58 protein-coding genes and 2 pseudogenes (2 of these 60 cut by a window edge) are annotated in these 56,408 nt (G+C 47.0%); 27 read left to right on the top strand and 33 right to left on the bottom strand.

The features are described 5' to 3' along the window. Positions 1-175, top strand: partial view of a heme o synthase gene (gene cyoE / locus ACN0S4_RS07395; protein WP_417657460.1) — the 3' end only. It extends 755 nt beyond the left edge of the window; only the last 175 of its 930 coding nucleotides appear in the window; its start codon lies off the left edge, out of view; its stop codon occupies positions 173-175. A 12-nt stretch (positions 176-187) separates the two neighbouring features. Then, positions 188-811: an SCO family protein gene (locus ACN0S4_RS07400; RefSeq protein WP_417657052.1), complete on the top strand. Its 624-nt coding sequence runs from the start codon at positions 188-190 to the stop codon at positions 809-811. 6 nt (positions 812-817) lie between these two features. Here the strand turns inward: ACN0S4_RS07400 and ACN0S4_RS07405 are convergent, their stop codons facing one another. Next, a complete protein-coding gene (locus ACN0S4_RS07405) occupies positions 818-1,897 on the bottom strand; it encodes a polysaccharide deacetylase family protein (protein ID WP_417657053.1) in 1,080 nt (359 codons plus the stop codon). On the opposite strand from ACN0S4_RS07405, the gene ACN0S4_RS07410 reads away from it, so the two are divergent. Next, positions 1,869-3,248, top strand: coding sequence for an MATE family efflux transporter (locus ACN0S4_RS07410; RefSeq protein ID WP_417657054.1), 1,380 nt, complete (start codon positions 1,869-1,871; stop codon positions 3,246-3,248). The genes ACN0S4_RS07405 and ACN0S4_RS07410 overlap by 29 nt on opposite strands. A 4-nt stretch (positions 3,249-3,252) precedes the next feature. Here the strand turns inward: ACN0S4_RS07410 and ACN0S4_RS07415 are convergent, their stop codons facing one another. Beyond that, on the bottom strand, positions 3,253-4,644 hold the full coding sequence (locus ACN0S4_RS07415) for a DUF4397 domain-containing protein (RefSeq protein ID WP_417657055.1): 1,392 nt from the start codon (positions 4,642-4,644) through the stop codon (positions 3,253-3,255). A gap of 100 nt (positions 4,645-4,744) precedes the next feature. Further along, positions 4,745-5,323: a Fe-S biogenesis protein NfuA gene (gene nfuA / locus ACN0S4_RS07420; protein WP_169930643.1), complete on the bottom strand. Its 579-nt coding sequence runs from the start codon at positions 5,321-5,323 to the stop codon at positions 4,745-4,747. A 147-nt stretch (positions 5,324-5,470) separates the two neighbouring features. On the opposite strand from nfuA, the gene ACN0S4_RS07425 reads away from it, so the two are divergent. After that, complete coding sequence (locus tag ACN0S4_RS07425) at positions 5,471-8,098, top strand: M14 family zinc carboxypeptidase (RefSeq protein ID WP_417657056.1); 2,628 nt, start codon at positions 5,471-5,473, stop codon at positions 8,096-8,098. Here the strand turns inward: ACN0S4_RS07425 and ACN0S4_RS07430 are convergent. Further along, entirely contained in the window at positions 8,095-8,835 is a 741-nt protein-coding gene (locus ACN0S4_RS07430; RefSeq protein ID WP_417657057.1) for a ComF family protein, read from the bottom strand. The genes ACN0S4_RS07425 and ACN0S4_RS07430 overlap by 4 nt on opposite strands. A gap of 32 nt (positions 8,836-8,867) precedes the next feature. Between ACN0S4_RS07430 and bioH the strand changes: the two genes are divergently transcribed. After that, positions 8,868-9,647, top strand: a complete 780-nt coding sequence (bioH, locus tag ACN0S4_RS07435; protein ID WP_417657058.1) for a pimeloyl-ACP methyl ester esterase BioH — start codon at positions 8,868-8,870, stop codon at positions 9,645-9,647. A 38-nt stretch (positions 9,648-9,685) separates the two neighbouring features. After that, positions 9,686-10,306, top strand: coding sequence for a hypothetical protein (locus tag ACN0S4_RS07440; protein WP_417657059.1), 621 nt, complete (start codon positions 9,686-9,688; stop codon positions 10,304-10,306). A 3-nt stretch (positions 10,307-10,309) separates the two neighbouring features. On the opposite strand, the gene mutM is transcribed toward ACN0S4_RS07440, so the two are convergent. After that, positions 10,310-11,125, bottom strand: a complete 816-nt coding sequence (gene mutM / locus ACN0S4_RS07445; RefSeq protein ID WP_417657060.1) for a bifunctional DNA-formamidopyrimidine glycosylase/DNA-(apurinic or apyrimidinic site) lyase — start codon at positions 11,123-11,125, stop codon at positions 10,310-10,312. Positions 11,126-11,160: 35 nt separating this feature from the next. Here mutM and ACN0S4_RS07450 point away from each other — a divergent pair, with 35 nt between their 5' ends. Next, complete coding sequence (locus tag ACN0S4_RS07450; protein ID WP_417657061.1) at positions 11,161-11,892, top strand: 2OG-Fe(II) oxygenase; 732 nt, start codon at positions 11,161-11,163, stop codon at positions 11,890-11,892. Positions 11,893-11,973: 81 nt separating this feature from the next. Here the strand turns inward: ACN0S4_RS07450 and rpmG are convergent, their stop codons facing one another. From rpmG to ACN0S4_RS07470, 4 genes are all read right to left on the bottom strand, one after another. Beyond that, positions 11,974-12,129, bottom strand: a complete 156-nt coding sequence (rpmG, locus tag ACN0S4_RS07455; protein WP_086433484.1) for a 50S ribosomal protein L33 — start codon at positions 12,127-12,129, stop codon at positions 11,974-11,976. Positions 12,130-12,140: 11 nt separating this feature from the next. Beyond that, entirely contained in the window at positions 12,141-12,377 is a 237-nt protein-coding gene (gene rpmB, locus ACN0S4_RS07460; RefSeq protein ID WP_169930650.1) for a 50S ribosomal protein L28, read from the bottom strand. A gap of 206 nt (positions 12,378-12,583) precedes the next feature. Next, positions 12,584-13,261 carry a RadC family protein gene (gene radC / locus ACN0S4_RS07465; protein WP_417657461.1) on the bottom strand — a complete coding sequence of 226 codons (678 nt, stop codon included), beginning with the start codon at positions 13,259-13,261 and terminating at the stop codon, positions 12,584-12,586. Positions 13,262-13,355: 94 nt separating this feature from the next. Then, the gene (locus tag ACN0S4_RS07470; protein ID WP_169930651.1) at positions 13,356-13,625 is read right to left on the bottom strand and encodes a hypothetical protein; all 270 of its coding nucleotides are present in this window, start codon (positions 13,623-13,625) and stop codon (positions 13,356-13,358) included. Positions 13,626-13,804: 179 nt separating this feature from the next. On the opposite strand from ACN0S4_RS07470, the gene coaBC reads away from it, so the two are divergent. Together coaBC and slmA are read left to right on the top strand one after the other, a co-directional pair. Continuing rightward, on the top strand, positions 13,805-15,022 hold the full coding sequence (gene coaBC / locus ACN0S4_RS07475; RefSeq protein ID WP_417657462.1) for a bifunctional phosphopantothenoylcysteine decarboxylase/phosphopantothenate--cysteine ligase CoaBC: 1,218 nt from the start codon (positions 13,805-13,807) through the stop codon (positions 15,020-15,022). Between the two features lie 233 nt (positions 15,023-15,255). Then, positions 15,256-15,837 (top strand): nucleoid occlusion factor SlmA, encoded by a 582-nt coding sequence (gene slmA / locus ACN0S4_RS07480; RefSeq protein ID WP_417657062.1) that lies wholly within the window; start codon positions 15,256-15,258, stop codon positions 15,835-15,837. A 27-nt stretch (positions 15,838-15,864) separates the two neighbouring features. Here the strand turns inward: slmA and gpsA are convergent, their stop codons facing one another. The 3 genes from gpsA to ACN0S4_RS07495 are packed head-to-tail and all read right to left on the bottom strand — an operon-like array spanning position 15,865 to position 17,865. Then, positions 15,865-16,884, bottom strand: a complete 1,020-nt coding sequence (gene gpsA, locus ACN0S4_RS07485; protein ID WP_417657063.1) for an NAD(P)H-dependent glycerol-3-phosphate dehydrogenase — start codon at positions 16,882-16,884, stop codon at positions 15,865-15,867. A gap of 29 nt (positions 16,885-16,913) precedes the next feature. Beyond that, on the bottom strand, positions 16,914-17,411 hold the full coding sequence (secB, locus tag ACN0S4_RS07490) for a protein-export chaperone SecB (protein ID WP_169930655.1): 498 nt from the start codon (positions 17,409-17,411) through the stop codon (positions 16,914-16,916). A gap of 25 nt (positions 17,412-17,436) precedes the next feature. Next, the gene (locus tag ACN0S4_RS07495; protein ID WP_417657064.1) at positions 17,437-17,865 is read right to left on the bottom strand and encodes a rhodanese-like domain-containing protein; all 429 of its coding nucleotides are present in this window, start codon (positions 17,863-17,865) and stop codon (positions 17,437-17,439) included. Between the two features lie 178 nt (positions 17,866-18,043). On the opposite strand from ACN0S4_RS07495, the gene gpmI reads away from it, so the two are divergent. The 3 genes from gpmI to ACN0S4_RS07510 are packed head-to-tail and all read left to right on the top strand — an operon-like array spanning position 18,044 to position 21,443. Next, positions 18,044-19,579 carry a 2,3-bisphosphoglycerate-independent phosphoglycerate mutase gene (gene gpmI, locus ACN0S4_RS07500; RefSeq protein ID WP_417657065.1) on the top strand — a complete coding sequence of 512 codons (1,536 nt, stop codon included), beginning with the start codon at positions 18,044-18,046 and terminating at the stop codon, positions 19,577-19,579. Next, positions 19,579-20,727 (top strand): murein hydrolase activator EnvC family protein, encoded by a 1,149-nt coding sequence (locus ACN0S4_RS07505; protein WP_417657066.1) that lies wholly within the window; start codon positions 19,579-19,581, stop codon positions 20,725-20,727. Before gpmI ends, ACN0S4_RS07505 begins: the two co-directional genes overlap by 1 nt. Further along, positions 20,727-21,443 (top strand): divergent polysaccharide deacetylase family protein, encoded by a 717-nt coding sequence (locus ACN0S4_RS07510; protein ID WP_417657067.1) that lies wholly within the window; start codon positions 20,727-20,729, stop codon positions 21,441-21,443. The genes ACN0S4_RS07505 and ACN0S4_RS07510 overlap by 1 nt, the downstream gene beginning before the upstream one ends. Positions 21,444-21,504: 61 nt before the next feature. Here the strand turns inward: ACN0S4_RS07510 and rpoH are convergent, their stop codons facing one another. The 4 genes from rpoH to ftsY all read right to left on the bottom strand — a co-directional run bounded on the left by rpoH (position 21,505) and on the right by ftsY (position 25,347). Continuing rightward, positions 21,505-22,368 (bottom strand): RNA polymerase sigma factor RpoH, encoded by an 864-nt coding sequence (gene rpoH, locus ACN0S4_RS07515; RefSeq protein WP_417657068.1) that lies wholly within the window; start codon positions 22,366-22,368, stop codon positions 21,505-21,507. Positions 22,369-22,534: 166 nt separating this feature from the next. Next, positions 22,535-23,515 carry a permease-like cell division protein FtsX gene (ftsX, locus tag ACN0S4_RS07520; protein ID WP_417657069.1) on the bottom strand — a complete coding sequence of 327 codons (981 nt, stop codon included), beginning with the start codon at positions 23,513-23,515 and terminating at the stop codon, positions 22,535-22,537. A 3-nt stretch (positions 23,516-23,518) separates the two neighbouring features. Next, complete coding sequence (gene ftsE / locus ACN0S4_RS07525) at positions 23,519-24,190, bottom strand: cell division ATP-binding protein FtsE (protein ID WP_417657070.1); 672 nt, start codon at positions 24,188-24,190, stop codon at positions 23,519-23,521. Beyond that, positions 24,190-25,347 carry a signal recognition particle-docking protein FtsY gene (gene ftsY / locus ACN0S4_RS07530; protein ID WP_417657071.1) on the bottom strand — a complete coding sequence of 386 codons (1,158 nt, stop codon included), beginning with the start codon at positions 25,345-25,347 and terminating at the stop codon, positions 24,190-24,192. The genes ftsE and ftsY overlap by 1 nt, the downstream gene beginning before the upstream one ends. Before the next feature lie 95 nt (positions 25,348-25,442). Here ftsY and rsmD point away from each other — a divergent pair, with 95 nt between their 5' ends. Beyond that, on the top strand, positions 25,443-26,048 hold the full coding sequence (rsmD, locus tag ACN0S4_RS07535; RefSeq protein WP_417657072.1) for a 16S rRNA (guanine(966)-N(2))-methyltransferase RsmD: 606 nt from the start codon (positions 25,443-25,445) through the stop codon (positions 26,046-26,048). After that, positions 26,045-26,338 (top strand): DUF1145 domain-containing protein, encoded by a 294-nt coding sequence (locus tag ACN0S4_RS07540; RefSeq protein WP_417657073.1) that lies wholly within the window; start codon positions 26,045-26,047, stop codon positions 26,336-26,338. The genes rsmD and ACN0S4_RS07540 overlap by 4 nt, the downstream gene beginning before the upstream one ends. Here the strand turns inward: ACN0S4_RS07540 and ACN0S4_RS07545 are convergent. Then, positions 26,328-26,963, bottom strand: a complete 636-nt coding sequence (locus ACN0S4_RS07545; protein WP_417657074.1) for a YjaG family protein — start codon at positions 26,961-26,963, stop codon at positions 26,328-26,330. The two genes, ACN0S4_RS07540 and ACN0S4_RS07545, sit on opposite strands and share 11 nt — an antisense overlap. A gap of 49 nt (positions 26,964-27,012) precedes the next feature. Between ACN0S4_RS07545 and ACN0S4_RS07550 the strand changes: the two genes are divergently transcribed. Continuing rightward, the gene (locus tag ACN0S4_RS07550; protein WP_417657075.1) at positions 27,013-27,945 is read left to right on the top strand and encodes a pyridoxal-phosphate dependent enzyme; all 933 of its coding nucleotides are present in this window, start codon (positions 27,013-27,015) and stop codon (positions 27,943-27,945) included. Here the strand turns inward: ACN0S4_RS07550 and ACN0S4_RS07555 are convergent. From ACN0S4_RS07555 to ACN0S4_RS07570, 4 genes are all read right to left on the bottom strand, one after another. Further along, entirely contained in the window at positions 27,942-28,367 is a 426-nt protein-coding gene (locus ACN0S4_RS07555; protein WP_417657076.1) for a VOC family protein, read from the bottom strand. The two genes, ACN0S4_RS07550 and ACN0S4_RS07555, sit on opposite strands and share 4 nt — an antisense overlap. A 24-nt stretch (positions 28,368-28,391) precedes the next feature. Next, positions 28,392-28,601, bottom strand: coding sequence for a hypothetical protein (locus ACN0S4_RS07560; RefSeq protein ID WP_417657077.1), 210 nt, complete (start codon positions 28,599-28,601; stop codon positions 28,392-28,394). A 126-nt stretch (positions 28,602-28,727) separates the two neighbouring features. Further along, positions 28,728-29,894, bottom strand: a complete 1,167-nt coding sequence (locus ACN0S4_RS07565) for a cystathionine gamma-synthase (protein WP_417657078.1) — start codon at positions 29,892-29,894, stop codon at positions 28,728-28,730. A gap of 2 nt (positions 29,895-29,896) precedes the next feature. Then, complete coding sequence (locus tag ACN0S4_RS07570; RefSeq protein ID WP_417657079.1) at positions 29,897-30,868, bottom strand: PLP-dependent cysteine synthase family protein; 972 nt, start codon at positions 30,866-30,868, stop codon at positions 29,897-29,899. A 152-nt stretch (positions 30,869-31,020) separates the two neighbouring features. On the opposite strand from ACN0S4_RS07570, the gene ACN0S4_RS07575 reads away from it, so the two are divergent. After that, the gene (locus ACN0S4_RS07575) at positions 31,021-31,611 is read left to right on the top strand and encodes a hypothetical protein (protein ID WP_417657080.1); all 591 of its coding nucleotides are present in this window, start codon (positions 31,021-31,023) and stop codon (positions 31,609-31,611) included. After that, positions 31,604-32,626 (top strand): low-specificity L-threonine aldolase, encoded by a 1,023-nt coding sequence (ltaE, locus tag ACN0S4_RS07580; RefSeq protein WP_417657081.1) that lies wholly within the window; start codon positions 31,604-31,606, stop codon positions 32,624-32,626. The genes ACN0S4_RS07575 and ltaE overlap by 8 nt, the downstream gene beginning before the upstream one ends. Here the strand turns inward: ltaE and ACN0S4_RS07585 are convergent. The 4 genes and pseudogenes from ACN0S4_RS07585 to ACN0S4_RS07600 form a co-directional block, all read right to left on the bottom strand. Then, positions 32,623-33,000 (bottom strand): hypothetical protein, encoded by a 378-nt coding sequence (locus ACN0S4_RS07585; protein WP_417657463.1) that lies wholly within the window; start codon positions 32,998-33,000, stop codon positions 32,623-32,625. The two genes, ltaE and ACN0S4_RS07585, sit on opposite strands and share 4 nt — an antisense overlap. Continuing rightward, positions 32,977-33,291, bottom strand: a pseudogene (locus tag ACN0S4_RS07590) (ATP-binding protein); the annotation flags it as partial. The gene ACN0S4_RS07585 and the pseudogene ACN0S4_RS07590, both read right to left, overlap by 24 nt. 552 nt (positions 33,292-33,843) lie before the next feature. Then, positions 33,844-34,266, bottom strand: a complete 423-nt coding sequence (locus ACN0S4_RS07595; protein ID WP_417657082.1) for a hypothetical protein — start codon at positions 34,264-34,266, stop codon at positions 33,844-33,846. A gap of 87 nt (positions 34,267-34,353) precedes the next feature. Beyond that, positions 34,354-35,127 (bottom strand): hypothetical protein, encoded by a 774-nt coding sequence (locus tag ACN0S4_RS07600; protein ID WP_417657083.1) that lies wholly within the window; start codon positions 35,125-35,127, stop codon positions 34,354-34,356. Positions 35,128-35,406: 279 nt separating this feature from the next. On the opposite strand from ACN0S4_RS07600, the gene ACN0S4_RS07605 reads away from it, so the two are divergent. From ACN0S4_RS07605 to ACN0S4_RS07635, 7 genes and pseudogenes are all read left to right on the top strand, one after another. Further along, on the top strand, positions 35,407-35,952 hold the full coding sequence (locus ACN0S4_RS07605; protein WP_417657084.1) for a Tn7 transposase TnsA N-terminal domain-containing protein: 546 nt from the start codon (positions 35,407-35,409) through the stop codon (positions 35,950-35,952). After that, on the top strand, positions 35,945-37,879 hold the full coding sequence (locus tag ACN0S4_RS07610) for a Mu transposase C-terminal domain-containing protein (protein ID WP_417657085.1): 1,935 nt from the start codon (positions 35,945-35,947) through the stop codon (positions 37,877-37,879). The genes ACN0S4_RS07605 and ACN0S4_RS07610 overlap by 8 nt, the downstream gene beginning before the upstream one ends. Positions 37,880-37,885: 6 nt before the next feature. Next, the gene (locus ACN0S4_RS07615; RefSeq protein WP_417657086.1) at positions 37,886-38,776 is read left to right on the top strand and encodes a TniB family NTP-binding protein; all 891 of its coding nucleotides are present in this window, start codon (positions 37,886-37,888) and stop codon (positions 38,774-38,776) included. After that, a pseudogene (locus ACN0S4_RS07620) lies at positions 38,734-39,204 on the top strand (TniQ family protein); the annotation flags it as partial. The gene ACN0S4_RS07615 and the pseudogene ACN0S4_RS07620, both read left to right, overlap by 43 nt. Before the next feature lie 147 nt (positions 39,205-39,351). Then, a complete protein-coding gene (locus ACN0S4_RS07625; protein WP_417657468.1) occupies positions 39,352-39,837 on the top strand; it encodes a hypothetical protein in 486 nt (161 codons plus the stop codon). A gap of 150 nt (positions 39,838-39,987) precedes the next feature. Beyond that, positions 39,988-40,158 (top strand): hypothetical protein, encoded by a 171-nt coding sequence (locus ACN0S4_RS07630; protein ID WP_417657087.1) that lies wholly within the window; start codon positions 39,988-39,990, stop codon positions 40,156-40,158. A gap of 353 nt (positions 40,159-40,511) precedes the next feature. Continuing rightward, complete coding sequence (locus ACN0S4_RS07635) at positions 40,512-41,213, top strand: hypothetical protein (protein ID WP_417657088.1); 702 nt, start codon at positions 40,512-40,514, stop codon at positions 41,211-41,213. 26 nt (positions 41,214-41,239) lie between these two features. On the opposite strand, the gene ACN0S4_RS07640 is transcribed toward ACN0S4_RS07635, so the two are convergent. From ACN0S4_RS07640 to ACN0S4_RS07655, 4 genes are all read right to left on the bottom strand, one after another. Beyond that, positions 41,240-42,979, bottom strand: coding sequence for a hypothetical protein (locus ACN0S4_RS07640; protein ID WP_417657089.1), 1,740 nt, complete (start codon positions 42,977-42,979; stop codon positions 41,240-41,242). 164 nt (positions 42,980-43,143) lie between these two features. Further along, positions 43,144-43,473, bottom strand: a complete 330-nt coding sequence (locus ACN0S4_RS07645) for a YegP family protein (RefSeq protein ID WP_417657090.1) — start codon at positions 43,471-43,473, stop codon at positions 43,144-43,146. A gap of 1 nt (position 43,474) precedes the next feature. Continuing rightward, positions 43,475-43,645 (bottom strand): hypothetical protein, encoded by a 171-nt coding sequence (locus ACN0S4_RS07650; RefSeq protein WP_417657091.1) that lies wholly within the window; start codon positions 43,643-43,645, stop codon positions 43,475-43,477. An 801-nt stretch (positions 43,646-44,446) separates the two neighbouring features. After that, positions 44,447-45,358, bottom strand: coding sequence for a DNA-methyltransferase (locus tag ACN0S4_RS07655; RefSeq protein WP_417657092.1), 912 nt, complete (start codon positions 45,356-45,358; stop codon positions 44,447-44,449). Between the two features lie 79 nt (positions 45,359-45,437). Between ACN0S4_RS07655 and ACN0S4_RS07660 the strand changes: the two genes are divergently transcribed. From ACN0S4_RS07660 to ACN0S4_RS07670, 3 genes are read left to right on the top strand one after another with little or no spacing between them, the layout of a single operon-like run. Continuing rightward, positions 45,438-49,676, top strand: coding sequence for a DEAD/DEAH box helicase (locus ACN0S4_RS07660; RefSeq protein ID WP_417657093.1), 4,239 nt, complete (start codon positions 45,438-45,440; stop codon positions 49,674-49,676). A gap of 7 nt (positions 49,677-49,683) precedes the next feature. Then, positions 49,684-51,195, top strand: coding sequence for a dGTPase (dgt, locus tag ACN0S4_RS07665; protein WP_417657094.1), 1,512 nt, complete (start codon positions 49,684-49,686; stop codon positions 51,193-51,195). Next, on the top strand, positions 51,185-51,808 hold the full coding sequence (locus ACN0S4_RS07670) for a hypothetical protein (protein ID WP_417657095.1): 624 nt from the start codon (positions 51,185-51,187) through the stop codon (positions 51,806-51,808). The genes dgt and ACN0S4_RS07670 overlap by 11 nt, the downstream gene beginning before the upstream one ends. 598 nt (positions 51,809-52,406) lie before the next feature. On the opposite strand, the gene ACN0S4_RS07675 is transcribed toward ACN0S4_RS07670, so the two are convergent. The 4 genes from ACN0S4_RS07675 to ACN0S4_RS07690 form a co-directional block, all read right to left on the bottom strand. Beyond that, a complete protein-coding gene (locus ACN0S4_RS07675) occupies positions 52,407-52,814 on the bottom strand; it encodes a hypothetical protein (RefSeq protein WP_417657096.1) in 408 nt (135 codons plus the stop codon). 664 nt (positions 52,815-53,478) lie between these two features. After that, on the bottom strand, positions 53,479-53,979 hold the full coding sequence (locus tag ACN0S4_RS07680; RefSeq protein WP_417657097.1) for a GNAT family N-acetyltransferase: 501 nt from the start codon (positions 53,977-53,979) through the stop codon (positions 53,479-53,481). Between the two features lie 206 nt (positions 53,980-54,185). Next, positions 54,186-54,542 (bottom strand): hypothetical protein, encoded by a 357-nt coding sequence (locus ACN0S4_RS07685; protein WP_417657098.1) that lies wholly within the window; start codon positions 54,540-54,542, stop codon positions 54,186-54,188. Between the two features lie 1,190 nt (positions 54,543-55,732). After that, positions 55,733-56,408, bottom strand: partial view of a WYL domain-containing protein gene (locus tag ACN0S4_RS07690; RefSeq protein WP_417657099.1) — the 3' portion only. 23 nt of this gene lie beyond the right edge of the window; 676 of the gene's 699 nt are visible here — the last part of the coding sequence; its start codon lies beyond the right edge, outside the window; its stop codon occupies positions 55,733-55,735.

A 56,408-nucleotide genomic window follows, 5' to 3' on the forward strand; every position in this document is an offset into this window, starting at 1 on the left:
AAGTATTCTGAGTATCTGGTTCCTAGGCTACGCATGGAAGCTGAAGTTTTCGCCGGGGAAACTCACCGCCTATAACATGTTCAAATTCTCGATTTGGCAATTGATGGTGCTGTTTGTGCTGTTCCTGATCGATCATTACGTTGGTCCAGAACCGGTTCTGGCAGCAATGCTGTAAAGGGGCATTTTCATGCAAAAGTTATTACTCTCCATTGTTGCTCTGGTTGCCCTAGTCGCTGGTATAGCCATATATAACTGGCTCCCGCAGGAGCAACCGCAAGCACTGGTCTATGAACCAGCACGCGCCATAGCGCCATTTACACTCGATGGCAGCGATGGCGGATTGGCTGATAACTCCAATTTAGAAGGCCAATGGACACTGTTGTTCACGGGGTATACCTTCTGCCCAGATATCTGCCCAACAACCATGGCAGACTTACGCAAGATCTTACCTGAACTGCAAGAGCACAGCGTTGTTCCGGTAAAAGTGTGGATGATTTCAGTTGACCCGCAACGCGATGATGTCGACAGAATACAAAAATATACGAGCTTTTTCGGTGAGAATTTCTATGGTGTGCGAGCTGAACACCAACGCCTTTACCCATTCGTCAATGGCTTAGGATTGATGTACAGCATCCCCGATGAGGGTGAACAGGACTATCTGGTCAACCACAGTGCCGCAATAATACTGGTTAATCCTGCTGGAAATCTGCAGGCCATTTTCAAAGCTGAGCACGTTATCGGTGAAATTCCGACAGTGAGTATGGAACAGCTCGCGCAAGATTTTGAAATCATCGCGCGACGCTATCACTAATTCATTTTAGTCTGGCCAACGACCATTCTCATCCGGTCGCACGAATGGATGGGAGTACCAATAAAAACGACCGTTCTGTTTAGCGGATGGTACTGTACAGTTCAGTCGTGACCGTCCTATGGTTAAGTCGCTCGGCAATTCGATAGTCGCTCGGCTTAAACCATCCCCAACCTCAGACCATTGCGGTTGAATCACCGCACTGCCATAAAAACAATTCATCTGACTGAGTCGATATTGCTCACTTTCTTGTACGGTAAGCTCGACTGTTGGTCTTACCTCAGACCCAGATTGAATCATCGATTCCGGCTTCGCCTGCACAACGGGTAGTGGCAAACTCAACAGCTTAGTTTTTAGCGTCTCTAAATTGGCATATTGTGCTGATGCCGGAAATCTCGGAATTGCGCCGGCTGGCGAGTACTCACCCCAAGGTCCAGAATGTTGTGCAAACGCCAAAAAACCTTCCTCGACCAGCATTCCTGCAAGCTGTGGATTGTACTCGCCGTAAGGATACGCAAATAGTTTTGGCTGCTCACCGAGCCGTTGTTCAATTTCCTCTTGCGCAGCGAGAATTTCGTTGCGTTGCCGCTTTAACCATTCTGCTTCAGATTCACTCTCAAGACGCCAGGTCATGTGGCTATGAGATTGTGAGTGATTCGCTATGGTCGCACCATACTCTTGAAGTGATTCCAGCTGGTCCCACGTCATATACAGACGCGGAGTCTCTGCCATCAACTTTGGATTCACGAAAATAGTAAAGGGGTAGTTATACTTCTTAAAGAGCTCGAGGCCTTCGCTGTAAACATTGCGCCAGCCATCATCGATGGTTATGGCTGCGGCGCGCTCAGGCAGAGTCCCTGCTTCGATGCGCTCGGCGGCTTCAGTTAGCGATAATACCGTGAAGTTGTTGTCGGCTAGAAACTCAAAATGCGCTTCGAGTTCTTCGACTGTTACCGAAGTAACCCGCGGTGTATCATCGCCAATATGGTGATACTGTAAAATAGCAACGCCCGTGGCAGCGGTCGACTTCGCTAGTACTACAAAAGGAACGCTAACCAGCATGGCTAGCCACAAACCAACAACTCGCATCGACACTCACTCCTCTTCTCAGCAATGGCTCGGCTGGGGCTCACGTGGCGATCATCGACGAATTTTTGCCATTGCGTTACCGATGATCATCTCCAACATCGCCGCACCTTTATTAGGTCTCGTTGACACTGCCATCATAGGGCATCTGCCCGAGTCGATCTACCTAAGCGCAGTGGCATTAGGCGCTATGGTTGTTAGCTTTGTATTCCTCCTCGCCATTTTCTTGCGGATGACGACGACAGCTGAAGCCGCACAAGCATTCGGCGCTGACGACCAACCCGCAACGGAACGCACTTTAGTGCACGCCTTATGGCTGGCGTGGGGTCTTGGTGTATTGTTGATTGTCGGAGGTCCCGGGATTATTGCCGGAGCTTGGTGGATTATTCAGCCCTCGGAAGAACTCCGTCTATTGGCATCAGAATACATCTCTATTCGCCTCTGGGCGGCACCCGCGGCTCTAACGAATTTAGTAGTGTTAGGCGTTCTCCTCGGGCGCCAACAAAGCAAACGCGCCATGGTTCTTGTCATTTTTACCAACGCTGTGAATGTTGTCGGTGATGTCATTTTGATCATCGGCCTCGGTATGACAGTGGCCGGCGCCGCTTGGGCGTCAGTGATTGCGGAAGTTGCCACAGCATTGCTTGGAGTAGCCATGCTAAAACCTCTGCTACCTACCATTGGACCACTTTGGCGAGTACAACGCGATCATCTACGTCGCTTCGCTAGTATGAATCGAGACGTGTTCATTCGTTCCTTACTGCTACAGCTGTGTATGGCAGTCATGACTGGCTATGCCGCACGTTTCGGTGCAGTTGTGGTTGCTGCTAACGCGGTTTTGATGCAGTTTCTACTGCTGATTTCGCTGGGTTTAGATGGCATTGCCTATGCTGTTGAAGCACTCGTTGGAGCCGCTCGAGGACGCAAGAACAGCGGCGAAATTCGCTTTTGGATGCGGCTAACGCTGGTTTGGTCGTGTATTTTTGCATGCCTGTATAGCCTGACATTCTGGTTGGCAGGGAACTGGATTATTCAAACCCTGACGGATTTGCCAGATGTCATTGCCGTGGCGAATCGTTATCTGATCTGGCTCTGGATTCTCCCGCTGCTGGGACACTGGAGCTATTATTTCGACGGTGTTTATATTGGCCTAGGCCTAACCCAAGCGATGCGTGACACGATGGCTATTAGCGCATTGCTGGTATTCGTTCCAGTGTGGCTCGGTGGCCAAGCGCTTCTCGAAAACAATAACGCCAACCATGGTTTGTGGTTGGCGTTATCGTTATTTCTACTTGCCCGCGGCGTCAGTCAATATTGGATGTTGACGCGACGCTACGCGGTTTTGCTCAAATAATGAATTACTGAGCAAGGTCATCCAACAAGATCAGACCTGGAGGTAAACCGCCACCTGCAGAATCAACCGCTACTGCAGTGTAGATACCGCCACCTTCAAGAGTTAACGGAATCGGACCAATGGCTGCAGTTTGCGTACCTGCTGCGGTTACCGTGACGACATAGTCACCTGGCAGCAACGATACATAACCGGTAGACACTAAGGCAGCTGAATCAAATGGCACGTCCGCAAATGCTGGGGCTGCACCACTAATGTCGTCAGTTGCAGTAACATAGATATCAACGTTACCAGCACTTGGTGAAGCGTGTACGAGTTGTACTTGTGCTTCAGTCGCTACGCGACGTTGTGCGTCACCCACAACTGCTAAGGTCAATGAACCGTCGCCCAATGCACCTACTGCGTACACTGATAACGCGTCACCTGTGGCTAGGCTTAAAGGTGCGTCATCAATCACTACAGGTGTACCGCCCGCGGCAGCTACATCAATAAGGTAATCGGCTGCTGGCAAGTTGATAAAGTCAGTGCCTGAACCGAACGCTAGACCGGCAATGGCTGGGCTCGCAGCGTTATTTACGGTTACGTCAACTGGTGGAGCATCCGCGCTTGCGTGTACCACACGAATATCAGCACCTGCATTTACGTCAGGTAACAACATTGAACCTTCACCATCAGCAATCTGCAGCATCACTGGCGATGCGCCCGTTGCTGTATTGTTGACTGCTGCTACTACAAGGTCAGCGCCATCTGGCAATTCAATCGCGCCACTGTCATACGCAACGGCAGCTGGGTCACCGGCTACGGTAATGCGTACTTGGTATTCACCGGCTGGCACATCGAGCTGGCCAGTAAAATCACCAAACTGCAACGTTGCAGCTGGGGCTTCAGCAGCTAAATCAGCATCTGGAGCTGTTAGGAAGATATCGACGGTTGGTGCAGCTGGCGATGCATGAACAACCTGCAAGCGCGCATTACCCGCGTCGATGTCGCTATCCATGTTAGCGAAGATCAAAGGCTCAATAGTGCCGTCAGCTGCGCTACCGATTGCGAAGATTTCATAACGCGTATTTTGTGAGAAAGTTGCATCAGCTGGCCCAATGACCGTCGCGACAGAACCATCTGGTAAAATACCGTCAACTTGCAAGCTGTAATCACCAGCATCGACAGAAAGAACACCTGAAGACGCACCAAAAGGCACAGCTTCAAGCACAGCATTACCGTTCGCTAAGACATTAACATCTGGCGCATCAGCAACGCTGTGGTGTACTCTTAATGAGGTCGTTGGTGTTGGTTGCGGCGGGACGGCGACATCTTCGTCATCGTTGGTGCTACTGCTCCCACACGCGGCTAAGACAAAAGCTGCTGTTGCAGCAAGACTCAGTTTTGTGATCCCATTCATGATTTATTCCTCGTTTGTTATTGGCAAATAACGTTACGAAAGGATTATCTGAATGGGATCACTCTCTTTACATTAGCTTAATATTTAGACAGGTTGAGCGTTAGTAGTATGAGTGCTCGCCACGTTCGTGTTCAGTGACATCACGGACGCCGTTGAGTTCATTGGGGAAGCGCTGCAAAAGCTCTTTCTCAATGCCTTCTTTCAAAGTCACATCAACCATTGAACAACCATTACAACCTCCACCAAATTGCAATACTGCAATGCCGTCTGGCGTGATCTGTTGTACTGATACTTTGCCGCCATGGTTGGCGAGTTGTGGATTGATCTCTGCTTGAATCATGTATTCAACACGTTCAATCAATGGTGCATCGTCTGACACTTTCCGTGCTTTCGCATTAGGTGCTTTTAAGGTCAGTTGTGAACCTAAGTCTTGCACCTCAAAATCAATCACCGCGTCGGCCAAAAATGGCGCGCTGGTTGAATCGACAACGGCATCGAAACCGCTGAATGGTAATACTTCGTCATCCGCTTCAACAGAATCTGGCGGACAATAAGATACCCCACACTCAGCAGATGCTGTGCCAGGGTTCACGACAAACACACGAATATTGGTGTTATCCGGCTGCTCGGCTAGAAGCTTGCGGAAATGCTCTTGTGCGCTCTCGGTTATCCGAATCATATACTCACCACCTAACTGCTATACTTGAGTAATTTAGTAGGGTATATCTTATCGCAAATTTCCTACATTGCATAGTAACGCTAGTGTCGCAGCCCGCATTTATTTGCTAGGGTGAGCCTTAATTTTGGGCTCAATGTAGGATCTGCTATGCATAAGTTATTGTCCTCGCTTGCAACTCTCGCTGCCATCATACTGATGACAACAAGTGCACACGCCAAAACTTTGGCTGACTATTTACCTGATGATGTCACCTATGACCCATCAGTCCCGAAGCCAGCTGATGTACTGGGCTATGAAGTGGGTGAATGGCATGTTCGCCATGATCAACTGGTACGGTATATGGAAGTGTTGGCTGAACACTCCGACCGTTTCCAGATTGAATATACCGGACGTACCCATGAGCAACGTCCGTTATTGTTGCTGACGGTTACTGCACCCGAAAATTTTGCGAATCTAGATGAGTTGCGCGAGCAGCACACCGCACTAGCCGACCCACAGCGTAAGGGCGATCCTGAAACCGCTCCACTCGTGCTTTATATGGGGTACAGCATTCATGGTGACGAGCCTAGCGGCAGTAATTCTTCGCTGTTATATGCATACTACTTAGCGGCTGCTCAAGGCGAGAAAATTGAACAGCTTCTCAAAGACACCATCATTCTGTTAGACCCGAGCTTGAATCCGGATGGCCTTGCACGCTTTGCACAATGGGCTAACCAACATAAGAGCCAAAACTTGGTCGCGGATCCGCAGCATCGTGAACATGTGCAAGGTACACCGCGTGGTCGTGTAAACCATTACTGGTTTGACTTGAACCGTGACTGGTTGTTACTGCAACATCCAGAATCACGTGCGCGCATTGCCAACTTCCAAAAGTGGCGGCCAAATGTGTTAACTGATTTTCATGAGATGGGCACCAACAGCACTTTCTTCTTCCAGCCAGGCATTCCGACACGCCGGAACCCGAACACGCCAGAAGAGAACGTCGAGTTAACTGCTAAGCTCGCTGAATACCACGCAGCCAAACTCGATGAAGATGGTCGCTTGTACTTTACTGAAGAAGCTTTCGATGACTTTTATGTCGGCAAAGGCTCAACTTATCCTGACGTACAAGGCGCTATCGGTATCTTATTTGAGCAGGCTTCGAGCCGCGGTCATGCGCAAGACTCGATCAATGGTTTAGTCGAATTCCCATTCACGATTCAAAACCAATTTGATACGTCGTTGACTACGATGTTCGGTGCACATGAGAACAAACAACTGTTCTTAGATTATCAGCAACGCTTCTTTGATGCGGCATACTCAGCTGCTAAAAAGGCTGATTTTAGCGGTTACGTGGTGGGTGATAACTCAGACCCAGCGCGCCTCCATGAGATGCTGAATATCTTGCATCAACACGGTATTCGAGCTTACGCACTCGAGCGTGACATCGAAGTTGGTGGCACCAACTATGCAGCTGGAAGCAGCTACTACGTGCCACTGGAGCAGGAGCAATACACGCTGATCCGTGCCATTTTCACTACGGATAAGTCGTTCCGAGACAACACCTTTTATGATGTGTCGGGATGGACTTTGCCGATGGCGTTCAACGTTCCGTTCAATACTTTCAAAGGACGTCGCATCAATACATCGGACACAGCCTGGACTCCAGCTACGGAGTCGACCTCTCCCGAACTGCCAGCGGACGCCTATGCCTATGCGTTTGAGTGGCATAACTACTTCAGCCCACGCGCATTGCAAAACTTGCTGGAAGCAGACATCCATGTACGCCAAGCAGACAAGAGCTTCAGTGCACTGACTACCACTGGCGAAGTAGCATTTGACCCAGGTACAGTGGTCGTAACTCGCGCCTACCAATCGAAACCTTGGGCGGAAGTTCAAGCACAATTGGGAACCATTGCTGCTGCCAATAACCTCGAAGTCAGTGCTATTACCTCTGGGTTAACACCTAAAGGTATTGATATCGGTAGTGGTAACATGCGCCCAGTTGAGAAAGTCAGCGTCATGATGTTGGTCGGCAACGGCGCCAACATGTATGAGGGTGGTGAAGCTTGGTACTACTTAGATCGCCATGTGGATGTGCCGGTCTCGATGATTGATACCGATCGTTTTGGTCGTATCGACTTATCTCGCTACACCCATATTGTGATGGTCGATGGCAGCTACTACAACCTCGATAAAGGTGATGCTGACCGGTTACGTCGCTGGGTGCGTAACGGTGGTGTCGTGATTGGCCAACAAGGTGGTTCACGTTGGTTAGCTGAGAACGATGTTCTAGCTGCCAAGTTCATTGAGGATGAAGTCTTCGAAGAGAAATTTGATACCACCAATCTCCGCTACGATGACATGGATAGCTTCTATGGTAAGCGGCGCGTGGCTGGTGCGATATTTGGTGTCGAGTTGGATACATCGCATCCACTTAGCTTCGGTTTCCCGCGTACACAACTGCCCGTCTTCAAGGACAGTTTGAATGCTATGGAAACACCCGAGCAGCCATTCTTAAGCGTAGCGAAGTACTTAGCAGAGCCACTGTTAAGTGGTTATGCCGCAAAAGAAAATCGCGAAGTGCTAGCCGGTAAAACGGCAGTATTAGCGCACCGCTTAGGCCGAGGCCGGGTGGTTGCCTTCAGTGATGACGTCAACTTCCGTGCCTTCTTCTACGGTTCAGCAAAACTGTTGAGTAACGCTATTTACTTAGCGCCAGCCATTCGCCCTTCAGCGAATCCTAGTGAAGATGCTGCGGCAGCTGCTGAGGCTGCAGCAGAGGCGGCTCACTAGTCGGTTTTGATAAGCGGGGGTGCATGGGGTTCGGTGTAAGCCAATGTCCATGCATCTACCGCTACCGCACCGCGTCGTTGCAGCGCCAAAGCAGCAGCTGATACCGAAGCCCCCGTTGTTAATACATCATCTACCACCGCGACCGTCAGTCCTTTGACTGATCGCGTGCAATGCATACTATGACTCATATTTTGCCAACGCTCTGCCGCATTCGAGCGATGCTGCGGTGATTCCTGCTGTAGTCGTCGTAACGTTCCGTATCCCACTGGAATAGACAAGAGTTCCCCTAACTGCCCTGCCAACAATCCCGCTTGGTTGTACCCGCGTTCGCACCAGCGTCGTTTGCTCATCGGCATTGGCACAATCAAGTCAGGCCAACGCACCGGTTGACTGGTTTCACGCAGAACAAAACGTTGGTAGCAGGTATGGAGCTGCGCCCCTAGCAGCGGCGCTAAAACTCGCGCCAAGTCAGGCATTTGCTTGAACTTGAAATATTGAATGAGCTTTTGCACCTCCGGTTGCCATCTTAGTGCCGCAAACCAAAATCTTCCGGCGGCTAGATCTTGCCGTTGACAGCGCCAGCGTTGGCAACGCGGCGGTAACCGCGGCAGATCGGCAAAACACACCGAGCAAAAGCTCTTTTCACCGACTTCTAGCGGCTCTTCACACAGCCAACAACACGCCAAACCGGGCGTTAAATCAATCCACTTGGCAAGCTGCCGAGCTATCGCTACCATAACCACTTCCTTGTCTGTATAGAGGTGTATTCATGGTAGCTGCGGTGTGGTCAAAGGTCAGTGGGCAAGGGTCGGATATTGTCGTACTCCATGGTTGGGGTTTGAACGCGAATATCTGGACGCCTGTTGCCAAGCCCTTGTCTGAGCTGGGGCGTCTCCATCAAATCGATCTACCTGGCTACGGCGAATCGGCATGGCCTGAAGCACTCCCCATTACATTCAGTAACCTCGTTGAACTGACCTTGGCGGCACTCCCGGAACGCTGTCACTTAGTTGGCTGGTCACTGGGTGGGTTAGTTGCCACCCAAATTGCGCTTCAAGCACCCGAGCGTGTGCAAAGTTTAACGACTGTCGCCAGCTCACCTTATTTCCCAGCAGCAGATAGCTGGCCTGGCATTGAGCCTCATATCTTGAATAATTTTGCACGCCTGTTGAGTAAAGACTTCCGGAAAACTGTGGAGCGCTTTCTGGCACTGCAATCGATGGGTAGTCCACATGCGAAAGCGGATGTGCGGCAAGTGAAAGCTTGGCTCTTTGAAAAACCTATGGCATCGGTAGAAGTGCTCGATGCGGGGCTGGATATGTTGGCATCCGTTGATCTTCGTGACCAATTAAAGCACATCGACTTACCGTTCTTCCGCCTCTACGGTCGTCTCGATGCGCTAGTGCCTGCAAGTGTCGCAGATCAGGTTCAAGCTCTGGCGCCCGCGAGCTCGCAGTTTGTCTCGCCGCGCTGCAGTCATGCGCCGTTTATTAGCGACCCAACCACATTTGTTCAACAATTAAGTGCATTCATTTCCAACAACTCGTAGACTGAAGCTAGGTTTCACTGAACTGGATGCGAACGGACATGCACAAGTTATTTCACGTTTTTTATATCGTCATCATTCTTGCCTTACTTTGGTTTGGTAACTTTTCATCAAATGAGCCTTCAGCCATTGAGCAAGCGGCACAATCGTTTGAGCAAGGTTTTGCCGAAGGCTTTGCGTCTGCTAAAAATGCAGCAATTGCAGACAGCGAAGATGAAGTAGTTCAAATGACTGAAGACCTCACGCGTGCCAATTCGGATGCAAGCGCTGTGAGCGAAGAGGAAGTGGCTGTGCCGGCAATTCAAGAAGAACCTGACCTAGACAGTATCGCGGCGCAATTACAGGAATTTACCACCTACCCTGATCGCATGCTGCAAGAGTCGGTGGACCCAGACTGGGCTTATTTAGTGGAGTCTGATGTGGAGCGACTGTTTGAGATCAAAGACGAACTCGGCGACTTACTGCTGCAGTCAGTAACCTGTCGCACATCCATTTGCGAACTCAAAGTGAGTAATCAATCCGGAATGAGGATTGAAGATTTGATCCGCGTGCAACAAACCCTATCCAAGCAGCCTTGGTACGATGAGAACTACACCTCACAATTCAATATCAAAAATGAGGATGACCACCACAGTGTATTTATCGTAAGACCCACACCTTAACGGCTAGCGCTGACAGCTTGGGCAGTAAACCGTGCTGCGCTGCCCCAAGCGAATTTCTTTCAGCCGTCCCGAGCACTGCATACAGAGTTTACCGCCGCGACCATAAACCATCAGTTCTTGTTTGAAATAACCAGGCTGCCCATCTGCTTGGGTGAAATCTTGCAACGTGGTGCCGCCTTGTTCAATGGCGCGCGCTAGGGTTTGTTTAATAATAGGCACTAACTTCGCGTAACGGGCTTTGCTAATGCGTCCAGCGGCTCGCTTAGGATTAATTCCTGCCTTAAACAACGACTCATTCGCATAAATATTCCCCACGCCCACCACAACGTGATTGTCCATGATGAAGGTTTTGACGGATTGCGAACGCCCGCGTGAGGCGTTAAACAAATAGTCCAAATGGAAGTCATCGGTCAGTGGCTCAGGCCCTAGCTCTCGCAGCAGTGGATGATCAAGAGATGGATGTTCTTCACTAAATAACCAACAACCAAAACGACGTGGGTCATTGAATCGCAAGGACCACCCGCTGCCGAGTTCTAAATCCACATGGTCATGCTTAACCACAATGGTATCGGTCGGAATCACGCGAACCTTGCCCGACATGCCGAGGTGCACAATGGCATAGCCTTGCGTGGTATGGATAATCAAATACTTGGCGCGCCGCTCCACCTGAGTAATGGTTGCACCTGTGAGTTGTTGCAGTGTCTCAGGAACTGGCCAGCGCAGTCGTGCATCACGCACAATCACTTGCTTGATCACTTGGCTTTCAAGATGCGGTGCAATACCACGTCGGCTTACTTCAACTTCAGGTAACTCAGGCATTCGTTATCTCTTCGGTTCATTCGGTGGTGAGGCGCTTGCGTAAACTGCGAATCTGCCCTATATTCGCGCAACTTTCATTCATTCAACTGTATCTCTTCAAGCCCATGACAACAGCTGATTTCGAGCAAATTATCGAACTGGATGCGTTTAACACGCAGGCGATCGATTGCGAGCAATTGGCGAATCATGGCTATGTGATTGTACCGAACTTTTTGGCCACCGAACATTGCCAAGCGTTGTTTGACCACGCTGTGGCACTCGACCCCAACGCATGGCAGCAAGCGGGCATTGGACGTGCCGATCAGTACACCACCAATACGGCTGTTCGCCAAGATAAGATCCGCTGGTTGCAGCGTGACTATAAACCCGAAGCAAGCTATCTAGCATTCATGGATGCGCTCCGATTACAGATCAATCGCGAGTTGTTTATGGGCTTGTTTGACTATGAGTGTCACCTCGCGCATTACCCACCGGGTGCCTTTTACCGAAAACATCTCGATGCCTTTAAGGGTCGCAGCAATCGTATCTTGACCAGCGTGTTTTACTTGAACCCAGAGTGGCACCCCAATGACGGCGGTGAACTGGTGATGTATGACGCCAACGGTGACGTATTAGAAATGGTTTTGCCTGAAGCTGGCAAACTGGTGCTCTTTCTCAGCGATGTGTTTGTTCATGAAGTTCTTCCCGGCCAGCGTGACCGCTTTAGTATTACCGGTTGGTATCGGCACAATGCCAGTATTGGCGGTGTCATTGACCCCACCCGCTAAGCTTTATCACTAGACACAAAAAACCCGACGCGAAGTCGGGTTTTTTATCAAGCTCTTGCGGCAGGTCTGCCGAAGCAAAAATTACTTAATTTTGGCTTCTTTGAAAATCACGTGCTTACGAACCACTGGATCGAATTTTTTGATTTCCATTTTTTCAGGCATAGTGCGCTTGTTCTTGTCGGTAGTGTAGAAGAAACCAGTACCGGCAGAAGAAACTAAACGAATCTTATCACGCATGGTTTATCTCCTTACACTTTCTCGCCGCGTGCGCGCATTTCTGCAAGCACAGAGTCGATTCCGTTTTTATCAATGATACGCATTGCTTTAGTAGTAATGCGCAATTTTACCCAACGCTTTTCTGATTCAACCCAGAAGCGGTGAGATTGCAGGTTCGGCAGGAAACGACGCTTGGTCGCATTGTTCGCGTGCGAGCGGTTGTTACCCACTACCGGACGCTTTCCTGTAACTTGACATACTCGTGACATCGTTTTTTACTCCAAAATTTGCTTCAAGCTCGCCTGTCGCCCATCGCGGCCTTGCCTTGAATCCGAGGGCGCATTTTATACAGCAAATTAGCCCGGCAATCAAGTGATCGCAGTGTTTTTTTGATCGTTTCTAGATCGTTCGATCGTCCTCTCACGAATTTTTTTAACCTTTCTTGAGAGTGTCGCAACGAAGCCGCGCTACTCTACTACAATAAGCCGCGTTCGGCAAATGAAACTGGCGATCCTGAACCAATAACAAAGTGATCCAATAGCGCTACGTCGATTAAGCTCAAAGCCTTCTTGAGCCGCTCAGTCACGCGCTGATCCGCTTGGCTTGGTTCGGCTACTCCGGAGGGGTGATTATGCGCCAAAATGACAGCAGCTGCGTTGTGTTGCATCACCAATTTGATAATCTCTCGCGGATAAACGGGCGCAGCGTTAATGGTGCCATGAAATAGCTCAACGTACTTCAATAAGCGGTGCTGACTATCCAGTAGCAACACCACAAATACTTCTCGTTCCTGATGTCGTAGCTGAGCGGTTAAATAGTCCCGGACCATGGCAGGTTGTGTAAAACCATCATCGCGCTGCAATTGCCAACTGAGGTAGCGACGCGACAATTCCATGATCACTTGTAACTGCATCACTCGAGCAGGACCCACACCTGGTTGCTGCAGCAGATCTTCCGCGGATGCGGTGAGCAGTCCACCAATCCCCTTAAAGTGCTCTAATAATTCGCGGGCAAACTGCACCACATCACGTCCACGCGTTCCGGTTCCTAATAGAATGGCTAAGAGTTCGGCATCGGTTAATGTTCCTACTCCCAATGCAGCCATGCGCTCACGCGGACGTTCCTCGGCCGCCATATTCTTAATTGCTACCATCGTCATAAACCTACTCCTTGGTTTCGCTGAAAAAATGGCAGACATAAAAAAGCCACCTGACGGTGGCTCTTCGAATTTCACTGCCGGAGTTAGTTTAATTCATTCCGACTGGACGTAGTGGACCGCGCTGGTTTCTTTGCAGTTCACGTTGAGCCGTTTCTTGCTCTTCTTTCATTTGCGCAGGTGTACGACACACGCGCTTCTTGAAGTTAGTTCCTACAGTTTGTTCATTTCGACAGATGTGAGTGACGACACCTTCGTCGTTCACAACACGAACATAACCACTGCCCATGTCTTCTTCTGTCGTTGATTGGCAACCTGCTAACAACAGGGCAGCAGCGGCTGCTAAAGCTATTTTATACATGACATCTTCCATTTGTTGCGTAAAAAGGTGGTTTTCTAACCACCTCATCACCCTAACGCGTATAAATGTACGTTGCAAACACAGAAATGTAACATTTCCTATATCGCCAATTTTCTGTTCCCGTGATAAGGTTAAGATCACGTAAAAGGTAAGGACTTACTATGACCACAAGCCCCGAAATGCCGTTGTCTGGCCGCAGAATTCTGATTGGAATCAGTGGCGGGATTGCCGCTTATAAAATTCCAGAACTGGTGCGTCGCTTGAAAGATCTTGGTGCGGACGTGCGCGTGGTCATGACTCAAGGTGGTAAAGCGTTTATAACACCGCTCACTCTGCAGGCGGTGTCGGGCAATCCAGTTCACGATGATTTGTTGGATCCGGCTGCAGAAGCAGCGATGGGTCACATTGAGCTAGCGAAATGGGCTGACTTGGTATTGATTGCACCTGCCAGCGCCAGCACGCTGGGGCGGCTAGCGCATGGTTTAGCGGATGACCTGTTAAGTACGGTCTGTCTTGCAACGCCGGCTCCAATTGCCGTTGCTCCAGCAATGAATCAACAAATGTGGGCGGCACCAGCTGTCCAGGACAATATGACGCTACTACGACGCCATGGAGTTCATATTATTGAGCCAGCAAGCGGAGCACAGGCTTGTGGCGACGTTGGCGCAGGCCGCATGCCTGAACCTGCAGAATTACGTGAGGCGGTGGTCGCTCTGCTGCGCCCAAAGCCGCAAGTTCTCAGCGGTAAACACGTTGTCATAACCGCTGGGCCCACGCGCGAGGCGATAGACCCTGTTCGTTACATCAGTAATCACAGCTCAGGCAAAATGGGATTTGCGCTGGCTGCTGTCGCGCAGCAATTGGGAGCTACAGTCACCTTAGTTGCTGGTCCTTGTCAGCTCAGCACACCTCACGGTGTCGAACGGATTGATGTAATCAGTGCCGACGACATGCTGCAAGCTGTTGAAGCTGCAATTGATACAGCTGATATTTTTATCGGTTGTGCGGCGGTTGCGGATTACCGCCCACAGTCAGTCGGCTCGACCAAAATCAAGAAAAATGCAGAAAGTCTGGTGCTGGAGTTCACTCGCAATCCAGATATTCTCGCCACCGTTGCCGCTCGTGACAATCCACCCTTTACTATTGGCTTTGCGGCAGAAACCAACGATGTATTGAACTACGCAGCCGGCAAATTGACCCGCAAAAAGCTGAATTTAATTGCTGCCAATGACGTCAGCGATACGCAAATTGGTTTCAATAGCGATGACAACGCCATGACGTTGCTCTGGCATGACAAAAATAATGAATTACAACAACAGGCGCTGGGACGGGATAGCAAATTGGCGATCGCCGAAGCAATCCTGACTCAAGCCGTACAAATCATTAGTGAACAGTGAATGGTGAACAGTGAACGGAAAAGTCAAAAGATTAAAACTAGAACTCGTTCTTTTTAGTTTTAGGTTTTCCTGTTAACTGTTCACTATTTACCATCTCAGTGAACAGTGAACAGTGAATGGTGAACAGTGAACGGAAAGATCAAAAGACTAAAACTAGACCGTTCTTTTTTAGTTTTGGGTTTTCCTGTTAACTGTTAACTGTTCACTATTTACCATCTTTCCGAGGATATTTGATGACCAAGCCGAATAGAAAAGAACAGATACTTGCTACCCTAGCCGCTATGCTTGAAACCAGTCCCGGGCAGCGCATCACTACCGCGCGCTTGGCCGCCGAGTTAGGCGTATCAGAAGCTGCTTTATATCGTCACTTCCCTTCAAAGGCGCGGATGTTTGAGGGTCTCATCGAATTTACTGAGGACGCGGTCCTATCGCGCATCAATCAAGTGCTCGAAGTCGAGAAAGATACGCTCGTTCGCTGTCAGATGATGCTGCGCGTGGTGTTGACCTTTGTTGAGCGTAATCCTGGTATTACCCGCGTGTTAACCGGTGATGCATTGATGGGTGAACATGAGCGTCTGCGCAGCCGTGTCACTGGTATCTTTGACAAAATTGAAGCGAATCTGAAGCAAGCAATTCGCGAGCGTCGGTTGCGAGAGAATGTGCGAACTCGACTCGATGAAGGCATTCTAGCGAATTTGCTGATGGCGTATGCCGATGGGAAAATTTCGCAGTTCGTTCGATCGGAGTTTAAACGTGCACCGACCGAGCATTTTGATGAGCAATGGGAAACGATGGCGCAGCAACTGCTGAGCTAATTGCGCTCTCTTAAAAAGCCCGTGCGGCTATTCGGACGTGCGGGCACGACTCAACAGGTTGATTGCAGCTTGTTGTGGCGAGGTGTCACCGTAAAGCACTTCGTAAAGTTGCTCACAAATCGGCATTTCGACACCGTGACGACGAGCCAAAGCCACGACTTCACGCGTATTGCGATACCCTTCTACCGCTTGACCAATTTCTGCCATAGCATCTTCAACCGACTTACCCTGCCCTAACGCAAGCCCAAGTCGGCGATTTCGCGATTGGTTATCTGTGCAAGTCAGGATGAGATCGCCCAAACCAGCCATTCCAGTGAAGGTTTCTGGGCGTGCACCAAGCTTCAAGCCCAGTCGTGTCAGCTCGGCTAGTCCACGAGTAATGAGAGCAGTACGGGCGTTGGCACCAAAGCCAATGCCATCAGCCATACCGGCGCCAATGGCGATAACATTCTTCACCGCACCACCGAGCTGCACACCAATGAAGTCATCGTTGGTGTAGACCCGGAAGCTCTTGTCGCAGTGCAGTAACTCTGAGAGTTCTTCAACGAAAGCGGGTTCCGTCGATGACATCGAAATAGCTGTGGGCAAGCCCTTCGCCATTTCCATTGCAAACGTTGGACCGGACAACACCGCGAGGGTGTGATCACTACCGAGAATTTCTTCGGCAACTTCAAACAACAGTCGACCGGTTTCGGGTTCGAGACCTTTGGTTGCCCAAGCAATACGGGCATCTGCACGCATCAGTGGCTTAATATCATGCAGTAGCTGTGCAAAACCGTTACTCGGCACCACCACCACAATATTGCGAGCGTTTTTAACCGCAGCCGCTAGGTCATCGGTGAGTGTGAGTGAATCTGGCAAGCGAACACCCGGCAGGTAGCGAGGGTTCTCGCGCCGGTGTTGCATAGTGGCGATTTGTTTACTGTCACGACCCCATAAACACGTGGGGGTACCCTTGCGCGAAAAACAAAGTGCTAGGGCAGTTCCGTAGGAACCGGCACCTAGCACTGTTACTTGCGAGTGGGCACACGAACTATGGTTACTCAAGAAGAGTTCCTAGTTTCTGTGTCGTCGACTTACGCGTCAGCTTGCGCTTCGGCTTGCTGTTGACGCTGTTGCAAATGTTGTGCGAACACTGCGTCAAAGTTTACCGGAGCCAAGTTCAATTGCGGGAATGAAGCACGGCTTACCATGCTTGCTAAGACTTCACGCGCATACGGGAATAAGATGTTCGGGCAGAATGCACCAACTAAGTGTGCACGTTGTGCTTCTTCAATTGAATCAGCAATAGTGAAGATACCGGCTTGGTGAACTTCAGCCAAGAAAGCAACGTCGCCACCTACTTTGTTCGTCGCAGTGATTTTCAAAACGACTTCGTAAGTGTTGTCTTCAATTTTGGTGTTCTTGACGTTTAAGTCGAGGCTCAACTCTGGCTGCCATTCTTTACGGAAAATAGCAGGCGTGTTTGGCGCTTCAAATGAAACATCTTTCACGTAAATGCGTTGAATTGCGAATTGTTGTTGCGCCTGCGCTTGGTCTTGTGCCGCGCCGTTTACTTGCTGCTCGTCAGCCATGTCATTACTTCCTATTAAATTGAGGTTATTTCTTAATCAGCGGAAAACTAGCGGCTTGCCAGCTTGAGATCCCACCTTGGAGTACGGCAACCTTCTCAAACCCAGCTTTACTGAGGTTGCTGGCGACGCCTTTTGCGGTCATCCCTGTTGCACATACCAACACGATGGGGGCAGATTTGTATTTCTCAAGTGAACCTAACTCATTTTTCCGAATTCGTTCAGCAGTAAGGTGCACCGCATCTGCAATATGGCCCTTGCGATAATCATCCATAGAACGAATATCTACAAATACGCCGTCGTTGCGGTTCACGAGTAACGTCGCTTGCTGAGCCGTCAATTGCTGAATATTTGACGTGGCAGCTTGCACCGAAGTTACAATAATGGCGATCAATAACACCACCCAGAGCGTACTCATAATGGGGTGATTTGCAGCGAAAGCCAGAATGTCTTCCATACGACGTTATCTCCTACTAAAAAATCAAGCCACAGAGTATACCTACTGAAATGGCAGTTGCCAGTAAAATTTGCCCCATTTTTGCGGCTATTCGTAGCTTTCAATGGATGCGATTTAGAGCAAAATCGCATAAAATAGCTGCAACATTCTGAAATTACTAGAAACCGTCGAGGCAGTTATGACTCAAGCGAAAGCGCCACTCGCCCTGCTCATTTTAGATGGCTGGGGATATCGCGAAGAAACCCAAGACAACGCCATTGCGGCGGCGCGTACGCCGAACATGGATAAGCTGTGGGCCGAGCGCCCGCACACGCTCGTGGACGGCTCAGGTATGGCGGTGGGTTTACCCGACGGACAAATGGGCAACTCAGAAGTTGGCCACGTCAATTTAGGCGCAGGTCGTATTGTCTATCAAGACTTCACGCGCATCAGTAAAGCTATTCAAGACGGAGAGTTCTCGAACAATGCTGTCTTCCTTGATGCGTTAGCTGCTGCCAAACAAGCGGGCGGCGCCGTACATATTATGGGGCTGTTGTCGCCAGGTGGCGTGCATAGCCACGAAGAACATTTGCTGGCGATGGTTGAATTAGCCGCCCAGCAAGGTGCTAGCAAGATTTATGTGCATGCATTTTTAGACGGTCGGGATACGCCGCCGCGCTCCGCACGAGCGAGTATTGAGCGCTTTGAGCGTCGCTTCGCGGAGCTCGGTGTCGGCCGTTTCGCGAGTTTGTGTGGTCGCTATTTTGCGATGGATCGTGATAAGCGTTGGGATCGTGTCGAGCAGGCTTGGCAATTACTCGTGGACGGCCACGGCGCGTTCCATGCTGAGACGGCAGTAGACGGATTGGCTGATGCCTACGAGCGCGATGAGAACGACGAATTTGTAAAACCAACCGTCATTGGTGACGCCGCTCCTATGCAAGACGGCGATGCGGTGTTCTTTATGAACTTCCGTGCCGACCGCGCACGTGAATTGTCTCACGCCTTCCTCGATAGTGATTTCGACGGTTTTACTCGCTCAAAGCAGCCGAAACTGAGCTCATATGTTATGTTGACCGAGTATTCCAAAGACCTCCAGGGGCCGATTGCCTACCCGCCAGAACCACTCAATAACGTGCTTGGTGATTGGCTAGCGCAGCACAACAAGACTCAACTCCGCATTTCGGAAACCGAGAAGTATGCGCATGTCACTTTCTTTTTCAGCGGTGGCCGGGAAGAGGAATTCGCCGGCGAGAAGCGGGTGTTGATTCCATCACCTAATGTTGCAACCTACGATTTGCAACCAGAAATGAGCTCCGAACAACTCACCGATGCACTGGTTGATGCGATTCATGGCGGCGAGTTTGACGTGATTGTCTGCAATTATCCAAACGGCGACATGGTTGGCCATACGGGTAATTTCGATGCGGCGGTGAAAGCTATCGAGGCAGTAGATACCAGCATCGGTCGTGTCGTTGCGGCCCTGCAGGAAGTTGGTGGTGAGTGTTTAATTACCGCAGACCATGGTAACGCGGAACAAATGCATGACCATGACACGGGTCAGTCACATACCGCCCACACCAGCGAATTGGTGCCATTTATTTACGTCGGGCGCGATGCTACTCCGCGTGATGGTGCGCGCTTGTCGGATGTTGCACCCACCATGCTCCATTTGTTGGGGCTACCGCAACCAGCCGAAATGACTGGCACGCCGATCATGAAGTTGAAACGCTAATGCGTATTCTGGTTGCTGCTCTTTTATTACTGCTGGCTGCGCCAAGTTACGCTTGGCAACAGAATGCGATAGAGAACGCGACTGCAGAAGAAAAAGCAGCAACCGAAGCACGTCTCGAAGCTCTGGCCAAAGAGCTGGAGCGTCGAGAAGCCGCTATTCAACAGCGCGCTAAACAACTGTCGATTACAGAGAACGAACTGCGTCAGTTGGAGTTACAGATGAGCGCAGTGGCCGGTGAGTTGAACGCTACTCGCGATGCCATTGCTGCCACTGAAGCTCGACTCGCTACCCTTCAACAGCAACAAACTGAACTTGAACAGCAGCAAGCACAGCAATTGGCGTTGTTGGCCAAGCAGCTGGATGCAGCTTACCGCATTGGTGAGCATGACTATTTGAAGTTGGTGCTTAATCAAGAAGACCCCGCGAAGTTTGAACGTTTGCTCGGTTATTATGGCTATTTCAATCGCGCTCGGTTAGAGCAAGTTGCTGAACTGCGTAAAACACAGAATCAGCTGGAAGGTGTAAAAGCCGATATTGTCACCGAACAACAGATCCTTGAAAACCAAGCACGTGAGCAACGGCAACAGCAAGGCGTGCTGCAGTCACAGCAGAAAGAACAACAAAACATCGCCGCTAAATTAGCGCGTGAGCAATCCGCCGACCAGCAACGCATTTCACAACTCCGTAAAGACCAAGAAGCACTCGAACAAGTATTGGCCGCCATTATTGCCGCTATGCGTGATGAGCCACGACTTGATGGCTTGGCGTCATTAAAAGGCAAGCTGGCTTGGCCTGCTGATGGCAAAGTGCAACGACTCTTTGGTGTCGCGCGCAGTGGTGGCGTTACTTGGAAAGGTGTGATTATTAATGGGACCGAGGGTGAGCCGGTGCGAGCCATCGCAGATGGGCGCGTCTTGTTTGCTAATTGGTTACGCGGTTTCGGTTTAGTGATTGTATTGGACCATGGTGACGGCTATTTGAGCCTGTACGGACATAACCAAACGATTATTCCGCAGGTGGGAGAGCTCGTTCGACAAGGTTCCACTATTGCACTGGTCGGTCAGTCTGGTGGTCGCAGCGAACCGGGTGTGTATTTTGAAATTCGCGTCAAAGGTGACGCGGTGAATCCGACGCAATGGATGCGCTGATGCGGACATTCGCCATTGCTCTGCTGATGTCCGTAAGTAGTGCGAACGCATGGGCTGCGCAAGTAGCCATTATTATTGACGATATGGGTCATCATCGCAGCAACCAACGTTTTATTGAACTCGCTTCACCGCTCACTTTTTCTTTTCTGCCCTACACCGCCTTTGCGGCTGAGCAAGCTCAGCAAGCCGCCTCAGCTGGGTATGAAGTGATGCTGCATTTGCCCATGGCCTCAGGCCCACATCATGACGCCGGCATCGACGCCCTACAACTGGATGAATCACAAGAAGAGCTAGTCGCACGCATGAATGCTGCACTCGCCCGCATCCCACAAGCTCGTGGCGTCAACAATCATATGGGTAGTCTGTTAACCACCAATGTCGCAGCCATGAAGTCGGTCATGATTGAGCTCGCGAACCGCGAACTGTTTTTTATCGATAGCCGCACCACTGCTGAAACCGTCGCTGAAGCAACGGCACGTTTGGCCGGAGTCCCGACTGCTCGACGACATGTCTTTCTCGATCACGAACGCACGTCCGAAGGGCTAATCAAGGCTTGGGAAGAATTGTTGAAGCAAGCTGAGGAACGGGGTTTTGCTATCGCTATCGCGCATCCACACGATATGACTTACGACTTTCTGCGAGAACATTTGGGGGAACTCAATGAGCGCGGAATCAAGCTGGTACCAGTGTCAGAACTAACTGACAGGGAACAGTAAACAGTTAACGGTGAACAGAAAAATACAAAACTATTCTCTGTTCACCATTCACTTTGTGTTTTTAATTCATCGCCATTCGCAGTTTCTTCATAGCATTGGCTTCGAGTTGACGCACTCGTTCAGCCGATACCTGATACTTATCTGCCAATTCTTGCAGCGTGGTTTTGTTTTCTTCATCTAACCAGCGGGCGCGAACGATATCTTGGCTGCGCTCGTCGAGAGTGCGAATGGCAGCAAACAAACGTTTTTGCGTATGTGCTTCCCACTGCTCGGTCTCAACTTCTTCAGCTAAGTCAGAACGTTTGTCTTCAAGATATTGAGCCGGTGAGTAGGCAGTACCGTCACGCGAATCATCATCATCAGAACTTAATTCAAAGGCTTGGTCATGAGCACTCATGCGTGCTTCCATTTCCAATACTTCCGAGGTGCTTACCCCTAACGTCTCGGCTACCGTGTTCACTTCTTCTTGAGTAAACCAGCCCAAACGCTTTTTCATCTTACGCAGGTTGAAGAATAATTTACGTTGCGCTTTGGTGGTTGCTACCTTCACCATGCGCCAGTTCTTCAACACATATTCGTGGATTTCTGCTTTAATCCAATGCACAGCAAATGACACCAAGCGCACACCAACCTTTGGATCAAAGCGACGAACCGCTTTCATCAGGCCAATGTTACCTTCTTGAATCAAATCAGCTTGTGGCAGACCGTAACCCGAATAACCCCGCGCAACATGCACGACAAAGCGCAAATGCGACATGATCAGCTGACGAGCTGACTCTAGGTCGTTATCTTCGACTAAACGTTCTGCTAATTCGCGTTCTTCTTCAGCGCTCAGCATAGGAATGCGATTGACCGACTGAACATAGGCCTCCAGGCTTCCGCTCTGGGGAACCATTAACGCCATATTTGTCATTTCAGCACTCATGCAATTACATCCTCTTTAATTTGTGTCTGGAACCTCTTTGAAGTGCTCCATCCGAGTCACTTACCAGACACACATCAGACCAGTGACGGTCTGAAAAGTTCCGTTATTCTAGCAAAGCTAATTAGGGTTGCAATAGCGCTGCCTATACCTTCGATATAAGGACGATTTATTGTGGTTCAATACTACTGACGTGTTTTCTTACCGCCAAGTACGAACCAAACAGTCCAAACAGGATAGCCAGCAACCATAGAATGCCCATTTCACTGACGCTCAGGCCTTCGAGATAAAATTGTGAATCATACAATTCACTAATCCCAACGACCGCGTCTTGAATCCACCATATCAGTACGGCAGTGGCAAACCACGCGATCACACCACCAATGACACCATACCACACCCCGGTATATAAAAAGGGGCGCTGGATGTAACTGTTTGTTGCACCCACCAGCTTCATCACGACAATTTCGTCGCGTTTGCTATTAATATTCAAGCGAATGGTATTGCCGACAATCAGAACAACCGACAGGCATAATAGAATGGCTAGTGCCAAGAACCCATCGCGAACCAAATTCAATAACGCTTGTAAGCGTTCCAGCCAGGTTAAATCAAGCCGAGCTTCAGCCACTTCACGTTCTTTTTGCAGCTCCAACAACAACGCTTGTGCAGCTTGCGCACTGCGCCGTTCGACCGCAGGTACTACCACCAATACATCTGGTAGCGGATTCTCTGGCAAGGCATCCAGCGCATCACCGAATCCAGAGCCCTCACGAAATTCAGCGAGCGCCTCGTCTTTTGGTATCCAACGCACCGACTCAATGTCGTCGGACAAATTCAAGCGCTTAGTAAAGGTGGCAATTTCTTGTTGAGACAGACCGCTGCGCAAAAATAAGGTCATTTCGGCTGCTTGGTCCCAGTCACCACCTACTTTTTCGGTATTTTTGACCACCACATAGAGCGTGGCAGGCAAGGTTAAGCTTAATCCGAGCACCGCCATCGTCATCATGCTCGCTAACGGATATCGGGCTAATTCACCGAGACTCGCAATACACTGCTGTGCATTGTGCACAAAAAACATGACAAAACGACGAAAGCCGGAGATTTTGACTTGGGAAGCGCCGCTGCTGCGTTGACGAAACAGTAGACTCATCGATTAAGCCTCCTGCAAACCGTCGTTGATCATGCGCCCGTCTTTGAGTGACAACGTGCGATAACGCAAGCGCGCAATCAAGCCCAAGTCATGGGTTGCAATCAACACTGAAACGCCCACTCGATTAAAGTCCTCAAACAGCTTGATGATTTCCATCGATAATTTGGGATCGAGGTTGCCGGTTGGCTCATCCGCCAGCAACAAAGGCGGCTTATTCACTACTGCGCGCGCAATACCCACGCGCTGCTGTTCACCGCCCGAGAGCATCATTGGATAATGTTTAAGTTTGTCACCCAAGCCTACTTTTTCCAGCGATGCCTGCACACGTTTCCGCGCTTCCTGCATGCTGTACCCCTCAATCAACAAGGGTAAAGCGACGTTATCGAGCACGGTTTTATCCATCAATAAGCGATGGTCTTGGAAAATCATGCCGATGTCGCGGCGCACATACGGAATTTGCTTTGCTGTGACACGACGCAAATCGTGACCATTAATCAACACGCGGCCTGCGGTTGGTCGCTCCATCATGCCAATCAGTTTCAGCAAGGTACTTTTGCCAGCACCTGAGTGACCCGTTAAAAAGGCCATCTCACCGGGTTCCACATGAAAACTCACTTGGTTCAGGGCTTGGAAACCGCCGGGATAGGTTTTACTGACCTGCTCAAACTTAATCATTAGGCTTGCGTCTCTGGTTGCTTCTCTGGTTGAATTTCTCTCTGAAACAGAGCCTGCACAAAATCTTTCGCGACAAACGGCCGCAAGTCATCAATACCCTCACCGACGCCAATGTAACGAATCGGGATCTGGAATTGATCGGCAATTGCAAAAATTACCCCGCCTTTCGCCGTGCCGTCCAGTTTCGTCAGCGTAATACCCGTTACACCTACCGCTTCGGTAAATAGTTTGGCCTGGCTAATCGCGTTTTGACCGGTGCCCGCATCCAGAGTCAGCATCACTTCGTGCGGTGCATCCGGATCGACCTTTTTCATCACGCGAACGACCTTTTTCAACTCGTCCATTAAGTGAGCTTTATTCTGCAAACGACCTGCAGTGTCGGCAATCAACACATCCACGCCGCGCGCTTTCGCCGCCTCAACTGCATCATAAATCACCGAGGCACTGTCCGCACCGGTATGTTGTGCGACCACTGGAATATCGTTGCGCTCGCCCCATACTTGTAATTGTTCTACGGCTGCCGCTCGGAAGGTATCACCCGCAGCTAACATCACCGACTTGCCTTCGCGCTTAAACTGCTGTGCGAGCTTACCAATGGTGGTGGTTTTGCCCACGCCATTCACGCCGACCATCAAAATGACATAAGGGCTCGCGGTTGCGGTTTGTAATGGTTGCTCCACCGCCGCCAGAATTTCCGTCATGTCGTCCTGCAACAGCTGATACAGGGCACCCGCGTCTTGCAACTGACGACGATCAGCTTGTGCCGTCAGGCGCTCGACAATTTTCAATGTGGTCGGCACGCCAATATCAGCGGTGAGCAGTTGCGTTTCTAGATCTTCAAACAGCTCATCATCAATTTTCTTGTCTTTAAATAATCCCCACAAGCCATCACCGATAGCCGTGGACGTCTTTTTCAAACCGCTGGTTAGGCGCTGCCAAAAGCTCGGTTGAGTCGGCTTTTCGGGCTGCTTCACTCGTGACTCTGCAGTAACCTGCGCACAAATTTCCGTCGCATCAGGGCTTAATGGTTTCGGCTCTGGTTCAGGCTCAGACGTCGGCTGTTCGGTTTCAACAGCAGGCACGTCCTGATGTTCAACCTCTGTAGACTCAGAATCCTGCTTCTTCTCGGACTTTTTCTTAAATAACGAAAACACCATGCCGACACTCGCCTCTTCTACAACTCTTAATCACATTACGCTACACTAGCGCCCATCTATTGACACTAGTTTACCTCATTAGGCGCTACTGTAGCATGCCCCGAAAGCCGAACAAGTCAACGCCAGATAAAAATACCGGCAGCCTCCGTATCATCGGTGGGCAGTTACGTGGTCGTAAGCTCAGTATTGCTGATGTTCCGGGCTTGCGGCCTACCACTGATCGCATTCGCGAAACCGTCTTTAATTGGCTGCAATTTGAGTTGGCCGATGCACGCGTTTTGGATTGTTTTGCTGGAAGTGGTGCGTTGGGCTTTGAGGCTTTATCACGAGGCGCGCAGCTGGTGATTCTGGCGGAGCAAGATCGCCAAGCCACACAACTCTTAAATGAGCACGCGCGAACGCTGAGTGCTGCTGGTTCGGGACAAGCGTTAGTCCAGCCGGGTGATGTGCTTAACTTCTTGAAGACACCGCCGGCACAACCGATGAATGTGGTCTTCGTTGACCCACCGTTTCGACTCGAGTTGGCGGAACGAACCATTGCGCTACTCGACCAAAACCAATGGGTTCAAGAAGGCAGTTGGGTCTATATTGAAACCGAAAATGATTGGCGCGGTGAAGTACCCTTGCATTGGCGGCTGCATCGCGAAAAAGTTGCAGGACAAGTGGCATTTCGATTATTTGAAGTAGGAGCTCCACAATGAGCGCAGCAATTTGGTTAGGTCGGTTCTTATTTGCGTTGGTGTGGGGTGCATTATTGGCGAATTTGGTTTGGCCATTCCCTGGCAAAGGCTTCGCGCTCTTCTTGATCTTGCTGTTTGTACTGCTAGCGATTCATTTGCTGCAATTATTGATGTTTGCCAGCGCCTATCGACACTTGGTGCAATGGCGTCGCGGTGATTACTGGCAAATAGTTCTGTTTGGGATTGTTGGGTGGTTTGCGGTGTTGAACGCGCAGCCCAAGCGTGAAAAAGAATCAAAGGCTAATCTTTGACGCGTTCTTCCAGCTCTTCAACGCTCACACCAATATTGGAAATACCTTCATCGCGAGCCATACCGCGCACTTGCTGCACTAACTCTTTTGACGGCTGCGGGTGCGCACTGGAAATCGTCTCCAAGTAATTCAACACTCCTTGCTGAATCTCAATTTCATACTGTGTGAGTTCATGGTCACGCAGCAATTTACGTCGTTCTTGCGGCTCCAGCTCGGCACCTTCTGTTAGTTCTAGAAACTTGGCGACGCTGGCTTGGGATATCTTCGCAACACTCACCAGTTCGGCGCTGCTGTTATCGATCAAGCCCTGTAATAATGTGCTAACAGCAGTGCAAGCATCCATGGCTGGATACACGCCCAGCATGTCGTGACCGTGTTCACTGGGGGTGACGTCGTCAACTTTTTCTTGCCAGCGGGAGAAGTTCACTTTGACTTTCTTACCTTGCCAAACCCAATCCCAGCAGGCGTTCAATGCGCTATGCAGCGGTTTGGGATCGCCAAAACCTGTGACTTGATAGAATAAGTCGTAATTGGGCACCATACGCTCACATAGATATAGAGCAAGCACGGTTTGATAGGCCATCGGCAAGGCACGAATGCGTTCAAAGGTATTCAAAACTGGCATAAAATTCCTGTTAAACTGAGCAGGTTCACTTCGTTGCGGAATAGTATACATGCAAAATACTTTGGATGAGCAGTTCACCGCGGTCAAAGCCGCCGCTGAATGTTTGGGAGATCGCGTTCGCCTGACTCCGGTGATTCATTCACTCGGATTAGATGCAGCTCTAGGCTGTGCGGTCTGGCTGAAGTGTGAACATGAGCAGCATACTGGCGCTTTCAAATTTCGTGGCGCCATGCATGCCCTCCTACAACTTTCAGAGGCCGAACGCGCGGCTGGCGTATACACAGTATCTAGCGGTAATCACGGCGCAGCGCTCGCGGCGGCAGGTCAACAGTTGGGTATTGATGTGCGGGTTGGCGTTGCCAGCAATGCTTCGGCGGTCAAACGTGCCAACATGGAACGCTACCAAGCCGAACTGATCACCATTGAGCCCGGTATGGCAGCTCGAGAAGCTTTTGTGGCCTCCCAACAAGACAGCGGCCGCACCTTTATCCCACCGTATAATCATGATTGGATTGTCGCTGGACAAGGAACGGCGGCACTGGAACTGGTGCAAGCGCAACCACAACTTGATGTTTTAGTCGCGCCTTTAGGTGGGGGTGGCTTGTTAAGCGGAACCAGTATTGTCGCGCGCCAGCATGGCATGAAGGTGTTTGGTGTTGAACCTGAGTTGGCGGCAGATGGTTTCGCGTCGCTTGACGCCGGAGCTATTCAACCGGCTATGCCACCTACCAGTATTTGTGATGGCTTATTGACTAGTTTAGGTTCCGTAACGTTTCGGCTGTTGCAACAGCATCTTGAAGCCATTTTATTGGTGAGTGATGATGAGGCGGCGACGGCTCAGCAGCTCTGTTATGAGCATACCGACCAATGGATTGAGCCGTCTTCAGCTGTGGTGTTAGCAGCACTCAAGCGCTACCCAGAACATTTTCAAGGGCAACGCGTGGGTGTCATTATTTCCGGTGGGAACGCGCTTAAAAGCTAGGTTGCGAACAACTGACTCATATCGTTAAACGCTTTAAATTCCAAAGCATTCCCGCAGAAGTCATGGAAGAACATAGTGGCTTGCTCGCCAGGTTTCCCTTTAAAGCGAATGTGCGGCTCAATCACGAACTGAATGTTGTGTTGACGCAGCCGCTCAGCCAATGCTTCCCAATCCGCCATGGTCAATACCACGCCAAAATGTGGCACAGGTACGGCATGCCCATCAACCGCATTGTGATGCAATTGAGGCACTTGATCTGGAGCTAGGTGGGTAACGAATTGGTGGCCGAAAAAGTCCCAGTCCACCCATTCAGGCGCACTGCGACCTTCACTTAAACCGAGAACTTCACCGTAGAAGGCGCGAGCTTGGGCGATATCCTTAACTGGAACCGCCAGATGAAAAGGCTGAATTTGAGAACGCATACTACGCGTACAACCTCACAAGAATTAGTTTTTGACAGTGACCATATTGACTGGTTTGCGCCATAAACGCACACCCACGGCAACCAATAGAATTGCCCAATTGACCGGCGGCAACATTCCTACAACTAGCATGGCAAGCATATTCCACAACGGCTGACGATGGTGTTGACCGACCAGCACATAAAACAACAGCGCCGCCACTAACCCTTGCAAAATAAAGAGGCTAAGAGGCATAAAATAGTCCTGTATTGTTCTGTTTTTAATTGTGGACTAAGCCTACAACATCTTCTTTGAATTGTAAAAGAGTGTAAATATGGCTGTCACACAAGTGTGCAACAGCCATCATTTATTCACTAATTATTAGGCACTTAGCGCTCGATCAAGATCGGCGATGAGATCATCCAAATCTTCAATTCCGACCGAGATGCGAACAAAGTTGTCCAAAATTCCAAGCTTTTCACGGTTCTCTTTTGGAATCGACGCATGGGTCATAATGGCAGGATGTTCAATCAAGCTTTCCACGCCACCGAGGCTCTCTGCTAACGCAAAAATCTCGACCGATTCAAGGAAACGACGCGCCTTGTTGATGTCACCTTTGAGCAAAATCGAAATCATTCCACCAAAGCCTGACATCTGCCGTTTGGCAAGTTCGTGCTGAGGGTGACTCGGTAAGCCAGGATAAATGACTTTTTCAACTTGCGGGTGCTGATCGAGCCACTCGGCTAGCTTCATAGCCGCCTGGTTATGATGCTGCATGCGTAACGCTAAGGTTTTAACACCACGTAGCGCAAGATACGAATCAAATGGTCCAGCAATCGAGCCCACAGCGTTCTGCAGGAAGGTCAATTGCTCTTCTAGTTCGTCGTTGTCGCCGACTACGACAATACCGCCAACCATATCTGAATGACCATTGAGGTATTTGGTTGCGGAGTGCATGACAATATCTGCACCCTGCTCAATTGGACGCTGATTGAACGGTGTTGCAAAGGTATTGTCGACCACCACAATAATGTTGTGCTGTTTCGCAATCGCGACAATGGCCTCAATGTCGACCAGCTTCAGCATCGGGTTACTTGGGGTTTCGACCCAAATCATCCGAGTCTTGGCAGTAATAGCCGCTTCAACTGCTTTAAGGTCAACCAAATCAACGTACGAGAATTCTAGACCTGCGGAACGACCACGGACCTTGTCGAATAAGCGGAAGGTGCCGCCGTACAAATCGTCCATGGCAATCACATGGTCGCCGGTGTTCAGTAGCTCCATGATGGTGGCAGTTGCCGCCATACCCGAGGCAAATGCATAGCCTTTGCGCCCACTTTCTAAGTTGGCGACTGAACGCTCCCACGCAAACCGAGTTGGGTTGTGTGAACGGGAATACTCAAAACCTTTATGAACACCTGGGCTCTCTTGAATATAGGTAGAGCTGGTGAAAATAGGTGGCATCACCGCGCCAGTTGCTGGCTCGGGTGCTTGTCCACCGTGAATAGTGCGGGTCGCAAATTTTAACTGCTTCTTGCTGTCAGCCATGCTTACTTCTCCAATAGACCACGTTCGTTCATCCACTCGTCGTTGTAGAGCTTCGACAAGTAACGATTACCGGTATCACAAGCTAATGTGACCACACGTTTAGGGGTTGTTTGTTCGCGACAATAACGCAATGCCGCAGCAATCAGGGTACCGCTGGACGAGCCGACCATGACGCCCTCTTTCACCAGTAGTTCGCGGGCGGTGGCAAATGCTTCTTTGTCGCTGATCGCGTATGCGCTTGATGCCAAGTCGATCTCACAGATATCCGGAATAAAGTCTTCGCCAATACCCTCAACCAACCAACTTCCGGCATCGACGGTTTCATTGCGGTTGACCAACGGCTCCAAAATAGACCCTTCTGGATCGGCTAATACTAAATCCACATCGCTGTTTTTCTCTCTGAGGAAACGACCGATGCCACTCAAGGTACCGCCTGAACCAACGCCACACACAAACGCATCCAACTTGCCTTCCATCTGTTCCCAAATTTCTGGGCCAGTGGTGTTGTAGTGCGCTGCAACGTTGGCAGGGTTAGCAAATTGGTTCACGTAGAAATAGCCGTGCTCTTGCGCCAAACGCGCTGCCATATCTTGATAGTATTCTGGGTGGCCTTTTTGCACGTCTGAACGAGTTTGCACGACTTCGGCACCCATCGCGCGCAAGTTGTTGACCTTTTCTGATGACATTTTGTCAGGCATCACAATTTTCAACGGGTAACCCTTGCTCGCCGCCACCAAAGCTAGACCTAACCCAGTGTTACCAGCAGTGGCTTCGATAATGGTCATGCCCGGCTTCAATTTACCTTCGCGTTCTGCCGCTTCGATCATGCTCACTGCAATACGATCTTTAATGGAACCGCCTGGGTTCATAAGTTCCATTTTGAGATAGAGTTCGCAGGGGCCAGTATCAATGGTAGAAACTTTGACCATCGGCGTGTTGCCGATCATTTCGAGCACGTTTTGATAAACCTTCATGGTGTGTCCGTCTGTTGATTCAAAAATATGCGGCTATTATCCATGATGCGTGGATTAGATGCCAATTTGCCGTTAGACAAATGTACACTGACTTATTCTATGGCATCATGTAGGCCATTCGTTTCTACTTCTTTTTGGTAATGAGGTTCATCATGACTATGCGTACATTACTCTTGTCAGCGGCAACGTTGACTCTACTCGCAGCCTGCAACCCGCGCCCAGCGGTGAATCCACAAGCTGACTTTTTCGCTGCATTTGAGCCATTTTGCGGACAAAGCTTTGCCGCTGAGATTGTGGAAGATAACGCGCCAAGCGACGCTTGGGATCATCCTTTAGTGGTTCATATTCGTGACTGCGAAGAAGACGTGATCCGCATGCCATTGCATGTTGGTGAGGACCGTTCACGTACTTGGGTGCTCACCAAGCACGACGATTACATTGATTTCCAACACATCCATTTGCACGAAGACGGGTCACCTGATGCAGTTTCACCCTACGGTGGCCAAACGTTGACGGCTGGTACGGCACAAATGCAGTCGTTCCCAGTAGATGACGCCAGCAAAGCGTTGTTCATGGAAAATGGACTGGATGTGTCGGTCACCAATACCTGGACCATTGAGTTTGTTGACGCCGAAACCATGGCTTATGAGCTACGTCGTCCGGGTCGTATTTTCCGCGTTCACGTTGATTTGAGTCAGCCGATTGATGAGCCACCTCCTGCTTGGGGATACAACGGTGAGTAAGACTGCGGTAATAGACTTACGCAGTGACACCGTCACGCAACCCACCGAAGCAATGCGCGCTGCTATGGCTGCAGCGCCAGTCGGCGATGATGTATTTGGTGATGATCCCACAATTAATGCGTTGCAAGAACGCGTCGCGGCGCTCTTTGGTAAAGAGGCCGCGCTAATTGCGGCCAGTGGCACCCAAACCAATTTGTTAGCCTTACTGTCTCATTGTCAGCGCGGTGAAGAATATTTGGTTGGTCAGGAATATCACACCTACCGTTACGAAGCGGGTGGCGCTGCGGTGTTGGGTGGAATCGTGCCACAGCCATTTGAAGTGGAGCCCGATGGCACGCTGAATCTGGCGCAGGTGGAGAAGCGCATCAAACCCGATGACCCACACTTCCCGGTCACGCGATTATTGGCACTCGAAAATACCCATACCGGTAAAGTCATTCCGCAAGAATACATGCTGCGAGCGCGACGTTTGGTTGATAAGCATGGCTTGAAGTTGCATCTCGATGGTGCGCGAGTTTTCAACGCTGTTATTGCGACCGGTTTGAGTGCTGAAGAGCTCTGCCGTCCATTTGATAGCGTTTCTATTTGCTTTTCAAAAGGTCTTGGTACGCCGATTGGTTCCGTATTGGTGGGCTCAAAGAAATTTATTGCACGGGCGCATCGGTGGCGCAAAATGGTCGGTGGCGGTATGCGCCAAGCCGGCATTATTGCAGCAGCCATGGATCACGCACTCGACCATCACATTGATCGACTTGCGGATGACCATGCCAATGCCCGTGACTTATGGGAAGGCTTACATGACTTGCCGGGCATTCGACTCGAGCCACAGCACACCAACATGGTGTATGTGAACTTTGAATCGGCTGACACCGCCAAACACGTCAGCGACACCTTGCGTGCGCAGGGCATCTTAACGTCCAGCGCCCAGCGGATGCGGCTGGTGACCCATCTCAATATCAGCCCTGCCGATGTTGAGCGAACCATCTCCGCCTTCGCCGCAGCCCTCAAGCGCTAAAGGCTCTTGAGGTGGTTGAGGAGACGGTCGAGGGCTCGGTAGCCGAGCGCTTCGGCTAAGTGCCCGCGCTGAATAGACTCTGTTCCTTCAATATCCGCGATGGTGCGAGCCAATCTCAGCAATCGATGGTAAGCACGGTGAGACAGATTGAAGCGCTCGATAGCCGTGACTAAGAATTTATGATGCTCAGCGCTGAGCCGGCAATAGGTGCTGAGTTGATTGGCTTGTAAATCCGTATTCAGGCAACCTTGCCGCTTTATTTGCACCGCTCGTGCCGCGGTGACTTGTTGCCGCCACTTGGGTGTTTCGGGTTCAGGAATGGTTTCGCGTTGCTGGCGCAAGGCATCTGGTTGGCGTAACACCTCGACTTGCATATCAATGCGGTCAAGCAACGGTCCCGATATACGTCCAAGATACTTATTTACTTGCTCTGGCGAGGCACGAATACTCGCTAAAGTACCATCAAAATTTCCGCAAGGTGATGGGTTTAGCGCACAGACCATTTGAAATCGTGCTGGAAAGGTCAGTTGATGTGCTGCACGGCTGATGGTGACTTCGCCTGATTCTAGGGGTTCTCTGAGCGAATCCAAAACTGAGCGCGTAAACTCAGCCATCTCATCCAAGAAAAGCAAGCCACGGTGCGCTAATGAAATCTCCCCAGGTTGCGGCGGATTACCTTGTCAGATCCCACAATAAATGCAACTAAAAAACCAAATAATGCGGCCTGCAGAGGATTTGTCTCATAATAAATGCAATTAAAAATCCCAAAATAGATGCAATAAACTTAAAAAATCCCGAAATAAGCGCAACAAATTTACGAACTCGCACGCGTCTACGTAAATTCTGACAAAGCTCTAACGTCACAGCAGCTGTTTTTGGATTACTGTATCTATTACAGAATTTGAATGTTGGTCTTGAGCTACAAACTTTTGTAATTCATCTGTTGCCTCTGCATCATATACCTGACAAAAATTCAGACTTTAAACTGTCTGAGCGACATATTTTCATGCAGTGCACATCATATATGCAGCATACTTCATATTTATTTTTTATGAACTTAACTTCATATTGAGGGTAGATAGTAAAGATCAATAAATATAGGTGATGTAGTTGTGAGATCGCACAAAAAAAGCCATTCCGATTTGAACTGGCATTGTTGTCGCTTGAATAGTGCTGATACTCTTACGTAGCAATTCCGCAAAAGCACCAAGCAGGTGTCAAATAGAAAGTGCCTGATGGAAAGCACTCATAGATGTACTCACTAACGCTTGAATAGCAGATTTTCTGCCTTCTCCAACAGCCTGTTTGAGCCCATCAAGTAATGTATTTTCTGGTGACAGCGGGTCGGGCACTCTCTTCATAGCTTCCATTGCTTTTAAGGTTAATGTTACGCCATCAAATTCATAGGCGGAGTTTCCGACTCGCTCTGTACGAATGAAACCCTCTTCCTCTAACCAGTGCACTACACTCTCAAACAGTGACCATTCTTTCGGTGCTTGTTGTCCTTCAAACATAAGGTCCGGATCAAAATGAATTTCAGTAATTGATGAAGCATTAAGAGAAATCGGATTCGCCCAGTGTTCGTATAGCTTCACCAGTATGCGGGCAATATACAGCTCACTTAACTCTGGGTTATTCATGTCTTATCCTCCAACACTGGATTTCAACTTTGCGTCTGACGAGACCGGTTTACCTGAAAAGTATACATTCAAGCCTCGTGCTCTAACTTAGTTTTTACTAAGAAACACAAGGATTGCGGTAGCTGCTGAGACAAGTGATGCAAGAGAAGCGATGAGAGTTATCCAAAAAATCTGGCGATGTCTTTTGTGTTCAGAATCCATTTTTTGATAGGTGAGATAAATTTGAGGGCAAATCGCATATCCCATCCCATCGTGCTCCAAATCACCTGATTCAACCAGTGCATCCAATATCAGGCGGTAATGTTTAGAGACTGAAGTATAATCCTGATGAATCTCATCTAGTTGCCCTGTCTGCCTGTGTAGTTTAGTAATCCAAGGATTATTATCCTTTAACAACTCAAATTCGTCAGTACTAGCTTTACCATAATGTTTCATCGTTGCTTTGACTACAAGTTGCTCTACGGTTTTATGAAATTCTGTTTTTTTGAGCGAACGACTGACTAAGAACTTATCAGTCAATTTGTTGATAAGCTGCCGCAATCCAACTATTGGCCAACGATGTAAAACGTAGTAGCTGACTAAAGTCGGATATACAAAGCGATCTTGCGATGAAATGTATATTACTCTGAAGTCGCTAACTTTTAGCTCGCTGTATGCAAGTGTTTTAGGCTTCGAGTCGCCATCGCAGCCAAATTCGGCTGTTACGGTGTCTATACCGACATCCTTGACGTATCCATAGTAGTTTTCGCTCTGGACTAGCATATAAAGAATAGGTTTTTCATCAACCGGAACGATAGCTAGGTCTTTCCGAATCAATCGATTAGCCTTCCGCACTGCATGCTTGATAAAAAGTTTAGTCATTCCGACATCCCGATTATCGAGTTAACCATATGGTCAATACTACAACGGCGCATAGTAGTGAACTAGTGAAAAATAAACGTTACTCGCGCTTTGAAACTGGTGTTAAGTTCGCTAAAAGCTGCTAGATTATTAAAAATCCCGAAATAGCTGCAACAAACTTTGAAGCACCAAAAATCAGTTCGAAAAATTCCAACCAATCGACGAAGCAGTCGCGGATACTATTCGTTCAGAGGAGAAGAGAGCATTCCTCATGAATCCACCGTTGAGCGCGATTTCGTAATGCTTATGGAGTTTGACCGGCGAGTAAATAAACTTGTCTCACAACCCATTGAGCTAGTTTACGTCGACTTAAATGGCCGGAAGCAACGCTACACACCTGATTACTTGGTGTATTTCAATACCGAAAGCCAAAAACCCATTCTCGTTGAAGTTAAAGAACGCGTAGAAATTGAATCTGATTTCGAGAAGTTAAGATTGAAATTCAAAGCTGGCATTCGAGCTGCAAAAGCGAACGACTGGATATTTAAGATATACGACGACACCAAGATTCGAGGATTGCTCCTCGAGAACATCCGGAAACTGAAAAACTTTTCAGCTCACAGTGTTACTCAGGACGATCGAGCAAAATTATTAACTTCACTGCAGTCGTTTCAGGGTCCATTAACCGTCAAAGAGTTTCTAGAGCACTTTACAGCAGATCGAAATGAGTACTTGGCCAATATCAATCGGATTTGGTGGTTAGCATTGCAACATGACATTGAACTCGACCTAACTAAGCCCTTGTCGGAAAGAACGCTCATTCTTGGAGTCAACACCCATGAATAATTCACACAAGCTCACACGTGATAAAATACAGCTTCAGCGAGGCTCTCTTCTGAAGCTCGATGATGGTGACTATTTACTGAAAGAGTTCCTTGCAGGCGCTGAGGTGCTGCTCCGAAAGGTCGATGACAACAAAGTTGTTATATCCAAAATTTCCGATGTTGTTGACCGAGTTACTGCACATCCGTCGACCTCAAAATCAGCATCTGATGACCTTCTCGCAATCCCAACGAAAGAATTGAAGATTGCCAAGAAGCGTTTGAAGGCGCTTCAACCTCTGTTAACCCTTGGTAGAGCGCCATCGCTGAGCGACGTCAAAATTCAAGCCGTCAAAGTCGGGGTTCACTACATTACGTTATATCGATGGCTCAAGGCTTACTCAGCCACCAACTCTCTTGTTAGTCTGGTCGGACAAAGGCGCGGATGGACAGAGAGAAATTCGCGCATTTCCGAAGAAGTAAACCAAATCGTTGAGCACGGGATAGATACCTACTATTTAACAAAGGCTCGATTCAATAAGCAGTTCGTCTATCTACGAATTAAGGAAATGTGCGAAAAAGCTGGACTCAATCCACCTTCACGCTCAACAGTCTTTAGACGGATCAGTAATGTTTCAGAAGAACGTCGACTTCGAGCTCGTGGACATTCCGATATCGTGAACAACCGCTTTGTCGCCCGCGCGGGAAAATTCCCTAATGTAGATGCGATTCTGAGCGTGGTTCAAGTTGATCACACGCCATTGGATATCATCATCGTTGATGATGATACTCGAAAATCTATTAAACGTGTTTGGCTCACCATGGCGATAGACGTCTATTCGCGAATGGTCACAGGATTTTATCTCTCACTCGATCCACCCAGCACGACATCGGTCGCAATGTGTCTATCTCATTCCATATCCCCCAAGCAGCAGTGGCTCAAACACATGGGTATAGAGCTTGATTGGTCTGTTTGGGGTATTCCAAAGAAAGTGCACGTCGATAATGGCTCGGATTTTACTTCCGATGCGCTGCGTATCGGGTGCTTGGAGAACAATATTAACCTGGAGTTTAGACCTGTCGCAAAACCGCAATACGGCGGACATATCGAACGTTTGTTAGGTACTTTTCAAAATCGACTAAAAGCTCTGGATGGAAAAACATTTAATAGTCCCAAGGTCAGAGGGGCTTATGATTCAGAAAAGAACGCAATTTTTGATTTTGATTCTTTGGAACGTTGGTTAACCAATGCGATCATTGAGTATCACCACACAGTGCACGAGGGGATCAGTGTTCCGCCAGCAACGAAATGGTTAATGTCGGTTCAAGGTGAACTCGAAGATCTGCCCAAAGGATGGCCTGATGTGCCTGCCGATTTACTCTCAGTCGAAATTAGCTTCCTACCATACGAACGACGGATGATTCGATCACAAGGGATTGTATGGGATGGGATCTATTATTACGGCGATGATATACGCCATTTGATTGGCGCAACCGATCTCAAAACTCGGAAACCACGCAAATTCATCGTAAGACGAGATCCCAGAAACATCAGACAAGTATGGGTCTACGATGATACTGCAAAGCTATATCACCGTGTACCTCTTGCAGACCCAACTCTCAAGTTCACCAGTGTTTGGGATTTGCGAGAAGCGAGAGAATATCTGAAAAAGAAAGGACACTCTGATTACAACCAGGAGATGCTGTCTCGCGCGTTGGAAAATATGCGAAAAATTGAAGAGACCAGTCGTGAAGCTACCAAAGAGGCGCGACGCAAAGCGCAACGTCAGAAACAGCATCAGAAATCTAAAACACCAGCGGCTATCTTTAATGCGGGAAAGCCTGAAGCACAAGCCGACAAGAAGAAGAGTATGGATAAAGCAGCAGCTCAACTAGAGAATGATGAAAATGAGCTGTGGGATAGTGACGTCGACGAATTTGACATCGAGTAGCATTCAATGGACCAATTTCAGCACATAATACCGAAGTTCCGAGAAGTCGCAGCACAACCAGACGAGGATAGGATCCAATTCATCAAGACAAAAAGATGGATCAACTATCCAGTTGCCGATCAGGTCATTGCGCACTTGCATGACTTGCTCCAACACCCCAAACAAGCTCGAATGCCCTCCGTTCTGTTCGTAGGCGATTCTAATAATGGGAAAACATCTCTTATCGAGCGCTTTTGCAGTTTGTATGGAGAGAGTTATACCTGCGAAGATACTGAGCTCCTCATCAAACCAATCGTGATGACGGAGATATCTGCACCAAACGTTAAAGACTTGTATTTATCGATTCTTGAGCAATTTTGGGCACCTCACAAACCAACGTACACGGTCGCTCAACTTCGTCATGTGGCATTACATCACCTCATGCAGAGCAAAACCAAGATGCTCATCCTGGATGAATTTCATACGCTGAATAATGGGTCTGCTATAAAACGCAATGAAGCACTTGCTGAATTGAAGATGATTTCAAACAAACTTAGGATCCCCATCGTTGCCTGCGGGATCCCAAAAGCTGCAACCATCATTTCACAAGATGCACAAATACAGAGTCGCTTCTCCGTTCTTCGACTTCCCACATGGGAGAAGAATCGTGATTTTGTGGCACTATTAAAAGCATTTGAAAAAATGCTTCCGTTAAAACAGCCTTCCCAATTAGCAAGCAAGGAGCTTGGTAGTAAGATCTTCAATATCTCAAAAGGTAATTTGGGAAATATCCATGGATTGCTGCAAAAGTGTGCAATCAAGGCTATAACTAGCGGAGTAGAACAAATCGACATGGAAATCGTGGAGTCTTTTTCGTGGTATACACCGACGGAAGGGCCCCGAGAGATCGAGTTGTAACAGGTCCTTGGCCAGCTCGAATACAACCTTTCGAAAACGAAAGCTTATCGTCATGGCTTGTCCGCGCAAGCTTTGCCAACTTCGCGACCCCATCGCAACTTACAAACTATATCTGGCCATATTGGCGAGCCTGGACTCGAGATGTTGACCGCGAACTGGAAGCCCGTCAGCTCAGCGACTTAACACTTGCCTCCGGTTTATCAAATGCTGTCATAACCAACCTGACTTTAAAGCCGCTAATTACCTCAATATTCAACTCAAAAGCGCTCTCACAAACCACGCCTTGGAAATGGGTCATTCAACGAGGAACACGCAACCGCAATACCCATCGCTCCACGCAATTTTGCCCGTCATGTTTGCAGACAGATCGCATTCCCTATTTACGACTGAATTGGCGACTATCCTTTATCACCGTCTGCACATTGCACAGAGTCGAGCTGTTGGACTGCTGTCCTCATTGCCAGGCATCAATAGAGATCCATAAGCTTGAGCGAGGAGCTCTTAAGTTTTGTGCGCACTGCAGATGGGATATCAGTGATGTGGTTCCGACTCGCTGTAAGGACGAGTTGCTGAACATGACTCAACGACTCGTGGATCAGCTTGATGATATACCGAACCTAGACATAGGTGCGTTTGAGCGGCTCAATTACTTGCTTTGTTTATCGCGGCGGCTCCACTCGTATGCTTCTGCCATTCGCGGACAAGTCCTTGTGTCCTTGATTCGACGCATTGATGAAGCGCGCTATCGAGATACCGCAAAGCTGTCATTCGATTGGCTCAATATCGAAGACCGACGATACTTCTTATCCAATATTACAGAGTTGATGAGCCTTAATGATGAGGAATTGGCTCACATTCTCATCAGGTCTGGGATTCATCCAAGCCTGCTTCAAAACATCGCATTCGATTCTCGGCTGCAACAACTCATGCAATTCCCAGAGCGCTCTTCGGAGCCTTTCAACAAGGCTTCTGACCACATCGACCCAGTAGTGAAACCATTATCGAAACGGCTGGTTCAATGGCGCTGGTATAAGTTTCTTAAGCAGCATGGCTTGAACTAATGGTGCAACCGTTGCAGTGCGGACAATGCAAACAGTTCGCCGAGCACTTCCCCAGAAAGTATCGAGGTAAACGCTACTGCGCGTCCTGCTATTCCTACTTCTTTATTAGTAAGACGTGTTCCCATTGCGGTGAGAAAAAGCGGATCCATCGTGATGACAAGAAGTCCTTATGTCGCAGCTGCATTTCAAAAATCACGCCGTGCTTTCGTTGTCATCGTATTGGCCGGCCAGTCGGCCAAATCAATCAATACGGTCTGTTATGCCATTCCTGCGCAAATGCATTCACGCCCGACGGTTGTTGCTCTATATGCCAGCGAATAGGACGAGTTTCGATAGGCAAAAAACTTGGTATCAATGAGCCTATTTGCGATGCCTGTCGATACCGACTAAATCCGAAATGCTCAAAATGCGGCACCACACGCGACCTTATTAAGGATAAAACCGAGAAGTTGATATGCACCCGATGCTTTCATCAAAACTTTCTCATATGCCGAGATTGTCGGGGTCCCATCATTGGCAAGAACACGATCCTGTGTACTGACTGTCAGACAAAGCGACTTCATTTAAAGCGAAAAGCGCTCAATTGTGCGCGCTTCAGCTGTCCGAGAACCGAACAGCTATTCTCAGATTTCGTAGATTGGCTTGCCCTTGAAGTCGGTTATTTAAAATCCGCCATGAAGCAGAATGCGTTTGCCGAGCTCTTTGTCCAGTTGCAGAGCGCACCGAGTGACTGGCTCTTGCAGCCGTATTGGTTAGTTAAGATTGATGGAGGACTGCTACGCAAAGATTCATTACCAAGACGCTATCTCGAATCAGTAGGTATGCATTTTAACGAACGAGCATTGAACGACGCTATGGAAATAAGGACTATCCATCAGAACAGGGATGCGATATCCAGGCTTTGCGACCAATCTATGAAGTTGGTCATCAGCTCCTACTTTGATACGAGGCTATCAAACTACAATAGAGGTAGATTAAAGCTCATCACGATACGGTTAGAAACCACCGCATTAAAAGGTTGGCTCGAGCTTGCCCAAACACATCACGGACTTGAAAACGGTCTCAAGACTTTTTGCATTCAAACGCCAGGTCATAAATCAGCGCTATCGCACGTGATGAAGCACCTCAATCAAAATCTAGGGCGCGAGTTCAAATTATACGATGCACGTCCTGACGAGCGCTTAGCATACATTGTAGGAGAATACCGAGAGCGCAATCTTTCAATCAACGTTCTGGAGGAGTACCTGAAGCTCTGTCTACAAGTACTCCATGGCGTACCCAGTCACCAATGCGCCATCAATAGCTATCAAACAGTAGACGATGGGTACCGTGTCGAAAACTCCTCATATAACTTTTGGGTGCCGCGTATCGACTAAGAACCGACGATTTGCACATCAAGCACTTATTGGCCCTCAAACGCTCTAATTTTTCTGAGTATTTGCTCTGCAATCTTCGATTCATCTCCTTTGTGGGTGATGATACCCACGTTTGGTTCAATTGCGTCATCAAAGCGCTTCCATACCCCTTTATATTCCTCTAGCGAGGCAATAATACTCTGCAACCGACTAATAAAATCCTCACTTGATGCAGCATGGTAAATTGCAGAGCGAAACCGTTCACTGTTAAATCGCTCGATGCCAATAAAGAAGTAGTTTTTGTTGTTGAGCTCTAACTGATAAATACCGAGTCGCCGTGGTTGGTACACCTTAATGCCCGCAATCAGTTCTCTAATGACGTTTCGATTTATATCCCAAGAGCCGGTACCAGCTAGTTCATACAAACCTGGAGTATCTTCTGGCACAGTGCCCATCCATTGACCGCTTGATTCCAAGCAGGTCAACATCGTATCGATATTCTGCTTTTTAATGATGACTTGAAGCGCACCGAACAGCAGTGTGACTGCATTGGTGGCGGGTGATGGCTCTGGAGTATTGTCGCTATCTGTCGATTTGCCATGGTTAATATTCAAGCCCACAGCATTGGAGTTCGAATCATTCATGTTGCTTGTCGATGCATCCGGATGATGAACAGGTTTTGGCGATAACGACTTACTCTTGGTTTTATTCTCCTTAGGAGTCGGTTTCCTAATTGGAGTTTCACCCCAGTTCACCTCGGTATTTGTATGCAAGTCTTCTCGGATTGAGCTTGGATTCGGCCCGATTGAACTGGACCCTCTGGGGCTATTATTTGTGTTCGTCTTTCGTCCAGATTTCCTTGGCTTTGCATCACGATTGTCATCACCGGTGAGGTTGTGATTTTCCCTGACGATGAAAAGGTTGGGGAGTCTTGGGTATTTAAAACGTTCGATACGCAACGCAAGAAAGCGCTTGTTGTGAACCAGCCAAATTCCCGAAACCTGCCATTTATGCTCACCATTAAACCATGGTCGCACGTTCAAATAACATGGCCTCGACCGGCTATTGTTCAATTGCGCTGATATAGCATTGACCGCGAGCTGTGTATCTCGGTTCTCCTTTAGCTGATGCACAAAATAGGCATCACGGTCGTAAACATCTTTATTCAAACCCAAAATGTAGTCTTCCGGCTCAGGTACATCCAAGTAATCGCCTAGTTTGAAACCCTTGAACTCAAGTAAGTCTAACGCTTGCTGAGCGTCGTTATTTATTACAACCTGACGCACACGTCCACTGTGACCATACATCCCATCAAAGACAGTCAGAGCGTTCACAACAAGTTGAACACCTCTTCTCGTCTCGAACTGCAGGTATCGGCATTGATTAAAATTTCGAGGGATTTTGTATCGATTAGGCGGAATGACATAGCGACGCGGACTAATTTGATCATGGTTCGTGCTATCTTCAGTTTGCCAGGCACCAAATGACTTCAAGTCATCACTTGTCATATCAAAATCAAAGTACTCAGTCGTTAGATCCCGTCGGTCAGATCCACAAACTCCGTTGACCCAAATAGAACCACGCTGCACATAGGTCGTGAAACTTTTTGCGACAGTACAAACTACGAATTGATTTGTTTTGAGATTCTCAAGTAAAACATCAACTAAAGGCTCATCGGGGATCTCTGTATTCCAGTTGAGCGCTCCGTACTCAACGATCATCCATTCCGCATCATCTTGAGGAAATTGCTCAAGTGAAATTGTATCTACCATATTCAAACCAGCCATGACGTAAGGCGTTTTAGAATTGGAGTTTGAAAGAAATGAGGCTTCTTCTGCATGCAGCGAAAAAACTGATGTCAGTTATTGAATGATCAATTCTTCCGAATCCAAGCTTTTAACGAGGTGTTGGAAAACAGAGCTCCATCCAGGAGCTCTAGTCACATTCCAGTTCAAATATGATGAAGTGGAGCCGTGGGGCCATTTCGTTTGACTGACTCGATTCCAATTTCACGACCTGTGGTAGATGTGTACATTTCACTGGTGCCAATAACTTGGCTATTGATAGCATGAAGAGTGAAGTAGTACTGATAATTCAGGCTTGTTTCGCGGGAATAGAATCGATCATGTGGGCTATGTTGTCTTACCGATTGGACACCGTTTTCAGCGCCTTGTCGCGACACATAACCTTCGCTTTGCAAAATGATTTCACTATTACCAGCCTTTAGCCTGAAGTAATATTGATTGTTACTACCTAGGTAAATTTCATATCGTGCAGACATTTTACTTCTCCCTCCGAACACCTTTGAAGGGAGTGCCATCAGACTTCACGTCCATGAATCGACCGGAATCTGCGTCTCGTTTGATCCAATGACTGTTTGGATGTTGCACTTGAGATCGTTGGCGCGCGGCGCCACGGCGTTGGTTTTCACCAACAGGGGGATTGGCAGCCATAATTGGCCTCCTCAATTAGTTCAAAATGTAAAATATTTGACACCTAATTAAGATTCGGACAAACTATAGCTTCCACACGATAGTTCGATCCGAATCTTAGATTCGTATCTACTTTCAGAAAAAAAGCTGCCTTTTGGCGGCTTTTTTTCTACACCTTAGATAATACTGGGCACGTCGACGAAGTCAATCACTTAACCTGTTTTTTTGATCAGTACTTTGTATTCTGATCGTTTTTATCGATCGCGACAAATCTGTTTGTCGACTTGAATGCTGGTCAGAAAGACTATCTGGCTAATATTTATTTTTTAGGCTCGTCCCGTGCTTGGACCATACTTAGAGACAGTGTGAGTGATACACCAGCTACACAAATGTCTGAAATTTATAATTCAGTAGCTTCTTACAAAATCATTAGCCGTCCAACTATCAAGCGATATGAAAAGCTCGATTCGTGCCCCCAATCTTTTTTACCTATACATCGAAATCTTGAAGTACTTCTAATAGTTTTTTTGTAATAGTTATGAAAATATTTGAGGGGCTTCGCTACAGTTGCAATCAGTCTTTATTGGAATGGCACAACCTACGTTAGAAAATGTGTGGAATTTAAAGGTTTTGGTATTAACCGAGGATGGTCAAATTCGCAAATACGAGACCTGATATAGAGTTCTGAAAATTAGCCGTTTATATAAATTGAATATCTTCGCGCACTTAGACCGAATAGCGCATTCTCGATTAAAGGAAAGTCGAAGTATTACCGAAAAAAGTTTCACATTCTTTCTGGAGCACCTTGATAAGGGTTAAATTTTATCCCTCCATATTACTCATGCCTATTCGAGATTCACTCCTACTTGCAGTGGGCACTGATACTTTGAAGCCGAGTATCTTGTTGATATTTAGACACGAAAGTAACGCATATTCACGTTTGTTTTCAAATCCGATAAACTGACGTTTCAGTTTCACACTAGCCACAGCCGTTGTTCCAGAACCCATAAATGGGTCTAATACAACACCTCCCTCAGGACAAAACAGCTTTATGAACCAACTAGGCAGCTCTTCTGGAAACGCCGCTGGATGCTTAACATTCTTGCAATTAGTTGCAATATTGAGGACGTTTGTTGGATATGCTTTTTCTCTTTCAGCCCAATTTGCAATATTTTTAGCAAATGTATTCCCAACCTGAGATGAGTGCCTCTCTAAATCATTGCCTGATAAATATTTTATCCTTTTCTCTTTCCACTCACCCATCGGGACCATTACTGAATCTTGATCCATATAAAAGCTTTTCTCTTTCGTAAAGTGAAAGCAACGTTCAAAAGCATCCCGAAAGCGATTAGGCCATTTTCCAGGAAAAGCGTTCTTCTTATGCCATATGTATTCATCGGTCCAGAGCCATCCTTTCTTTCTGAGCTCAATTACGAGTTCCATGACATATGTGTGCCTCTCACCAGTAGAGACATGTTCCTTAATATTTAGAACAAACGAGCCGGCTGGCTTCAAAACTCTTCGTAATTGCTCAGCAATTGGCACGAACCAGGCAACATAATCATCTGGTTTAACTCCACCATATTGTTTTGATCGCTGATTCGCATATGGTGGAGACGTCACAACTAGATCCACACAACTATCAGGAAGCTTAGCCAAAAGTTCTGCAGAGTCCCCTAAATAGATCTTGTTACGGTAATTTTCGTTGTTAATATCATTTTCAGGATGTAACATAATAATCACAATTCACGTTGAACCTGTTTTACTCTAGCACTTTTGAATAATCAGGTCCATACCATTGGATTCATTCATTATGCCCGTCTTAAAGAAAAAAGCGCTCTCGCATTATTTTCGAACAAACTGCGAAAAAAGGCTTCGCCTTGATATGTATCCTGACGAGTCAAATGATGTGTCTAAGGGTGAACGAGCCGCCCAAATAGACATGCCGCCAATGAATGCAGGCCGTCCAGCGCTTATCGGCTTAAGTGAGGCAGGTCGTGATTGGGAGAACGAGGTCTATAATGACCTGATCAAAGTTTTCAATCAGGATGTCATTTATAAAAGAGGAAAGAAAGATCCGTTCGACGGGGTCGACCTTCACGAAGCACTAGCAACGTTAACATCTCAAAAATTCATTATCGAGCCGATGTTTTGTGTCACGCACTCATTCGAAAAACAATATAAGCTCGACCAGCTTACACGCCATTTAAAAAGCGAAAGAGGTGACGAGCTCAGGTATGCTAAAGAATTTCGTCCCGATATCATTCAGCTTACTCGAGCAAACCGAGAAAGTATAAGACCTCTTGCTGTCAAAAGCGACGGAGCTTTGTATATCCCTCCCGATTCATCCATCGGACTTCGAGTTATCGATATTAAGTTGGCTGCAAGCCCGTCTATCTCATATTTTGCGGAAATTGCATTTTACTCTCTTATCCTTGCAGAATGGTTAGTCGATAACAACTTAGATGATAGATTTCATGTCTGCTCGAGCGCTGCGGTTTGGCCGGGTAAACATGCTGGTTCAAGTTTGGGACTAGCCTTTTTTGAAGCCCAAAAGATTAAACGACTCTTATCTACAGACGAAGCTGAGCTCCTATTAGAAGACGATCTATCTATCCTACCACCATACATATACACGTCGCGGATCAAAGACTTCTTAGAAATTGATCTCCCAAAAGTATTGTTAGAACCGAACTGGAAAGATTTGAGGTGGCATATTAGTCCAGCTTGTATCGGCTGCGAATATCTCGGATTCAAGTGGACAAAAAACACAGTTGTCGACAAAGAGCACTGTTGGCCAAAGGCAATGGATAGCGATAGTCTGTGCAAGGTCATTGGATTAACACAAGGAGCATCTTCCGTTTTATCCCAAAATAACATCAAGTCAGTCAATGATTTAGTTGGCTTGCGACAAGCTGACAAAATTTTCGATAGTCATTATACACTGCAAGCTTCAAGGTCGGTCATCTCCGATAGAGCTTCAGTACTTGGTCAAAAGCTCGCTAAAAGAGCTTCAAGATCGAGTAACTCGATTTTACCACGCTCTGCAAACATCACCATTTACTTGGGACTTGAGTTTGATATTTCGTCTGGCGTGACCTTAGCATTTTCGATGAATGCAAGATTTCAAGACGATAACAAAAAGGTAGTGAAGAAACAGCGTGAAACGCTAGTCGTCGAAGACAAAAATATCGATACAGAGAGGGCAGTCTTAATCCTCTGGCTCCAGAAAATATCCGATTTTTTGGAGGATGAAAAGAAAAAAAATGATACCCTTACGTTTCAGATCTATATCTGGAATGAGACTACATTTAAACACTTGCAAAGAGTAATTTCTCGACACCTTGCGGAAATACTCCAGCTTGGAAATGGTCTTTCACCATTTTGCTGGATGTTCCCCGCAGACACTGTCATGCCCGAACCTAAATTCAGTGATATCAGCCGTCCGGTATCTATTGTTAAAAGTCTAATTGTCAACTCTTTGGCTGCAGATATTCCGTTTTACTACAATTTATTTGATCTCTCTAATCTGTATAAACCAAAGTTTAATTCAGAACCAATTCCCTTCAAGCCATCAACCTTTTACTACGATCCGCTTTCGGATCATATTCCATCGGAACGAGCCCATGACTTGTGGACAAAGTCAGAAAGGCAAGGCCTGCACTATAAGGATGTCGAGTCACAAATAAAAAGAGTTTCTGAACAAAAGTTGGTGGCTCTGGATTATGTAGTAATGAAAGCTAATAATGATTTCGCTTTATCAGGTCGCCCCAAACCGCCCCCGTTAAAAGTCTTGGATCAATCCAGAATTGTAAAGAATGTATCGTTAGATTGTGAGCTTTGGTATTCCTTCGCAAAACTAAATAACGCGCTGCAACAATACGAGACGCAGCGAATTTATAGTTTAGATGCTTACGAGCAAGAAGCACGTTTTTACTCGGTTCGACTTATACGTTCAATCAAACAGTCAGATGCCAAAACGTTGTTCGCGAATTATGGATTATCTGGAACTAGAATGTTTGCGTTCATGACATCTCCTCGCTCCATCCATGCAAAGGTTAAGATTGATAATATTGGCTATACGTTAATTCCGGAACAGATGAACTCAGTCGCGGATTACAAAGTAGACTTTTTCTTGCGACAGTCAGGACTAAGCCAGAAAGATATTTCAAAGTTCTATACTAAATATAGCTACTCAATGAGATCGACATTGCGTGAATTATTCAGTATTCAAGTAAAGGTCTTTGACCGCCACAAAGGAATAATAATAGTCGAATTTGGGGATTATCATTCCAGGTTACAATCGGAGCTGGTAAAACTGGGCATTATTGATTTCTCGAACATTACTAAGATAAAACCCGCAATCATTCAGCCTTTACACATAGATCTTAGCTTAAAAAAGATTAAGGGCAGCATTCGCTCTATTGCGAATCCACCTATCGCTGGCAAGCGACCATTGATTATGATTCCGCATCGCTTAAAGAAACGAAAAAGGGTTCAAAGTCCAACATCTGCGGTGCCATGTGATAAGTTCATTTGGAATGCAGACTCCTTGAATAGTATAGAGAAGCCAGCGAATTCCACTGATCAGCTTCTCAACTCATCTCCGCATACCAAAAATCTTAATAGTAGCCAACGCGCTGCAATTAGGTCGACCATTCTCAAACCTCTCAGCTTAATCTGGGGACCGCCAGGTACAGGCAAAACGTCAACATTGGCGGCCGCAATCTGCACACTTATAAATCTGAGCGATAAACCTATTCGGATATTAGTGACTGCTTATACATGGGTTGCTATAGATACTTTACGCGATAAATATATTTCACTAATGAATAATGAAACTTTTGGATTAAAAGATTCGCATACTTATCGTTTGTTCTCTGGATATGGGAAAAAACCCAATAATTTAGGATCGGGTATTAAAGTTGTTGTGCCAACCGATATTGATTCTGAAGATTACCAAGAACTAGCTAAAAATATCCAAGAGCGCTTGAACCACATCGTTGTTTTCTCAACTCCACAACAAGTATCAAAACTTAGAACGCAAATGACAGGGTCGGATGAATGTACCTTTGAAATGTTTGACCATATTATCGTCGATGAAGCCTCTCAGCTCGATATGGCATCGATGATGATGGTTTATCCCTCGTTCGCTTCTGAATGCTCGTTGACGGTTGTCGGCGATGACAAACAAATGCCCCCAATATTTCAAACAGAGCTTCCGAAAGATGCTGAGAATTGCCTTGGGAGTATATTTTCATTCTATAAGAATCATTGGAAGATCGATAGCGACATGTTAGAAGTCAATTATCGTTCTAACAAAGAAATTGTTGAGTTCACGAAATGTGCTGGATATACGGATAAGTTTCATGCACATAATGAAGATGCCACTATCAATATAACTACTAAGCCGAATCAAGTTAACGAAGATTGGGTCGATTATGTGTTAGAACCCAGTAGGTCGCTGGTTTGCATCGTGCACAACGATACAACTAGTCCTCAAAGAAGCGAGCTAGAGAGCGCTATCGCGACTAAATTAGTTGAAGCACTCGAAGGACGTTTGTGTTCAGAAACTTCAGACATTCCATATACAATTGACGAGTTATTTGAGCGCGGCATTGGTATCGTTACGCCTCATACAGCCCAGAAGGCAGCCATTTATAACTCACTTTCGAACAGCTTTTCTAACAGGGGCATCTCAACTGATAAGCTCTATGACGCTATCGATACTGTTGAGCGATTCCAGGGACAAGAGAAAGACCTAATAATAGTCAGCTATGCTTTGAGCGATAGAGATTCCATTCTTCAAGAGGAAGAATTCATTTTCGGTCTTGAGAGATTCAACGTGGCTGTATCTAGAGCAAAATATAAAGTTGTAGTTTTAGTTAGTGATGACTTGGTACGACACATACCCCAGGATGTAGAGGTCGTAGAAGCATCTATGCTAATGAAACATTTCGCTGGAACTTATCTTAAAAACAATAAAGTGTTTCCGATAATTCATGGCAAAAAAGAATACAACTTAAACATCAAACATTCAGCTAGAGATTGATAAAAATATGTCTAAAAGTAAACTACAGGATTTGATCTCGACGTCGAGAAGACGTGATTCAACAGCGAAACATAACACTCTTGACTCTTCGACCCACAGCGACAGAGCGCGAGTGATTTATTCAGCTTCTTTTAGACGCCTTCAACAGAAAGCTCAAGTTTTCTCCCTTGAAAGCAACGCAGCGGTAAGGTCCAGGTTAACTCACTCAATCGAAGTCTCACACATTGGACGATATATTGTTTCAAAAATCACAGAAAAGCTGAAGGAAAAACAGGAAACTTGCGGCGATATAAAATTCTGGATTGATTATAGCTCAGCAATTTCGAATATTGTTGAAACTGCATGTTTAATTCATGACATTGGAAACCCACCTTTTGGTCACTTTGGGGAAGCTGCAATTGTTGATTGGGCTCATTCCGACGAGGCAAAAGGAACAGTGAAGAAAGCTCTCGGCGCAGGCCATGAGAAGCTTCTTTACGAATTCAAATGCTTCGATGGCAACCCACAAGGCTTTCGTCTCGTTACGCGCATTCAGGGAGACGACGGCTTTTATGGTTTAAATCTGACGAACACTCAACTAGCTTCATTCCTTAAGTACTCGTTCTGCTACGAAGATGATTATAAGGGAAAACCATTTTCAAAAAAGATGGGGTACTTTTCAACGGAAAAGGATATCGTACAGAAAATCTGGTCGAGCTTAGACATGAGCCCTAACAAGCGTCACCCTCTCAGCTTTCTCATGGAAGCCGCCGATGATATTTCTTACTGTATCAGTGATATTGAGGATGGTATTGAAAAAGGAGTCTGTTCTTTTTACGACTTCAAATCATTTATTGAGGAAAACTTAGCTCAGGACAGTTCTTCAAATAATTTTATTGATACATTGATTAACAAGCTCAGCAAGGACAGTGGTGCAGCCGTCAGCCCCTTTGTCGACTTCAAGACTTGTCTACAAAACCATTTGGTTGAACACGTCGCTGAGAGTTTTACGCAAAATTTTGTGGACTACATTAATTCCGATATAGACAAACAAATAATTTCTGATGACACGCTCGAGTACAAAGTACTTAAGTGTATGAAAGAATTCTCGCGAGACAAACTTTTTTGCTCAACCGAGGCAGAGTCGATAGAAATATCCGGATATGCCGTTATTTCTGGAATACTACATAGCTTTCAGAGTATTCTTGAATTGAAAAAATCAAAATTCTTATACCTGATAGCCAAAGATCAAAAAGAAATAAAGAATCACAATTTACATTTTGAATCTCGATTATTCAACAGATTACCATCGAAGCATTTAAATGCATACAAGGCAGCGATCCTCAATAAGAAGAACTTGACTTTCAATCCGTCTGAAAATGTTAGTAACAAAGAATTTACAGAGTCAATGAATGAATTCGATGATAACAAAGAGTGGGTTCTCAGAGCGCATTTGATAATTGATTTTATATCTGGGATGACCGATCAGTTTTCATTAGATTTCTTCCAAGTTCTAAAAGGGATTCGAATTGCAAAATAATTCAGCATTTGTACGCCCCAATCTAAATAAGCACCCAATAGTCTGGGTGGATGATTTTTTACGTAAAAGTCTAGCATATGGTGCAATTGACCACTCCTTTCAAATGGAATTCAGCCGCTATAGGTATGCTCCTCAGACACTCGAAGACAGTCGCACTGAGTTTAGACTACCAATAGACAGTTTTAGAGAGTCATTAATTATCGAATATCTTGCAAATCTCCACTCAACTGAAGAGCTTGCTCTTCATTCAAAGATTACAGGCTTTGGCGTTGAACTACATATCCCAATGGTCGATTTTGGATACAAGGGTGAAGACCCATCCAAATCAGATGTGCTGCAATCGTTTTGTAAATATTGGCGCATGGATCTTGCTATATACTCGAGTGGTCGCTCTTATCATGGTTACGGTAACAGGCTTCTCGGCAAACAAGAGTGGGTAAAGTTTATGGGTAGTTTACTATTGTTAAACATACCCGGTAAAAATAAGTTCATCGATGAGCGCTGGATCGGGCATCGACTGCTCGGTGGATATGCCTCGCTGAGATGGAGTAACAATACCTCTCAGTATAAAAAATATCCTACCTTTTGTAGCCAAATCCTTATTTTAAAATAGCTACTATTAATTATTGAGACCGAACCTATGCTTACATATGATTTTTGAAGGTTATTGTATGCATTTAGGGCGAAGATAGTAGAGACTTATATCAGATAGCTAGCAAGTAAAGCCCGAACCTCAGCAAGTCCATTAATGTCTCCAGACTTAACTATAGACATCGGCGACCGGTCATTAAGTGATTTGCTCTCATTACTTAACCATTGTCGGCGATGGTTTTCTCTTATAAAACAATCCATTAAGTCAGCGCATATTCCAAGCAATAGTGAAACTCTGAAACAGATTTTGTCGTCTACAGTGTACTGCTCCAAATTTTTAGAAGTGCTCGAACCACATCCGATTGAAATATTTACTTCAGCGTCGGAAAGGCCCCAGTCGGTCAAGAAATTTCTGCACGCATTAACGCCTGTCTGTAACGCATGAGAGTCAATAGCCTGACGATTCTTATTAGTCTTGTACAATTTATAGAGACGTTGAAAGTTAGTATTGCACATATTCTTTGCCCGTATAATTTAGCGATTCGCAGCAACAACAATTATTTGATGAATCGTTACACAAAATGCCTCGGCTTCGCTACAAGGATTTCACCAGATATTTCTTAGGAGTCGTTAAAAAAATTTAACTGGAACCTGGGTTGTAGCCCCAAAAAGCTCTCTGTATCACGAGCTGCATATTCGAGTGACCACCTCTTTACCGGCGGCTCATGTATTTCAATCTCTTTTATGTCGTCAGAGAATTTATCCATACCACGTTCTGTATAAATTTTTGTCGAGTGGCTAATTTGCTTCTCAATATTTAAATAGTCTCTACGCAGGTTATTATGGAGTTCCGCCCGCTTTCTCGTATCAACCACTAAGTCCACAGCTTGCATACCTGCAACAAACCCAGCAAACCATTTGCCAAGCTCGGAGCCTTCAAACAGGACTGCAACTGCAGCAGTCGAGAAAATTAACGATAGCGCAGTAATATATCTATTTAGGCTATGAAAAGACGACTGCCTGAGCATGTGATATCTTATACCCAGCGCTACGTTGTACCGAATATTCCACATTCGGTCGTTCGATAGAGTAAGGTAGTTCTCTAACTTAGATCGTTTCATCAGCTATTTCTTACCTGAATTATCATCTTTGCGGCCAGGTGGTTCAAAATGCTGGATAATCTCTAGGCCTGTTCCATAGTAACTAGCCTCATTAATATCAATTTTTTTCTGTTTATCCTGCCATGAGCTCCATTTTTAGCAGTATTTGATCTATTTGTAGTATTGATTGTTGAATGCTTATTCAGTTTGTTCCCATCAGGTTTTTTTAGTCATATACATACCATTATTAAGATTATTATTCTTCATCTCGAGACTTTTCGCTAAGTGGGCAGGTGCCACCAACTCGACATAATCTTATACCTAGACCCCCTATTTAGTTACCAAGACACTGGGAGTCTCTTTATTTGATTTCCTCAAGCATGCTTAATCAAACGTCCTAATATTTGACTGCGTATTACCCTTATTTATCATCTCAAGATAAGGAAATTCGTGAGCACGCGACTTTCGAGTGCGGTGCGTCGCAGCGTATGTTGACGTTCGCCCATTATCAGAGCCAGTCGAGGAATGAATTGAGCTATTCAGTTTTCACTGGATGCCACAAACTAAAGAACTGCTGATATGTGGTAGGTCGTTAGGAAGCATCGCTAAATCGTGCAGTGTACCGATATGCTGGTCTTCGAGATACGGAGTCTATAATGCTTTCGCGTTCCTTGCCAATAACCGATTCAGCAACTCGCTGGGAAGCAACGTTGGTTACATCGACCACTGCCTCAACATACAGAGTCTTGATCCCGTTTCTTCTTGATTGAGAAATTTGATCGTTAATTGCGTCTTGAAGAATTTCCTTCGCATAGCCTTGGTTTCGTTGATTTTCTGGAACCGCATACCCCACTGCGACACAGGGAAAGCCATCGACTTTTCCATTAAATATACAAGACAAGAATGCCTTAACCGTTTTCCGGTCTTCACTTAACCGCACATACGTAAGTCGGCGGGTTCCGGGAGTTGGAACGTCGAAATGGCTAAAAAGATCCTGATGACCACTTATGCGTTCAATCCTCAATATTCCATCACGCAGAGCTTGCTGGAACGAAATCATGCCGTCATGGGGATTTGTCATCGATGTAGTCACATTTAATCCTTAAAGAGGAATGAATTCATTACCTGTGTGTCAATTTAGTCTGAGCTTACATAACGTTATTGTTTAAAACTGACTTGTAACCGTAACTTAGATACTTCTAAGCCAAGTTTGTTTGAGTGTCAATTGTCTAAAAGGCTCCCTCACAGAACAGGATAACTGGTATACAGCTTGCCCTAATTCATTTTGAGGACCCGTTATCACATATGATCAGAATCATAGCGGCAAGTTTGACATTTAAAATCTTCTTCTAAGTAACATTGATAAAGTGATTCATCATCAATAACTCCACCACTCACACAACTAGAAACCCAATTCCCATCGTCATCTTCAAACATACCGATCGGTCCCTCACACTGGACATTCTCGAGCAACGGCTTTATGACATTCTCGTAATGGTAGGTTTGTTTTCCTGAGAGTTTACCGAGATCACCACCGCTTGCTAAAAGCAATTTGACAATTCCAAAAGTTGCGCCCGAGTCAACCTTCGTTTGATCAGCGATACTCTCAATGTAACTCTCATTTTCAATCAAAAATCCCAATACTTGCAAATTCATTTTTCTCACCACAGACAATTTGTTAGGACAGTAAGTCAACAACATGGTTGAAGACCATGTATGGAGTCAATCTCAGATGACTATGCCACATATAATTGGAAATTTCTGAAATGTTATCGTCGGTATCGTAGATTAGAAAAGTGGGCGCAAATTTTTAAATCACCGCAATAAGCAAAACTTCTACTTCATGTCTTTAAATTAAATGGGCCTATGGGATGATGCCAAAGCTTGAACTTGGCAAGAACCACCACGAGTTAGCTTCATTGTAAGCGAACAACATGATCTAGAACCTTACAGTCTTACAAACCAAATATATCTATCTTCCGGCCGAGCTGAAGCGCTAAAAATATCTAATCCCCCTTGAATCTCTCTGGATTATCAAAACTTTCAGGGCCGAGAGTAAACCACCTATTACCATATCGACCAGTCCGAATAGTGCCGCCAAAATATGCAGTTATTTCTTGACTTGTGTTTATTTTTAATCTCGCTATCTAAATTTGACTTTACCAATAGGTCATTTCATTCCGCGAGAAGCTCCTTCGATAACTGTGGATCTATGTGGGACTTCTGATATTCAAAATCCCCAGTCAAACACTTTTTCCAACAATTTATAAATAGTGTATGTAAAGGTATGTAAGCAGCCTTACCCTTGCACAATCGATTTAAGCTGCGGAGAAATTTAATATGAAAGACTCTATAGTTAGAGATTGCTATATAACACACCAAAACTTAATGGAATTTAACGATACGTTAGCCCATCTTCAAGAAGCTCTACTGATAACATTTAGAGACGTATTCAATCAGCATGGAACTGTAAAAGTTGAACCTTGCGGACGAAATTTAACCGCCAAAATGACTACGGTCTATCGTGATTTGGAGCATCTTGTGAGTCACTACCCTAAATTATTTAATAATCTTAATCTTTATTATCCTCGTGATTGGTCTTGATGCTAGCTAGCCGACTAGCCTCACCAAAGCAAGTGTTATGGTGAGGCTAATCAAGTTCCTCTGGTCATAGACAGGGCATGCTGCGGTCAGAAATGGGCGGCTCGGCAAGGGACTCAAACACTGGATATGCTGAGCTCGGATCAAAGCAGACTGGATGGACCCGTTAATAAAAGTCTCAGATGTTCTTCTGGATGGCTCGGAACCAAAGTCGCCGGTCTATTATTACTAGTAGCATGCGAGTCTCACCCATCGTCCCGAGGTAATTCCGTCCGGAACAGATAAATTTGAAACTCCGGCGGGTGTTGAACTTCGGGGTTTTCTGCAACCTCTAAATCTCTCAAGACATATCTTGTCAGGGCGCGCCGAGTAGTAATACGTCTGCCAATGGCGCCTTTAAACAGCTCATCTCGAATCAGTTTTTTTTGTCCCTCGGTCAATGATGGGTGTGGTCGTAACTCGAGCTGAACTTTTTCTTCCCAATAGATATCCTTGGGTGTTTCTACACCCTTAGGGGCTGCCTCAGCGCAGGATATTCGGGCGAGATTGAAGTCCCGGTGCTGTTCAGTGAGTTCATCGAAGCCCCTCACATGCCATCTTCTCCCGGCGAACACAAACGCCAAGGGATGGACAATACGTTCAATACCATCCGGATTGTTCATAGACCTATAGATGATTTTGGATGCTGCACCCTGGTTCATCGCTGAGTGAATAACCCGAAACAGTGCTGGATCCACGTTGGTGAAGTCTCTCTGGGTCTCCTCTACCATGACATGAGCAACTTGGTCTTTCACCAACCGGAAATAGGCCTCGATACTAAGATTAGCGCTTTCTGGCTTGAATCGAGCTGTAGGAACATATCGCCTGCGGCCTTGCCCTTTCTGAGCCTGAGTATGTGATGGGAATGCTTCTCGATACGAA

The sequence above is a fragment of the Pseudidiomarina aestuarii genome (assembly GCF_048263735.1).
In the GTDB taxonomy this organism is placed as follows: Bacteria; Pseudomonadota; Gammaproteobacteria; order Enterobacterales; family Alteromonadaceae; genus Pseudidiomarina; species Pseudidiomarina aestuarii_B.

Bases quoted from the DNA above. Each gene is read 5' to 3' on its own strand.
- ACN0S4_RS07400 (WP_417657052.1), top strand. From the start codon at position 188: ATGCAAAAGTTATTACTCTCCATTGTTGCTCTGGTTGCCCTAGTCGCT.
- ACN0S4_RS07410 (WP_417657054.1), top strand. From the start codon at position 1,869: ATGGCTAGCCACAAACCAACAACTCGCATCGACACTCACTCCTCTTCT.
- ACN0S4_RS07405 (WP_417657053.1), bottom strand. From the start codon at position 1,897: ATGCGAGTTGTTGGTTTGTGGCTAGCCATGCTGGTTAGCGTTCCTTTT.
- ACN0S4_RS07415 (WP_417657055.1), bottom strand. From the start codon at position 4,644: ATGAATGGGATCACAAAACTGAGTCTTGCTGCAACAGCAGCTTTTGTC.
- nfuA (WP_169930643.1), bottom strand. From the start codon at position 5,323: ATGATTCGGATAACCGAGAGCGCACAAGAGCATTTCCGCAAGCTTCTA.
- ACN0S4_RS07425 (WP_417657056.1), top strand. From the start codon at position 5,471: ATGCATAAGTTATTGTCCTCGCTTGCAACTCTCGCTGCCATCATACTG.
- ACN0S4_RS07430 (WP_417657057.1), bottom strand. From the start codon at position 8,835: ATGGTAGCGATAGCTCGGCAGCTTGCCAAGTGGATTGATTTAACGCCC.
- bioH (WP_417657058.1), top strand. From the start codon at position 8,868: ATGGTAGCTGCGGTGTGGTCAAAGGTCAGTGGGCAAGGGTCGGATATT.
- ACN0S4_RS07440 (WP_417657059.1), top strand. From the start codon at position 9,686: ATGCACAAGTTATTTCACGTTTTTTATATCGTCATCATTCTTGCCTTA.
- mutM (WP_417657060.1), bottom strand. From the start codon at position 11,125: ATGCCTGAGTTACCTGAAGTTGAAGTAAGCCGACGTGGTATTGCACCG.
- rpmG (WP_086433484.1), bottom strand. From the start codon at position 12,129: ATGCGTGATAAGATTCGTTTAGTTTCTTCTGCCGGTACTGGTTTCTTC.
- rpmB (WP_169930650.1), bottom strand. From the start codon at position 12,377: ATGTCACGAGTATGTCAAGTTACAGGAAAGCGTCCGGTAGTGGGTAAC.
- radC (WP_417657461.1), bottom strand. From the start codon at position 13,261: ATGGTAGCAATTAAGAATATGGCGGCCGAGGAACGTCCGCGTGAGCGC.
- ACN0S4_RS07470 (WP_169930651.1), bottom strand. From the start codon at position 13,625: ATGTATAAAATAGCTTTAGCAGCCGCTGCTGCCCTGTTGTTAGCAGGT.
- coaBC (WP_417657462.1), top strand. From the start codon at position 13,805: ATGCCGTTGTCTGGCCGCAGAATTCTGATTGGAATCAGTGGCGGGATT.
- slmA (WP_417657062.1), top strand. From the start codon at position 15,256: ATGACCAAGCCGAATAGAAAAGAACAGATACTTGCTACCCTAGCCGCT.
- secB (WP_169930655.1), bottom strand. From the start codon at position 17,411: ATGGCTGACGAGCAGCAAGTAAACGGCGCGGCACAAGACCAAGCGCAG.
- ACN0S4_RS07495 (WP_417657064.1), bottom strand. From the start codon at position 17,865: ATGGAAGACATTCTGGCTTTCGCTGCAAATCACCCCATTATGAGTACG.
- gpmI (WP_417657065.1), top strand. From the start codon at position 18,044: ATGACTCAAGCGAAAGCGCCACTCGCCCTGCTCATTTTAGATGGCTGG.
- ACN0S4_RS07505 (WP_417657066.1), top strand. From the start codon at position 19,579: ATGCGTATTCTGGTTGCTGCTCTTTTATTACTGCTGGCTGCGCCAAGT.
- ACN0S4_RS07510 (WP_417657067.1), top strand. From the start codon at position 20,727: ATGCGGACATTCGCCATTGCTCTGCTGATGTCCGTAAGTAGTGCGAAC.
- rpoH (WP_417657068.1), bottom strand. From the start codon at position 22,368: ATGAGTGCTGAAATGACAAATATGGCGTTAATGGTTCCCCAGAGCGGA.
- ftsX (WP_417657069.1), bottom strand. From the start codon at position 23,515: ATGAGTCTACTGTTTCGTCAACGCAGCAGCGGCGCTTCCCAAGTCAAA.
- ftsE (WP_417657070.1), bottom strand. From the start codon at position 24,190: ATGATTAAGTTTGAGCAGGTCAGTAAAACCTATCCCGGCGGTTTCCAA.
- ftsY (WP_417657071.1), bottom strand. From the start codon at position 25,347: ATGGTGTTTTCGTTATTTAAGAAAAAGTCCGAGAAGAAGCAGGATTCT.
- rsmD (WP_417657072.1), top strand. From the start codon at position 25,443: ATGCCCCGAAAGCCGAACAAGTCAACGCCAGATAAAAATACCGGCAGC.
- ACN0S4_RS07540 (WP_417657073.1), top strand. From the start codon at position 26,045: ATGAGCGCAGCAATTTGGTTAGGTCGGTTCTTATTTGCGTTGGTGTGG.
- ACN0S4_RS07545 (WP_417657074.1), bottom strand. From the start codon at position 26,963: ATGCCAGTTTTGAATACCTTTGAACGCATTCGTGCCTTGCCGATGGCC.
- ACN0S4_RS07550 (WP_417657075.1), top strand. From the start codon at position 27,013: ATGCAAAATACTTTGGATGAGCAGTTCACCGCGGTCAAAGCCGCCGCT.
- ACN0S4_RS07555 (WP_417657076.1), bottom strand. From the start codon at position 28,367: ATGCGTTCTCAAATTCAGCCTTTTCATCTGGCGGTTCCAGTTAAGGAT.
- ACN0S4_RS07560 (WP_417657077.1), bottom strand. From the start codon at position 28,601: ATGCCTCTTAGCCTCTTTATTTTGCAAGGGTTAGTGGCGGCGCTGTTG.
- ACN0S4_RS07565 (WP_417657078.1), bottom strand. From the start codon at position 29,894: ATGGCTGACAGCAAGAAGCAGTTAAAATTTGCGACCCGCACTATTCAC.
- ACN0S4_RS07570 (WP_417657079.1), bottom strand. From the start codon at position 30,868: ATGAAGGTTTATCAAAACGTGCTCGAAATGATCGGCAACACGCCGATG.
- ACN0S4_RS07575 (WP_417657080.1), top strand. From the start codon at position 31,021: ATGACTATGCGTACATTACTCTTGTCAGCGGCAACGTTGACTCTACTC.
- ACN0S4_RS07585 (WP_417657463.1), bottom strand. From the start codon at position 33,000: ATGCAAGTCGAGGTGTTACGCCAACCAGATGCCTTGCGCCAGCAACGC.
- ACN0S4_RS07595 (WP_417657082.1), bottom strand. From the start codon at position 34,266: ATGAATAACCCAGAGTTAAGTGAGCTGTATATTGCCCGCATACTGGTG.
- ACN0S4_RS07600 (WP_417657083.1), bottom strand. From the start codon at position 35,127: ATGACTAAACTTTTTATCAAGCATGCAGTGCGGAAGGCTAATCGATTG.
- ACN0S4_RS07605 (WP_417657084.1), top strand. From the start codon at position 35,407: ATGCTTATGGAGTTTGACCGGCGAGTAAATAAACTTGTCTCACAACCC.
- ACN0S4_RS07610 (WP_417657085.1), top strand. From the start codon at position 35,945: ATGAATAATTCACACAAGCTCACACGTGATAAAATACAGCTTCAGCGA.
- ACN0S4_RS07615 (WP_417657086.1), top strand. From the start codon at position 37,886: ATGGACCAATTTCAGCACATAATACCGAAGTTCCGAGAAGTCGCAGCA.
- ACN0S4_RS07625 (WP_417657468.1), top strand. From the start codon at position 39,352: ATGACTCAACGACTCGTGGATCAGCTTGATGATATACCGAACCTAGAC.
- ACN0S4_RS07635 (WP_417657088.1), top strand. From the start codon at position 40,512: ATGAAGCAGAATGCGTTTGCCGAGCTCTTTGTCCAGTTGCAGAGCGCA.
- ACN0S4_RS07640 (WP_417657089.1), bottom strand. From the start codon at position 42,979: ATGGCTGGTTTGAATATGGTAGATACAATTTCACTTGAGCAATTTCCT.
- ACN0S4_RS07645 (WP_417657090.1), bottom strand. From the start codon at position 43,473: ATGTCTGCACGATATGAAATTTACCTAGGTAGTAACAATCAATATTAC.
- ACN0S4_RS07650 (WP_417657091.1), bottom strand. From the start codon at position 43,645: ATGGCTGCCAATCCCCCTGTTGGTGAAAACCAACGCCGTGGCGCCGCG.
- ACN0S4_RS07655 (WP_417657092.1), bottom strand. From the start codon at position 45,358: ATGTTACATCCTGAAAATGATATTAACAACGAAAATTACCGTAACAAG.
- ACN0S4_RS07660 (WP_417657093.1), top strand. From the start codon at position 45,438: ATGCCCGTCTTAAAGAAAAAAGCGCTCTCGCATTATTTTCGAACAAAC.
- dgt (WP_417657094.1), top strand. From the start codon at position 49,684: ATGTCTAAAAGTAAACTACAGGATTTGATCTCGACGTCGAGAAGACGT.
- ACN0S4_RS07675 (WP_417657096.1), bottom strand. From the start codon at position 52,814: ATGCTCAGGCAGTCGTCTTTTCATAGCCTAAATAGATATATTACTGCG.
- ACN0S4_RS07685 (WP_417657098.1), bottom strand. From the start codon at position 54,542: ATGAATTTGCAAGTATTGGGATTTTTGATTGAAAATGAGAGTTACATT.